This is a genomic window from Mesorhizobium silamurunense, from assembly GCF_014843905.1.
Taxonomy (GTDB): Bacteria; Pseudomonadota; Alphaproteobacteria; order Rhizobiales; family Rhizobiaceae; genus Mesorhizobium; species Mesorhizobium silamurunense.
Genome location: NZ_LPVS01000027.1, coordinates 1 through 54,487 on the forward strand (window position 1 = coordinate 1; position 54,487 = coordinate 54,487).

A 54,487-nucleotide genomic window follows, 5' to 3' on the forward strand; every position below is an offset into this window, starting at 1 on the left:
CATCCGTGAAGGCGGCCGCACCGTCGGTGCCGGCATCGTCGTCACCATCAAAGAGTAATTGGACGAAACGGATCTGTCGCGGGCGCGGGCTGCCCGCGCCGCGCCAGAACAAGGAATTGACGCATGAACGGACAGAATATCCGCATCCGCCTTAAGGCGTTTGACCACCGGGTGCTCGACGCCTCGACGCGCGAAATCGTGTCGACCGCCAAGCGCACCGGCGCCAACGTCCGCGGCCCCATTCCGCTGCCGACGCGGATCGAAAAGTTCACGGTCAACCGGTCGCCTCACGTCGACAAGAAGAGCCGCGAGCAGTTCGAGATGCGCACCCACAAGCGGCTGCTCGACATCGTCGATCCGACCCCGCAGACGGTCGATGCTCTGATGAAGCTCGATCTGGCCGCCGGTGTCGACGTCGAGATCAAGCTCTAAGGAACAAGAGGGCGGGGCGACCCGGAACTCTGAAGGAACAAGAGGCGTGGAGGGGCGCTAGCCCCGACAGGGAACTCTAAAGGAATTGAACCGATGCGTTCAGGTGTGATTGCAAAGAAGGTGGGAATGACCCGCATCTACAACGATGCCGGGGAACACGTTCCCGTCACCGTTCTCCAGATGGAGAACTGCCAGGTCGTGGCGCAGCGCACGCAGGAGAAGAACGGCTACACCGCCGTCCAGCTCGGCGTTGGCCTTGCCAAGGTGAAGAACACGTCGAAGGCGATGCGCGGCCATTTCGCTGCCGCCTCCGTCGAGCCGAAGGCGAAGCTCGCCGAGTTCCGCGTCTCCGCCGAGAACATGATCGACGTCGGCGCCGAACTCACCGTCGAGCACTTCGTCGCCGGCCAGAAGGTCGACGTCACCGGCACCTCGACCGGCAAGGGTTTCCAGGGCGTGATCAAGCGGCACAACATGGGTGGTGGCCGCGCCACGCACGGTAACTCGGTGTCGCACCGCACGCACGGCTCGACCGGCCAGCGCCAGGACCCCGGCAAGGTGTTCAAGGGCAAGAAGATGGCCGGCCACATGGGCGACGTCCGCGTCACCACGCAGAATGTCGAGGTCGTCTCGACCGATGCCGACCGCGGCCTGATCCTGATCCGCGGCGCCGTTCCGGGCGTCAAGGGCGCCTGGATCCTGGTTCGCGATGCGGCCAAGGTTGCGCTGCCTGCCAACGCGCCGAAGCCTGCCGCAATCCGCGCCGCCGCTGTCGCCAAGAACGACGCCCCGGCCACTGAGGGAGCTGAATAATGGATCTCAAGATCACAACGCTCGGCGGCAAGGACGCCGGCAAGGTGAAACTCTCCGAGGAGATTTTCGGCCTTGATCCGCGCGAGGACATCCTGCAGCGCGTCGTGCGCTGGCAGCTCGCCAAGAAGCAGCAGGGCACGCACAAGGCCAAGGGCCGCGCCGAGATCGCGCGCACCGGCGCCAAGATGTACAAGCAGAAGGGTACGGGCCGCGCCCGTCACCATTCGGCTCGCGCTCCGCAGTTCCGCGGCGGCGGCAAGGCGCACGGCCCGGTCGTGCGCAGCCACGAGCACGACCTGCCGAAGAAGGTGCGCGCGCTGGGCTTGAAGCATGCTCTCTCGGCCAAGGCCAAGAGCGCTTCGCTGATCATCGTCGACGAACTGAAGCTGGCCGACGCCAAGACCAAGGCGCTGGCAGCTAACCTCGAGACGCTCGGGCTGACCAACGCCCTGGTGATCGGCGGCGCCGAGCTCGACCAGAACTTCAAGCTGGCGGCGACCAACATTCCGAACATCGACGTGCTGCCCATCCAGGGCATCAACGTCTACGACATTCTGCGCCGCGGCACGCTGGTCCTTTCGAAGGCCGCCGTCGAGGCTCTCGAGGAGCGCTTCCAATGACCGACCTTCGTCACTACGACGTGATCGTCTCGCCGGCGATCACTGAAAAGTCGACCATGGCTTCCGAGCAGAACCAGGTCGTCTTCAACGTCGCCAAGAAGGCGTCGAAGCCGGAAATCAAGGCCGCCGTCGAAGCGCTCTTCGGCGTCAAGGTGATGGCCGTGAACACGCTCGTCCGCAAGGGCAAGATCAAGCGCTTCCGCGGCACGGTTGGCCGCCAGGGCGACGTCAAGAAGGCGGTTGTGACGCTGGCCGAGGGCCAGTCGATCGACGTCGCGACGGGTCTCTGAGCAAGGCCGCGAGGACAGGACAATGGCACTCAAGAAATTCAACCCGGTAACGCCGAGCACCCGCCAGCTGGTCATCGTCGACCGCTCGGGCCTCTACAAGGGCAAGCCCGTCAAGGGCCTGACCGAAGGCCTGACCAAGTCGGGCGGCCGCAACAACTACGGCCGCATCACGGCCCGCTTCATCGGCGGCGGTCACAAGCGTTCGTACCGCATCATCGACTTCAAGCGTAAGAAGTACGACGTCGTCGGCACGGTGGAGCGTATCGAATACGATCCGAACCGCACCGCCTTCATCGCGCTGATCAAGTATGACGACGGCGAGCTGTCCTACATCCTGGCGCCGCAGCGCCTGGCTGCCGGCGACAAGATCGTGGCCGGCGAAGCGGTCGACGTGAAGCCGGGCAACGCGATGCCGCTGGCCTCGATGCCGGTCGGCACGATCGTCCACAACATCGAGCTGAAGCCGGGCAAGGGCGGCCAGGTCGCCCGTTCGGCGGGCGGTTACGCCCAGCTCGTCGGCCGCGACCAGGGCATGGCGATCCTGCGCCTCAACTCGGGCGAGCAGCGCGTCGTGCACGGCTCCTGCATGGCCACCGTCGGCGCCGTGTCGAATCCCGACCACGGCAACATCAATGACGGCAAGGCCGGTCGCACCGTGTGGCGCGGCAAGCGCCCGCACAATCGCGGCGTGGCCATGAACCCGGTCGATCATCCGCACGGCGGCGGCGAAGGCCGCACCTCGGGTGGCCGTCATCCGGTTTCGCCCTGGGGCAAGCCGACCAAGGGCAAGAAGACGCGGTCCAACAAGGCGACCGACAAGTTCATCGTGCGCTCGCGCCATCAGCGCAAGAGCTAAGAAGAGGTAACGCCAAGTGACTCGTTCGATTTGGAAAGGCCCCTTCATCGACGGCTACCTTCTCAAGAAGGTGGACAAGGTTCGTGAAGGCGGTCGCAATGAGGTGATCAAGATGTGGAGCCGTCGCTCCACCATCCTGCCGCAGTTCGTCGGCTTCACCTTCGGTGTCTACAACGGCCAGAAGCACGTCCCGGTCTCGGTGAACGAGGACATGGTCGGTCACAAGTTCGGTGAATTCGCTCCGACCCGGACCTATTACGGTCATGGCGCGGATAAGAAGGCGAAGAGGAAATAATCATGGGCAAGGCCAAAGCTCCGCGCAGGCTTGCTGACAACGAAGCGCGCGCCGTTCTGCGCACGATCCGTATCAGCCCGCAGAAGCTGAACCTGGTTGCCGCGCTGATCCGCGGCAAGAAGGTCGCGACAGCGCTTTCCGATCTCGAATTCTCGGCCAAGCGGATTTCCGGCACGGTCAAGAAGACGCTGGAGTCGGCGATCGCCAACGCGGAAAACAACCACGACCTCGACGTCGACGCGCTGATCGTGGCGGAAGCCTATGTCGGCAAGTCGATCGTCATGAAGCGGTTCCATGCTCGTGGCCGCGGTCGCGCCAGCCGTATCGAGAAGCCGTTCTCGCACCTCACGATCGTCGTTCGTGAAGTCGAGGAAAAAGGGGAGGCCGCATAATGGGCCAGAAAGTCAATCCGATCGGGCTGCGTCTCGGCATCAACCGTACCTGGGATTCGCGCTGGTTCGCGAACACCGGCGAGTACGGCCAGCTGCTGCACGAGGACATCAAGATCCGCAAGTATGTTGAGAAGGAACTCAAGCAAGCCGCGATCTCCAAGGTCGTGATCGAACGCCCGCACAAGAAGTGCCGCGTCACCATTCACGCGGCACGTCCGGGCCTGATCATTGGCAAGAAGGGCGCCGACATCGAGAAGCTCCGCAAGAAGCTGATGGAGATGACGAAGTCCGAGACGCACCTCAACATCGTCGAGGTGCGCAAGCCGGAAATCGACGCCACGCTGATCGCCCAGTCGATCGCCCAGCAGCTCGAGCGCCGCATCGCGTTCCGCCGCGCCATGAAGCGTGCCGTTCAGTCGGCGATGCGTCTCGGCGCCGAGGGCATCCGCATCAACTGCTCCGGCCGTCTCGGCGGCGCCGAAATCGCGCGCATGGAGTGGTACCGCGAAGGCCGGGTGCCGCTGCACACGCTGCGCGCCGATGTCGATTACGGCACAGCCGAGGCGAACACGGCCTACGGCATCTGCGGCGTCAAGGTGTGGGTGTTCAAGGGCGAGATCCTCGAGCACGACCCGATGGCCTCCGAGCGTCGCGCCACCGAAGGCGATCACGGCGGTGCGGCCGGCGGCGAGCGCGAGCGCGGTCGTCGTCGCGAGAACGCCTGAGACATTTGAGAATTTGGAGTTAGAACGATGCTGCAGCCAAAGCGCACAAAGTTCCGCAAGCAGTTCAAGGGCCGTATCCACGGTACCGCCAAGGGCGGCACCAACCTGGATTTCGGCGGTTTCGGGCTGAAGGCGCTTGAGCCGAACCGCGTCACCGCGCGCGAGATCGAGGCGGCCCGCCGCGCGATCACCCGCGAGATGAAGCGCGCCGGCCGCGTCTGGATCCGGGTGTTCCCGGATCTGCCGGTCACCTCGAAGCCGACCGAAGTGCGCATGGGTAAGGGCAAGGGCGCCGTCGACTACTGGGCGGCGCGTGTCAAGCCTGGCCGCATCATGTTCGAGATCGACGGCGTCAGCGAGGAGACCGCGCGTGAGGCGCTGCGCCTCGGTGCCGCCAAGCTCTCGGTCAAGACGCGCTTCGTACAGCGCATCGCAGAATAAGGACGGGCTGAACCATGAAAGCCGAAGACATCCGGACCAAGACCCAGGATCAGCTGACTGACGACCTGGCCAGCCTGAAGAAGGAGCAGTTCAACCTGCGCTTCCAGAAGGCCACCGGCCAGCTCGAGAAGACCGCGCGCGTGAAGCAGGTCCGCAGGGACATCGCGCGCATCAAGACCATCGCCGCGGAAAAAGCCGCGGCCAAGAAGGGTTAAGACCATGCCAAAGCGCATTCTGCAGGGCACCGTCGTCAGCGACAAGAACGAGAAGACGGTCGTCGTCAAGGTCGAACGGCGCTTCACGCATCCCGTGATGAAGAAGACCGTGCGCATGACCAAGAAGTACAAGGCGCACGACGAGAACAACGCCCACAAGGTCGGCGACCAGGTGTTCATCCAGGAATCGAAGCCGATTTCCAAGGACAAGCGCTGGATCGTCGTCACTTCGGACCAGGCGTAAACAAACGAATTTTGGACAGACCGGGGAGGGGCTTCGAGCCCGTCCCGTTAGAAAAGAAGAAGGCGGCCAGTCATGATTCAGATGCAAACAAACCTCGACGTCGCGGACAATTCCGGCGCTCGTCGTGTCATGTGCATCAAGGTGCTGGGCGGTTCGAAGCGGAAGTATGCCTCCGTCGGCGACATCATCGTGGTGTCGATCAAGGAAGCCATCCCGCGCGGCCGCGTTAAGAAGGGCGACGTGATGAAGGCGGTCGTGGTTCGCACGGCCAAGGACATCCGCCGTCCGGACGGCAGCGTGATCCGTTTCGACAAGAACGCGGCCGTTCTCGTCGACAACAAGAAAGAGCCGATCGGCACGCGTATCTTCGGGCCGGTTCCGCGCGAGCTTCGCGCCAAGAACCACATGAAGATCATCTCGCTCGCGCCTGAAGTGCTGTAAGGAGCCGGACCAATGCAGAAGATCAGAAAAGGCGACAAGGTCGTCGTGCTTGCCGGCAAGGACAAGGGCCGTTCGGGCGAAGTCCTGTCGGTGCAGCCGAAGGAAGACACCGCGCTCGTGCGCGGCGTGAACCTCATTCGCCGTCACCAGAAGCAGACCCAGTCCCAAGAGGGCGGGATCATCACCAAGGAAGCGCCGATCCACCTGTCGAACATCGCGCTGGCCGACCCCAAGGACGGCAAGCCGACCCGCGTCGGCTTCACCATCCAGAAGGACGGCAAGAAGGTGCGCGTCGCCAAGCGTTCGGGAGAAGTCATCAATGGCTAAGGCTGAAACCAAGCAGGCGGCTGCCAAGAACGAGCCGCGCCTCAAGAAGGTCTACAACGAGACCATCCGCAAGGCGCTGCAGGAGCAGTTCGGCTACGACAACGACATGCAGGTTCCGCGGATCGACAAGATCGTGCTGAACATGGGCGTCGGCGAGGCGACCGGCGATTCGAAGAAGCCCTCGATCGCGGCCGAGGATCTCGCGCTGATCGCCGGCCAGAAGGCCGTCGTCACCCGCGCCCGCAACTCGATCGCCGGCTTCAAGGTGCGCGAGAACATGCCGATCGGCGCCAAGGTCACGCTGCGCAAGGAACGCATGTACGAGTTCCTCGACCGCCTCGTGAACATCGCGCTGCCGCGCGTCCGCGACTTCCGCGGACTGAACCCGAAGAGCTTTGACGGCCGTGGCAATTACGCCATGGGCATCAAGGAACACATCGTGTTCCCAGAGATCAACTACGACAAGGTTGATCAGGTTTGGGGCATGGACGTCATCGTTTGTACGACGGCGAAGACGGACGACGAGGCCAGGGCGCTGCTCAAGGCCTTCAACTTCCCCTTCCGCCAGTAACGGCAGCGAAAAAGGAAAAATCTGAAATGGCAAAGACCAGCTCAGTCGAGAAGAACAACCGGCGCCGCAAGCTTGCCGGCCAGTACGCCGTCAAGCGCAAGGCGCTCAAGGACATCGTGATGGATCAGTCCAAGCCGATGGAAGAGCGTTTCCGCGCCCAGTTGAAGCTGTCGGCGCTGCCGCGCAACTCGGCCAAGATTCGTATCCGCAACCGCTGCGAAGTCACCGGCCGCCCGCGCGCCTACTATCGCAAGCTCAAGCTTTCGCGTATCGCGCTTCGCGATCTGGGCAACAACGGCCAGATCCCAGGCCTGGTCAAGTCGAGCTGGTAAGGAGACCCTGAGATGTCATTGAGCGATCCTCTCGGCGATATGCTGACCCGCATCCGCAACGCTTACGGCCGCAAGAAGTCGAGCGTCTCGACCCCGGCCTCGCGTCTGCGTGCCCGCGTCCTCGAAGTGCTGAAGTCGGAAGGCTATATCCGCGACTACAGCCAGACCGACTTCGACAACGGCAAGTCGGAAATCGAGATCGAGCTGAAGTATTTCGACGGCGCTCCGGTCGTGCGCGAAATCGAGCGCGTCTCGAAGCCTGGCCGCCGCGTCTATGTCTCGGCCAAGTCGATCCCGCACGTCGCCAACGGCCTCGGCATCGCCATCCTTTCGACGCCGAAGGGCGTCATGGCCGATCACGAAGCGCGCGAGCAGAATGTCGGCGGCGAGATCCTCTGCCAGATCTTCTGATCCGGCGCGAGATTGATGAATGGGCTTCGGTTCTAGGGATCGCGCCCGGGAACTGGAACCTGAAACGAAAGAAGTGACGAGGACAACAAAATGTCTCGTATCGGAAAGAAACCCGTTTCGCTGCCGCAGGGCGTGACCGCGACCGTCAACGGCCAGACCGTGACGGCGAAGGGCCCCAAGGGCGAGCTGAAGTTCGTGGTGAACGACGAAGTGCTGGTCAAGATGGAGGGCAGCGAGATCGCTGTCGAGCCGCGCGACCAGTCGAAAACCGCCCGTTCCAAGTGGGGCATGTCGCGCACGCAGATCGTCAACATACTGCAGGGTGTCAAGGACGGCTTCGAGAAGAAGCTCGAGATCACCGGCGTCGGCTATCGTGCCGCCATGCAGGGCAAGAACCTGCAGCTCGCGCTCGGCTTCAGCCACGACGTGGTCTATGAAACGCCGCAGGGCATTACGATCTCGGTGCCGAAGCCGACCGAAATCACGGTCTCCGGCATCGACAAGCAGCAGGTCGGCCAGGTTGCCGCCGAGATCCGCGAATATCGCGGTCCGGAGCCCTACAAGGGCAAGGGCGTTCGTTATGCCGACGAGCGGATCGTGCGCAAGGAAGGCAAGAAGAAGTAAGACTGCAACGCCGCGGGGTGCGACCGCGGGAGGCTTGGCCTACCGCGCACGGTTGCCCCCGTTTTCTGAAGGCAAGGAACAGACATCATGGCTAGCCCCAAAGAAATCACTCAGCGCCGCGCGCAGCGCGTGCGCCGTCAGCTCAAGAAAGTCGCCGGCGAGCGTCCGCGTCTCTCGGTGCACCGCACCTCGAAGCACATCTACGTCCAGGTTATCGACGACGCGAATGGCCACACGCTGGCCGCTGCCTCGACCTTGGAGAAGGACCTCAAGGGCTCGCTCAAGACCGGCGCCGACACCGCTGCTGCTGCCGCGGTCGGCAAGCTCATCGCCGAGCGTGCCACGAAGGCTGGCGTCAAGGAAGTCGTCTTCGACCGTGGTGCCTACATCTATCATGGCCGCGTCAAGGCGCTGGCCGAGGCCGCCCGCGAAGGTGGGTTGAGCTTCTGATTTTTCACCGCCGGCGACCCAAAAGCGGCGCCGGCATTCAGCAACCGTGCTTCCGGAAAAGAACAAGGAACAGGATATGGCACAGGAACGTAGGGAAGGCGGCCGTGGCCGCGAGCGTGATCGCGAAGAGCGCGACGACGGCATGGTGGACAAGCTCGTCCACATCAACCGCGTCGCCAAGGTGGTGAAGGGCGGCCGTCGCTTCGGCTTTGCCGCGCTCGTCGTCGTCGGCGACCAGAAGGGCCGCGTCGGCTTCGGCCACGGCAAGGCGCGCGAAGTGCCGGAGGCGATCCGCAAGGCGACCGAGTCCGCCAAGCGCGACATGATCTTCGTGCCGCTGCGTTCGGGCCGCACGCTGCATCACGACGTCGAGGGCCGCTGGGGCGCCGGGCGCGTTCTGCTGCGCGCCGCCAAGCAGGGTACCGGCATCATCGCCGGCGGCCCGATGCGCGCCGTCTTCGAGACGCTCGGCATGCATGACGTGGTCGCCAAGTCGATGGGTTCGTCGAACCCCTACAACATGGTTCGCGCCACTTTCGACGCGCTGAAGAGCCAGATGCATCCGAAGGATGTGGCTGCCGCGCGCGGCATCAAGTACTCGACCCTTCAGGCTCGCCGCGGCACCGCCGTCGCGACTGAAGAATAGTCGACGCTGACCAGGGATTTCGACCATGGCCAAGAAAGCTACCAAGACCATCACCGTCGAGCAGATCGGTTCGCCGATCCGCCGGCCGAAGGAGCAGCGCGCGACGCTGGTCGGCCTCGGCCTGAACAAGATGCACAAGCGGCGCACGCTGGAAGATACCCCTTCGGTGCGCGGCATGATCGCCGCCGTCCAGCACCTCGTCCGCGTCGTGGACGAGGCCTGAACGGAAGCGCAGGAGAAGAAACATGAAACTCAACGATCTGCGTGACAAGGACGGCGCCACGCATTCCAAGAAGCGCCTCGGCCGCGGCATCGGCTCCGGCTCTGGCAAGACCGCCGGTCGCGGCGTCAAGGGCCAGAAGGCGCGCTCGGGCGTCGCCATCAACGGCTTCGAGGGCGGCCAGATGCCGCTCTACCGGCGCCTGCCGAAGCGCGGCTTCAACAACCTGTTCGGCAAGAGCTTCACCGTCGTGTCGCTCGCCCGCATCCAGGCTGCTATCGATGCCAAGAAGCTCGACGCCAAGGCGACCGTGACGGCCGAGACCCTGATCGCTGCCGGCGTCATCCGCCGCGCCAAGGACGGCGTGCGCGTGCTCTCCGACGGCGAGCTCAAGGCAAAGCTCTCCTTCGACGTCGCCGGCGCCTCCAAGGCGGCGATCGAGAAGATCGAGAAGGCCGGCGGTTCGGTGAAGCTGCCGGAAGCGGCCGCCGCCGAGTAACGGCGATTTGAAGCGCGGCCGGCGGGAATGGTTTCGTTTTTGCCGGCGAACCGCGTTTCGATCTGATCAATTGGGCGGCCGCGTCAACGCGGCCGCTTGCATGTTGACGGTCCGGAGCTTATCTCGTGAGCTTCGGTGACACGCGCCGCCTGAGCTGCGGGCATCGAGCGTGACCTAGCGGAGAATCAGGCATGGCTTCGGCTGCTGAACAACTAGCCTCCAATCTGAATTTTGCGGCCTTCGCCAAGGCCGAGGACCTGAAGAAGCGCATCTGGTTCACCATCGGCGCGCTGCTCGTCTACCGCCTCGGCACCTATATCCCGCTTCCCGGCATCAATCCCGACGCTTTCGCGCAGGCCTTCTCCTCGCAGAGCAAGGGCGTGCTCGGCATGTTCAACATGTTTGCCGGCGGCGCCGTGCAGCGCATGGCGATCTTCGCGCTCGGCATCATGCCCTACATCTCCGCCTCCATCATCATGCAACTGATGACCTCGGTCATCCCGTCGCTGGAAGCGCTGAAGAAGGAAGGCGAGCAGGGCCGCAAGATCATCAACCAGTACACGCGCTACGGCACCGTGCTGCTCGCCCTGGTGCAGGCCTACGGCATTTCGATCGGCCTCGAAGGCGGCAACGGCATCGTCAACGATCCCGGCATGTTCTTCCGGATCTCGACCGTCGTCACGCTCGTCGGCGGCACCATGTTCCTGATGTGGCTCGGCGAGCAGATCACCGCGCGCGGCATCGGCAACGGCATTTCGCTGATCATCTTTTCCGGCATCGTCGCCGGCCTGCCGCGGGCGATCTCCGGCACGCTGGAACTCGGCCGCACCGGTGCGCTGTCCACCAGCCTCATTCTGGCGATCATCGTGCTCGCCGTCGTCGTCATCGGCGTCATCGTCTTCTTCGAGCGCGCCCAGCGGCGCCTGCTGATCCAGTATCCGAAGCGACAGGTCGGCAACCGCATGTTCCAGGGCGATACCTCGCATCTGCCGCTGAAGCTCAATACCTCGGGCGTCATCCCGCCGATCTTCGCCTCCTCGCTGCTGTTGCTGCCGGCAACGGTCGCCGGCTTCTCGCAGACGACAAACCTGCCGGCCTGGGCAAGCACGGTTCTGGCCTCCCTCGGCCATGGCCAGCCGCTCTACATGGCGTTCTACGCGGCGATGATCATCTTCTTCGCCTTCTTCTACACGGCGATCGTCTTCAACCCGAAGGACACGGCCGACCAGCTCAAGAAGCATTCCGGCTTCATCCCGGGCTATCGGCCGGGCGAGCGCACCGCCGAATATATCGACTATGTTCTGACGCGTATCACCGTCATCGGCGCCATCTACCTGGTGCTGGTGTGTCTGCTGCCTGAGTTCCTGATTTCAGCGACTGGCGTACCTTTCTACCTCGGTGGCACATCGCTTCTGATCGTGGTCAGTGTCACGCTCGACACGGTGGCGCAGATTCAGGGTCACCTGATCGCGCACCAGTATGAGGGCCTGATCAAGAAGTCGAAGTTGCGCGGGGGTAAGAGGAGCAGATGAGGCTGATATTGCTTGGGCCGCCAGGAGCGGGCAAGGGGACGCAAGCACAGAGATTGGCAGACAAACACGGCATACCCCAGCTTTCGACGGGTGACATGCTGCGTGCCGCCGTCCAGGCCGGCACCGAGGTCGGCAAGCGGGCCAAGGCGGTGATGGATGCAGGCGAGCTGGTGTCTGACGCGATCGTCAACGCGATCGTCGCCGAGCGGATCGACCAGCCCGACTGCGCCAGAGGCTTCATCCTCGACGGATACCCGCGCACGCTGGTGCAGGCCGACGCGGTGGAAGCCATGCTTTCAGAGCGCAATATTGCGCTGGACAGCGTCATCGAGCTCGTCGTCGACGACAAAGCGCTGGTCGGGCGGATCGTCAAGCGGGCCGAGGATGCCAAGGCCGCCGGCCAGCCGGTGCGCAAGGACGACAACCCGGCTGTGTTCGAGGAGCGCCTGCGCGAATACTACAAGAAGACGGCGCCGCTGACCGGTTACTACTATGCCAAAGGCAGGCTGAAGACCGTCGACGGCATGGCCAGCATCGATGCCGTGACCGCGGAGATCGAGGGCGTGCTGGCGGCGACGGCGAAGTAGGCCGTTCCGACAAGTAGAGATTGCGCTTGACTGGAAGGAGCCGTTGGGGTATGGCGGCCCGTCTTCCTGTCAGGCATAGAGTTTGCTTGCCCGCAAGGGCAGGGCAGTCGTTTTGAACCAGGAAACTCCCGCAAGGGCCGGCCTCCACCGGACGCGGGGCAACTTAGATCGCGCCGGCTCGTCCGGCCCATATGGAGATGAGAAGAAATGGCTCGTATAGCCGGCGTCAACATTCCGACCAACAAGCGCGTCGTCATTGCGCTTCAGTACATTCACGGCATCGGCAAGAAGTTTGCCCAGGAGATCGTCGACAAGGTCGGCATCCCGGCCGACCGCCGCGTCAACCAGCTGACCGACGCGGAAGTGCTGCAGATCCGCGAGACGATCGACCGCGACTACCAGGTCGAAGGCGACCTGCGTCGCGAAGTCTCGATGAACATCAAGCGGCTCATGGACCTCGGCTGCTATCGCGGCCTGCGTCATCGCCGCTCGCTGCCGGTCCGCGGCCAGCGTACGCATACCAATGCGCGCACCCGCAAGGGCCCGGCCAAGGCGATCGCCGGCAAGAAGAAGTAATTGGTGAATGGTGAAATCGTGAATGGTGAATGGCTTGGTCTATTCACTATTCACAATTCACCCGGTGTAGCCGCTGGCATTACGGCGGTGTAGAGATCAACTGAAAGGACTACCATGGCCAAGGAAGCCGCTCGTGTTCGCCGTCGCGAACGCAAGAACATCTCGTCGGGCGTTGCCCACGTCAATTCGACCTTCAACAACACGATGATCACCATCACCGACGCACAGGGCAATTCGATTGCCTGGTCGTCGGCCGGCGCACAGGGCTTCAAGGGTTCGCGCAAGTCGACCCCGTTCGCCGCCCAGATGGCCGCCGAGGACGTCGCCAAGAAGGCCCAAGAACACGGCATGCGCATGCTCGAGGTCGAGGTCTGCGGACCCGGCTCCGGCCGCGAATCGGCGCTGCGCGCCCTACAGGCAGCTGGCTTCACCATCACCTCGATCCGTGATGTGACGCCGATCCCGCACAATGGCTGCCGCCCGCGCAAGAAGCGCCGCGTCTAATATTTTTGAACGCCGCGTGAGCGCCAAGGCGCTCCTCCGAGGCAATTCCAGGCTGCCCGCCACGATTGGATGGTGGCGGGTCAAAGGAAGGAAGACACCATGATCCAGAAAAATTGGCAGGAACTGATCAAGCCGAACAAGATCGAGTTCTCGTCGAAGAAGAAGACGCTGACCACGCTGGTGGCCGAGCCGCTCGAGCGCGGCTTCGGCCTTACCCTCGGCAACGCGCTGCGGCGCGTGCTTCTGTCTTCGCTGCGCGGCGCGGCCGTCACCGCCGTGCAGATCGACGGCGTGCTGCACGAATTCTCGTCCATCGCCGGCGTGCGCGAGGACGTGACCGACATCGTGCTCAACATCAAGGAAATCGCCATCCGCATGGAAGGCGATGGTCCCAAACGCATGGTCGTGCGCAAGCAGGGCCCGGGCGCCGTGCTCGCCGGCGATATCCAGACCGTCGGCGACGTCGAGATCCTCAACCCCGACCACGTGATCTGCACGCTGGACGAGGGTGCCGAGATCCGCATGGAGTTCACCGTCGACACCGGCAAGGGCTATGTGCCGGCCGAGCGCAACCGCGCCGAGGACGCGCCGATCGGCCTGATCCCGGTCGACAGCCTCTACTCGCCGGTCAAGAAGGTCTCCTACAAGGTCGAGAACACCCGCGAGGGCCAGGTCCTCGACTATGACAAGCTGACCATGACCATCGAGACCGACGGTTCCATCTCGGGCGAGGATGCGGTGGCTTTCGCCGCCCGCATCCTGCAGGACCAGCTCGGCCTGTTCGTCAACTTCGACGAGCCGCAGAAGGAAGTCGCCACCGAAGCCGTCACCGAGCTCGCCTTCAACCCGGCGCTGCTCAAGAAGGTCGACGAGCTCGAGCTTTCGGTGCGTTCGGCCAACTGCCTGAAGAACGACAACATCGTCTATATCGGCGACCTGATCCAGAAGACCGAAGCCGAGATGCTGCGCACCCCGAACTTCGGCCGCAAGTCGCTGAACGAGATCAAGGAAGTGCTGGCGGCGATGGGCCTGCACCTCGGCATGGAAGTGCCGGATTGGCCGCCGGAAAACATCGAAGACCTCGCCAAGCGTTACGAAGATCAGTACTGAGCATGATCCCGAAAAGTTGCAGACTTTTCGGACAAGATCATGCGGCTAACCAATAGGGGCTGAGGCCTCTTGAACCCGGAATGAAGGAGAAGAGCCATGCGCCACGGATTTAAAGGCCGCCGGTTCGCCCGCAGCGTAAGCCATCGCAAGTCGATGTTTGCCAACCTTGCCGTGTCGCTGATCGAGCACGAGCAGATCGTCACCACCCTGCCGAAGGCGAAGGACCTGCGTCCGATCGTCGAGAAGCTGGTGACGCTCGGCAAGCGCGGCGACCTGCACGCCCGCCGCCAGGTGATCGCGCAGATCGGCAATGAAGGCGTCGTCAATCGCCTGTTCGAAACCATCGCACCGCGCTACGCCACCCGCAACGGCGGCTACCTGCGCATCATGAAGGCGGGCTTCCGCCACGGCGACAACGCCGCCATGGCGGTCATCGAGTTCGTCGACCGCGACACCTCGGCCAAGGGCGCCGCCGACCGCGCCCGCCTCGAGGCTGAGGGCGGCAACGAGGAAGCCGCGGCCGCGTAAGGCCTCGGTTTCGGAATTGACCAAGAGGGGCCTGCGGGCCCCTTTTTTATTTTGAGGGCGGAGCGTAGGAGCGGGCGGATTCCCGTTCGCACGCTCACGCTTTTGCGCAACAAGCGTCGTATTTTCCGTGCATTGGCCTTTCATTCTGCACAATCGTCGGGACAATGGCGCCTGATCTGGAGGATTCGGAATGCACCTCAAACGGCTGTTTCTCATTGCAGTTTGCGCGCTTGCCGCTTTCGCCGCGGCACCGGCGGTGAGACAGGCATTGGCTGAGGACGCCGCCAAGCCGGCCGACCCCGGCCTCTCCGACGTGCTGACCGACCTGCTGCATGGCGTCGAAGGTGAGAATGCCACCTCCGGGCCAGACAAGCGTGTGCCGTTCGGTCGCGAGGAGGTGCAGCTTTCCTTCGCGCCGCTGGTCAAGCAGACCGCGCCGGCCGTGGTCAATGTCTATGCCTCGCAGACGGCGAAGGTCACCTCTCCCTTCGAGGGCGATCCCTTCTTCGAGGAGTTCTTCGGCCGCGCCCAGCCGCGCGCGCAGTCCTCATTGGGCTCGGGCGTTCTGGTCGATCCGAGCGGCGTCATCGTCACCAACTACCACGTCATCAAGGATGCCGACGAGGTGAAGGTGGCGACCGCCGACGGGCGCGAGTTCACCAGCAAGGTGATGCTCAAGGACGAGACGCTCGATCTCGCCGTGCTCAAGATCTCGGCCGACAAGCCGTTCCCGGTGATCGCCATCGGCGATTCCGACGCGCTCGAGGTCGGCGACCTGGTGCTGGCGATAGGCAATCCGTTCGGCGTCGGCCAGACCACCACCAGCGGCATCGTTTCAGCGCTTGCCCGCAGCCATATCGGCGTTTCGGATTCGGGCTACTTCATCCAGACCGACGCCGCCATCAATCCCGGCAATTCGGGCGGCGCGCTGATCAACATGGGCGGCCAACTGGTCGGCATCAACACGGCGATCTACAGCCGCAGCGGCGGCTCGATCGGCATCGGCTTCGCCATTCCAGCGAATATGGTCAGGGCCTTCGCGGACGCCGCCAAGGCCGGGCTCGACTTTTTCGAGCGGCCTTATATCGGCGCCGAGTTCGAAGCGGTGACGCCGCAGATCGCGGAGTCGCTCGGCATGGAAAAGCCGACCGGCGCGCTGGTTTCGTCGGTCGATGCGGCGGGACCCGCCGGCAAGTCAGGGCTCAAGCCCGGCGATGTCGTGCTGTCGCTCAACAACACGCCGGTCGAAAGCATCGAGGCGCTGGACTACCGCATGGCGACGCTGTCGATCGGCACCAAGGCGACCTTCGCCGTGCTGAGCAAGGGCCAGCAGGCGACGCTGGAGATTGCGCTGGAGCGCGCGCCGGAAGGCGCCAAGCCGACCGAGGTGACGCTGCATGGCCGCAGTCCCTTCGCCGGCGCCAAGGTGGCGGAACTGTCACCGCGCCTTGCCCAGCGGCTCGGCCTGCGCACCGATTTGAAGGGCGTCACCGTGGTCGACATCAACCGCGATTCACCGGCCGCCGATTTCGGCTTTCAGCCGGGCGATATCGTGCGCGAAGTGAATGGCACGAGCGTCGACACGGCAGCGACGCTGGCACAGATTGCTCAGCAGGATACGCGCTGGTGGCGCTTTACCGTCGAGCGTGGCGGGCAGACATTGCGCCAGGTGTTGCGTTATTGAGGCGATCTTCCCATTTCTGAAGATCGCGCTCCAACCAAAAGATAAACATGGCCGATCTGTTCAGTTCCGATGAACCGGAGAAAGCGCCACCCGGCCGGCCGCTGGCCGACCGGTTGCGCCCGAAGAATCTTGGCGAGGTCGTCGGCCAGGAGCATCTGACCGGCCCCGACGGCGCGCTGACGCGGCTGATCGATTCCGGCACGCTCGGCTCGATGATCTTCTGGGGCCCGCCCGGCACCGGCAAGACGACGGTGGCGCGGTTGCTGGCGGGCGAGACCCATCTTGCCTTCGAGCAGATATCGGCAGTGTTTTCCGGCGTCGCCGACCTGAAGAAGGTGTTCGAGGCAGCAAAACTGCGCCGTGGCAATGGCCGTCAGACGCTGCTCTTCGTCGACGAGATCCATCGTTTCAATCGCGCTCAGCAGGACGGTTTTTTGCCCGTGATGGAAGACGGCACCGTGGTGCTGGTCGGTGCCACGACAGAGAACCCGTCCTTCGAACTGAACGCCGCGCTTTTGTCCCGCGCGCGGATATTGGTGTTCCGTTCACTTGGCGAGGAGAGCATCGCCAAGCTTCTGGCGCGCGCGGAGGAAACCGAGGGCAAGGCGCTGCCGCTTGATGACGAGGCGCGAGCCATGCTCATCCGCATGAGCGACGGCGACGGCCGGGCCTCGCTGACGCTGGCCGAGGAAGTCTGGCGTGCCGCCAAGCCCGGCGAGGTGTTCGGGCCGGAGGGACTGCAGCGTGTCATCCAGCGCCGCGCGCCGATCTACGATAAAGGCCAGGACGGCCACTACAATCTGATTTCGGCGCTGCACAAATCGGTGCGCGGTTCGGACCCGGACGCCGCGCTCTATTATCTCGCCCGCATGTTCGACGCCGGCGAGGATCCGCTCTATCTTGGCCGCCGGCTGGTGCGCATGGCGGTGGAAGACATCGGCCTTGCTGATCCGCAGGCGTTGGTCGTCGCAAATGCCGCCAAGGACGCCTATGACTATCTCGGCTCTCCCGAGGGCGAGCTCGCCTTCGCCGAGGCCGCCGTCTATCTCGCCACCGCGCCGAAATCGAACGCTGTCTACACCGCCTTCAAGGCAGCGACCGCAGCGGCCAAGGAGTTCGGCTCGCTGCTGCCGCCCAAGCACATCCTCAACGCGCCGACCAAGCTGATGAAGGAGGAGGATTACGGCGCCGGCTACCGCTACGACCATGACGAGCCGGACGCCTTTTCCGGCCAGGACTATTTCCCGGAAAAGATGGGCCGCCACACCTTCTACGATCCGCCGGAGCGCGGCTTCGAGCGCGATATCCGCAAGCGGCTGGAGTACTGGGCAAAGCTGCGCAAAGAGCGGGAGTAGCTGCTTGCGTGGTCCGGCGGGCCTGACGCCTTGCCGCACGACGATGAAAGTCGGAATGCCGGTGCAATCTTGAGCGGGCAAACCTGACCCAGATTGTGCCCAGTCATGAAAAATCCTATTAAGGCGCACGGCTGGCGGGGGTCGCCGTGATTTGGCTCATGCGAACAGGATCGCGCTACCGCGCGAAAGACTATGACAAAGCAAACCCGTAAGACCCTTCGTCAGGCTGCGATCGCAGTCCCGCTTCTCGCGCTCGGCTTTTATTTCATCCCGATCCTGACGACGATCTGGATCGTCTGCGGTGTGATCGATGTGCTGCGCAACGCAAACAGGGATCTGTCGTTGTTCCGCGGCTATTTCCTCGGCAACGGCATCTTCACCTGGTTGCTGTCCCCCTTCAATCTTTTGGTCGACCTGCTTTGCTACCGAAACCCGGGCGTATGGAAGCTGGAGCAGTTTCCCGCCGACTATCAGCGCGAGGTCAACGAGGTTCTCGACGTCTTCAAGGCTCGCAAGGACGAGATCATCGCCGATATCGACGCCAATTTCGGCACCGGCCGGCGCGGCATGTATGTCTATCAGTGGTACGGCAAGCACAAGATCGACAACGTCGCGGAATTCAACAAGGATTTCAAATACATCAAGACCATCGCGGTCTCGGTCTTCAGGGGCAGGGAATCGACCTCCTGGCATTTCGGGCCGCTGCGGCTCAGCCTGCGCATCCTCTACAACCTGTTGCCGGTGAAGGCCGAGATTTTCGTCGAGTGCAACAACGCCAGGAATTACTGGCACGACAATCCGCTCTACATTTTCGACGATACGCTGCTGCATCGTTCGGTCAACGAGTACGACGGGCGCCGTTACTGCGTATTCATGGATATCATCCGTCCATCGCCATTCCCCGGCCTCATCGCCGGCCTTCTCGCCGTCGTCTCGGTAAGCGTCGAACGCATCAATTCCATGTTCTACAAGAACTGGAAGATGATCGGCTCGTCCAAGCAGAAGAAGGCGCCGGCCAACTGATCCTCAACAAGATCGAAGGCTTAGACCTTCGCTCAAGCCGCGCGCCTTAAACCATCGTCCTATGGCACCGGCGGGCGCCGACCTTTAGAACTCTAGGTGTCGGTTATGTTCTTGGAACATAACGACGGAGCGGAAGGAGGTTCCGCTCACCCGGAGGGATTAGGTTGATCGGACGGCAAGCAGCCGTGCATGCGGATCTGGTCCAGGTCTCGATCGCGAAAAGCGACGCGGCCCATTCGGCGCTGGTCGCCTCATGGCGGCGCTCGCTGCAACTGCATCATCTCGATCCCGCCGAACGCAAGGCACCCAGGCGGCTGACCGAGAGCGAGCTCAGAGAAGCCCGGCAGCGCATGGAGCAAATGATCCGCGCCGCCGAGTCGAGCCTTAACCGGCTCTATCTTGCGGTCGGCGGCATCGGCTGCTGCGTGATGCTGGCGGACCGCGACGGCATTCCGGTCGAGCGCAGAGGCGCCGTCGCCGACGACGAGACGTTCGATGAATGGGGCCTGTGGACCGGCACGGTCTGGAGCGAGGACAGCGAAGGCACCAACGGCATCGGCACATGCATTGCCGACCAGCGGGCGTTGACCATCCACCGCGACCAGCATTTCTTCTCCCGCAACACGCTCCTCAGTTGCACGACGGCGCCGGTCTACGACCACGAAGGCAATCTGGCCGCGGCGCTGGACGTGTCGTCATGCCGGTCGGACCTGACGGAAGGTTTTGTCCAGCTCATCGCTGTCGCGGTGGGGGACGCCGCGCGCCGCATCGAAGCGGAGAATTTCCGCATGGTGTATTCCAACGCCCGCATCCTCCTGGCCCCAGTCGCCGAACGCAGCGCCGGAGCTCTGATTGCCGTCGACGCGGACGACCTGGTGGTCGGCGCAACTCGTACTGCGCGGCTGGCTCTCGGCATTACGCGCGAAGCGCTCGCCAAGGGATTGCTGGCCGCCGACGTCCTCGGCGATCCCGCTAAGGCGGAAGACCTCGACGATGCCGAGCGCGGTGCGCTGCAGCGGGCGATGGCGCGCGCCGGCGGCAATGTCTCTGCAGCGGCCCAAAACCTCGGCATTTCGCGCGCGACGCTGCATCGCAAGCTTGTCCGTTTCGCTATCCGCCGTCCGCATTGATTTCATGGCCCTGATCTGTCGCAGTTCTGCGACACTCGGCGGCCGTGATCGCTCGGCCCCGGGCTGACAAACCGAACCCTATCCGCAACCTTTCCTCCTGACGCGCCGCATCCCGCAGCGCGCTTCTTAGGGAGGAAGTGATGAACAAGGTAGAATTTTCGCGCACGGCCAAGGTTCCTTTCGCCAAGCGTTACGACAACTTTATCGGCGGCAAATGGACGGCGCCGCACTCCGGCAAATACTTCGAGAACATCTCGCCGGTTACGGGCCGTCCGCTGGGCGAGATCGCCCGCTCGGATACGAAGGACGTCGAGGCGGCGCTCGATGCCGCGCACAAGGCGAAGGATGCCTGGGGCAAGACCAGCCCGGCGGAGCGCGCCCTGATCCTCAATCGCATCGCCGACCGCATGGAAGAGAACCTCGATCTGCTGGCGCTTGCCGAAACCTGGGACAACGGCAAGCCGATCCGCGAGACGACCGCGGCGGACCTTCCTTTGGCCATTGACCATTTCCGCTATTTCGCAGGCGTGCTCCGCAGCCAGGAAGGCTCGATCTCTGAGATCGACCACGATACCGTCGCCTACCATTTCCACGAGCCCCTCGGCGTCGTCGGCCAGATCATCCCCTGGAACTTCCCGCTGCTCATGGCCTGCTGGAAGCTGGCGCCTGCGCTTGCCGCCGGAAACTGTGTGGTGCTGAAGCCGGCCGAGCAGACGCCGGCGACGATCATGCTCTGGGCCGACCTCATCGGCGATCTTTTGCCGGAGGGCGTGCTCAACATCGTCAACGGCTTCGGTCTCGAAGCCGGCAAGCCGCTGGCATCCTCGAACCGCATCGCCAAGATCGCCTTCACCGGCGAAACGACGACGGGCCGGCTGATCATGCAATATGCCTCGCAGAACCTCATTCCGGTGACGCTCGAGCTCGGCGGCAAGTCGCCCAACATCTTCTTCCAGGATGTGACGGCGGAGGATGACGACTTCTTCGACAAGGCGATCGAGGGCTTCGTGATGTTCGCCCTTAACCAGGGCGAGGTCTGCACCTGCCCGAGCCGCGCGCTGGTGCATGAGAAGATCTACGACAAGTTCATCGAACGCGCGCTGAAGCGGGTCGAAGCGATCGTTCAGGGCGATCCGCTCGATCCGGCCACCATGATCGGCGCGCAGGCCTCGAGCGAGCAGCTGGAGAAGATTCTTTCCTACTTCGACATTGGCCGCCAGGAAGGGGCCGAAGTGCTGACCGGCGGCGAGCAGAGCCACCTGCCGGGCGACCTTGCCGGCGGCTACTACGTCAAGCCGACCGTGTTCAAGGGCAACAACAAGATGCGCATCTTCCAGGAGGAGATTTTCGGTCCCGTCGTATCGGTGACGACCTTCAGGGACGATGACGAGGCGCTGTCGATCGCCAACGACACGCTCTATGGCCTCGGCGCCGGCATCTGGAGCCGCGACGCGAACCGCTGCTACCGCTTCGGCCGCGCCATCCAGGCGGGCCGCGTCTGGACCAACTGCTACCACGCCTATCCGGCGCATGCCGCCTTCGGCGGCTACAAGCAGTCCGGCATCGGCCGCGAGACGCACAAGATGATGCTCGACCACTATCAGCAGACCAAGAACATGCTGGTCAGCTACAGCCCGAAGAAGCTCGGTTTCTTCTGATCCTCCCGGGCGAAGCGGAGGGAGGGCGCGGAAGCCATGCCCTCCCTTCATCAGAGGAGGATTCCATGGACAAGACTTCATTGGGCAAGGTCTCAGCTACGCCGGAGGCCGAGGCGCTGCTTGCCGAGATCATCGCCGATCACGGTCCGGTGCTATTCCATCAATCCGGCGGCTGCTGCGACGGATCCTCGCCGATGTGCTACCCGCGCGGCGAGTTCATCGTCTGCGATAGTGACGTGAGGTTGGGCGAGATCGGCGACACGCCGGTCTATATCAGCGCCTCTCAATTCGAAGCCTGGAAGCACACGGATCTCATCATCGACGTGGTATCGGGCGGGGGTGGCATGTTCTCGCTCGACAACGGCCGCGAAAAGCGGTTCCTGACGCGCTCGACGGTTTGCGCCGTGCCGGCGCCGTCTTCGAACGGCTGATCGGACTGATCCGTCATCCGCGACGATTTGGGGCAATCGTCGCGCTTTGTTGGGTCTTTGGCTCGCAAGATGCCTGCCTTAGTGCTATGGCGCCGCTTTCGAATGGAAAAGCGAACATGGCAGGCGTTGAACAGATAACGGTGGAGGCCGGCGAGGCGGGCATGCGGCTCGACCGCTGGTTCAAGGTCCACTATCCGGGCCTCGGTTTCGGCCATCTGCAGAAGCTCCTGCGCTCCGGCCAGATCCGCGTCGATGGCGGCCGGGTGAAGGCCGACTCGCGCGTCGAGCCCGGGCAGACCGTGCGCATTCCGCCGCTCGACGTCGACAAGAAGGGCGAAGCCGCGCTCACCGGCCATTCGATCCGCAACCAGGGCGATGCCGACGTGCTGGCCAAGATGTTGTTGCACGAGGACCCGAAAGTCTTCGTCTTCAACAAGCCGGCGGGGCTCGCGGTCCAAGGCGGCTCGGGCGTCACGCGCAATGTCGACGACATGCTGGAGGCCTGGCGCAACCAGAAGGGCGAGAAGCCTCGCCTCGTGCACCGCCTCGACCGTGACACTTCCGGCGTGCTGGTCGTTGCCCGCACCCGCCTTGCCGCCATGAAACTCTCGGAAGCGTTCCGGGCGCGCGAGACGAAGAAGACCTACTGGGCGCTGGTCAAAGGCGTGCCGCCGAAGCGCGAGGACAAGATCTCGACCTGGCTGGTCAAGGAGGCGACGCCGGACGGCGACCGCGTGCGCATCGCCAAGCATGGCGAGAAGGGCGCCGACCACGCGGTGTCTTATTACCGCGTCGTCGAGCAGGCGGCGCAGACGCTGTCCTGGTTGGAGATGGAGCCCTATACCGGCCGCACCCACCAGCTTCGTGTCCATGCCGCCCATATCGGCTGCCCGATCATCGGCGACCCCAAATATTTCGAGGCCGACACCAACTGGGAATTTCCGGGCGGCATCCAGAATCGCCTGCATCTTCACGCGCGCCGCATCGTCATCCCTCATCCCGACCAGGGTGTCATCGACATCACCGCGCCGATGCCGCCGCATATGCGCCAGAGCTGGAACCTGCTCGGCTTCGATGAGCAGAGCGCGGAGGACGACAATTGAGCGGCGCCGCCGATACGTTCGATCGGCGCGATGCGGTCGACATGACCGCGGCCACCATCATGGTGGGGCTGACGCTGTCCTGGGGGCTGAACTACGTCGCCGCCAAGGTCTCCTATGCCGGCTACGACCCGGTGTTCGTGTCGATCGCGCGCTCGATCCTCGGCGGGCTCTGCGTTTTCGGCTGGTGCCGTTTGCGCGGTATCAAGCTGTTTGAAGCGGACGGGACGCTGACCGCAGGCATTGTCGTCGGCGTGCTCTTCGGCGTCGAGTTCCTGTTTCTCTACGTCGGGCTGGAATACACGACCGTCGCCCGCAACACGCTCCTGGTCAATACCATGCCGTTTTGGGTCTTGATCGGCGGCCATTTTCTGCTGCGAGCGCATCAACGCCCGCAAGCTCGGCGGCCTGATGCTTGCCTTCTGCGGCTTGATGGCCGTGTTCTCCGACGGCATCGTTGCCGGCAAGGATGCGACACTCACGGGCGATCTGCTCAGTCTCGGCTCGGGCATCCTCTGGGCGTTGACCAGCATCGTCATCAAGCGTTCGAAGCTGGTCGCGACCAGCGCAGAGAAGCTCTTGCTCTATCAGCTGGCGGGCGCTGCCGTCGTCGGCGTCCTGGTGCTGCCGTTCGCCGGCCTGCTGATCCGTGAGATTGCCGCGCTGCCGACATTGGCTTTGATGTTCCAGTCTTTCTATGTCGTCGCCTTCACCTATGTGTTGTGGTTCTGGCTGCTCACGCGCTATCCGGCGGCAGGTCTGTCCAGCTTCGCCTTCCTGTCGCCGGTATTCTGCGTTCTGTGCGGCGCTGTGCTTTTGGGCGAGCCGCTGACGATCAGAATTTTCCTGGCGCTCGGCCTGATCGCCGCCGGGCTGATCATCGTCAACCGGCCTGCACGCAGGCAGCCCTTACCCTAAGGAGTTCGAGATGCGCGACATCCTCAACGACCTCGAAGCGGGAAAGCAGCTTTCCGATCCAGATCCGGTGCGCCGCGCCCAGATCCAGATGAAGACGCCGCTGCCGAAACGCTTCTACAAGGCGGCTTCGGTGGTTCCGGTCGAAGACGGTTTTGCCGTCCATCTCGACGGCAAGCCGGTCCGCACGCCGGGAAAGGCGCTGCTGGTGCTGCCGACCGAAAAAGCTGCAACGCTGGTGGCTGACGAGTTTTCCGCGCAGAGCGAGGTCATCGACCCCGTGACCATGCCGGTCATGCGCCTTGCCAACACGGCCATCGATGGCGTCGCCAGCGACCCGCAAGCGGTGCTGGAAGACGTCCTGCGTTTCGCGTCGTCGGACCTGCTCTGCTACCGCGCCGATAGTCCGCAAGGACTGGTCGATCGGCAGAACAGGCTCTGGGACCCGGTCCTCGATTGGGCGAGGAGCAGCCTTGGCGCGCGCTTCAATCTTGCCGAGGGCGTCATCCATGTCGAGCAGCCGCGCGAGACGATCGCCGTCCTTGGCGCCCACCTTGCCCAGCGCGCCGAGCCGCTGCGTCTGGGTGCAATCCATGTCATGACCTCGCTGACCGGTTCGGCTCTGCTGGCGCTCGCCGTCGATTTCGGCGAGCTCGACGGCGAGGAAGCATGGGCCGCCGGCCATGTCGACGAGGACTGGCAGATCGAGCATTGGGGCCAGGATGCCGAAGCCGTCGCGCGCCGCTCCGCCCGCAAGCGCGACATGATGGCGGCGGTCAGCCTTCTCGAGGCGCTGAAAGCCTAAAGCAATTCCAGGAAAAGTGCGCAGCGGTTTTCCGTCCGCAATTGCGTGAAATAAACTCGCAGTGGGTCGGCGATCCGCCGGGCCTGGCCACTCCAAGTGCCACGCTCCGCTTTCGCATTGCACCTAATACGAAAGTCATAATCCCATCGTCGCGGTGCCTTTCGCGGGCGCTTTCTGCCATTTTTTCCTTCGTTGGCTGCGTTTGAGTCCGCGTTCGGAGGAATTGCTGACGATGGCGCGCAGCCATCGAGGACAGACGGGATCCACGGGAGGATATATCAATGGCAATGGCATCGACCGCCGGCGGAACAAGCCGCGGCATGACGCGGGAGGAAAAGAAGGTCATCTTCGCCTCTTCGCTCGGCACCGTTTTCGAATGGTACGATTTCTACCTCTACGGTTCGCTGGCCGCCTTTATCGGCACGACCTTCTTCAGCCCGACCATCCCCGAGGCGACGCGCAACATCTTCGCGCTGCTGGCCTTTGCTGCCGGCTTTCTCGTTCGTCCGTTCGGCGCGCTGGTGTTCGGCCGCATCGGCGACCTCGTCGGCCGCAAATACACCTTCCTGGTCACCATGACGATCATGGGCCTGTCGACCTTCCTGGTCGGCCTGTTGCCCGGCTATGCCAGCTGGGGCATTGCAGCGCCGGTGATCCTGATTGGGCTGCGCATGCTGCAGGGCCTGGCGCTCGGCGGCGAATATGGCGGTGCCGCGACCTATGTCGCCGAGCACGCGCCGGACGACCGCCGCGGCTACTATACGTCCTGGATCCAGACGACGGCGACGCTCGGCCTGTTCCTGTCGCTGATCGTCATCCTGATCGTCCAGGGTTCGCTGAGCAAGGAAACCTACGCTAACTGGGGCTGGCGCATCCCCTTCATCGTCTCCTTTGTGCTGCTCGCCATCTCGATCTGGATCCGGCTGTCACTTTCGGAATCGCCGACCTTCCAGCGCATGAAGGACGAAGGCAAGGGCTCCAAGGCGCCATTGTCTGAAGCTTTCGGCCAGTGGAAGAACGCCAAGATCGCGTTGCTGGCGCTGCTTGGCCTCACCGCCGGCCAGGCCGTGATCTGGTACAACGGCCAGTTCTACGCGCTGTTCTTCCTACAGAACGTGCTGAAGGTCGACCCGCAGTCGGTCAACATCATGATCGCCATCGCGCTTGCCGTCGGCTCGATTTTCTTCGTCGTGTTCGGCTGGCTCTCCGACAAGATCGGCCGCAAGCCGATCATCATGGCTGGCCTGGCATTGGGAATCGTCGGCACCTTCCCGCTGTTCAAGGCACTGACCTGGGCCGCCAATCCGGCGCTCGCTACCGCACAGCAGAACACGCGCGCGACGGTGACGGCAGCCCCCGGCGACTGCAGGTTCCAGTTCAACCCGGTCGGCACGGCTAAGTTCACGACATCCTGCGATATCGCGACCTCGTTCCTGACCAAGAACTCGGTGCCTTACGACGTCGTTACGACGGCAGCGCCTGGCACGGCGGCAACGGTCAAGATCGGCAACGAGACCGTAGAATCCTATGACGCCGTCGCCGCCGGCGATCAGGCCAAGGCCAAGGAGGCCGTCTTCCAGAAGGCAGTCAACAAGTCTCTGCAGGACGGCGGTTATCCGCTGAAGCGCGCTGCAGCCAAGGTGCCGGACCAAAAGCTCGATGCCTTCGTCGCCGCCAATCCGGAACTGAAGCTCGATGCCGCAGCTATCCGTGGCGGCGAGAAGACGACGGTTCCGGCCGACAAGGCGGTCACCGACAAGCTGCTGACCAAGGATGAAGCGGCCGGCGCGCCCGAGGTCACTGTCTACAACATTCCCGGCGGCGGTCCCTTCGCCATGGTCGCCGATCCGGCGGCCATCAACTGGCCAATGACCATCGGCATCCTGTTCATCCTGGTGCTGCTCGTGACCATGGTCTACGGCCCGATCGCCGCGATCCTCGTCGAGATGTTCCCGACTCGCATTCGCTATACCGGCATGTCGCTGCCCTACCATATCGGCAATGGCTGGTTTGGCGGCCTGCTGCCGGCGACGGTGTTCGCGCTTAGCGCCTATAAGGGTGACATCTACTACGGCCTCTGGTACCCGGTGGTGATCGCCGCGATGTCACTCATCATCGGCATGATCTTCGTCAGGGACACGCTCGGCACCGACCTGCACGCCAAGCAGTAGCCGATCGATCGTCTGCAAATGCAAAGCCCGGCGTGATCGCTCACGCCGGGCTTTTTCATGCAAAAGCATTGCAGGGAGGAGATCAGCTCTTGCGCTGGTTTTCTTCCTCGATCGCCGCCTCGTGGTACCAGCCGTCGAAATCGGCGTGCGTATTGCGCAACGAAGCAAGCTCTGCCGCGAATTTGGCCTTTGCGCCTAAATTTGAGGCAGACACTCGGCCCGCAAGCGGGAACATCAGAATCTTTGCCGACGGACGGGACGTGGTGACTTCCATTGGCGGCCTCCTTTCTTTTCCAGGAGCCTGTCGATTCAATCTTTTCCCAAGATAGGTTCTGCGATTCATTTAGGCAATATGCCCACAGAAAGATCAGTATTTGCCTACTATTTATGCAAAAATCGCGCTTGAATGATTGCCGCGCATTGCCGAGGCGGCTCAGCAAAATCAATGCCTTGCGATGACCACTTTGCCGCACCCGGGGCGGGAGGAGTGGCACACGAATTGCATTTTAACGGCCGGCAGGCCGGCCAGCCCGGCCATGCGTCGACGCCGCCCACTTGCGGTGTCCAAGCAACGAGAGGCACTGGAATGACCAAATACAAGCTCGAGTATATCTGGCTCGACGGCTACACCCCAACCCCCAATCTGCGCGGCAAGACCCAGATCAAGGAGTTTGCCGAGTTCCCGACGCTCGAGCAGCTGCCGCTGTGGGGCTTCGACGGTTCTTCGACGAACCAGGCCGAAGGCCGCAGCTCCGACTGCGTTTTGAAGCCGGTTGCGCTCTATCCGGATCCGGCCCGCACCAACGGCGTTCTCGTCATGTGCGAGGTCATGATGCCCGACGGCGTCACCCCGCATGCATCGAACAGCCGCGCGACCATCCTCGACGACGAGGACGCCTGGTTCGGCTTCGAGCAGGAGTATTTCTTCTACAAGGACGGCCGTCCGCTCGGCTTCCCCGAGAGCGGTTATCCGGCGCCGCAGGGTCCGTACTACACCGGCGTCGGCTACAAGAATGTCGGCGATGTCGCGCGCCAGATCGTCGAGGAGCATCTCGACCTCTGCCTCGCCGCCGGCATCAATCATGAAGGCATCAACGCCGAAGTGGCCAAGGGCCAGTGGGAGTTCCAGATTTTCGGCAAGGGCTCCAAGAAGGCCGCCGACCAGATGTGGATGGCGCGCTACCTGCTGTTGCGCCTCACCGAGAAGTACGGCATCGACATCGAGTTCCACTGCAAGCCGCTCGGCGACACCGACTGGAACGGCTCGGGCATGCACTGCAACTTCTCGACCAAGTACATGCGCGAAGCCGGCGGCAAGGCCTATTTCGAGGCGCTGATGGCGCAGTTCGAAAAGAACCTGATGGATCACATCGCCGTCTACGGTCCGGACAACGACAAGCGCCTGACCGGCAAGCACGAGACCGCGCCGTGGAACAAGTTCTCCTACGGTGTCGCCGACCGCGGCGCTTCGATCCGCGTTCCGCACTCCTTCATCAAGAACGACTATAAGGGCTATCTGGAAGACCGCCGCCCGAACTCGCAGGGCGACCCCTACCAGATCGCTTCGCAGGTCCTGAAGACGATCTCGCAGGTTTCGACCGACGCGAAGGTTTCGGCGGCCGCCTGATATCTCTTTCGCGGCGTGGAGTTGCAGGCCCGCGGCGTGACGTGAATGACAAAAAGCCCCGGCGGAAAACGCCGGGGCTTTCTTGCATGGAGATTGCCGGCGAGAAAGTGCCGCCGCGCTGCCGTCAGCTGGCGATGACGCCACGTGATTTCAGCGCCGAGCACTGGGCTCAGATAGCGTCCGGAAGTGCCGCTTGTTTGGCGCGTTCAACTAGTTCAAGGGCCTGACGCCTCCTTGACAAGGTTTCATGATATTCCTGCGCCTCGATGTCCTTGAAGAAGGGTGCGTTGGGAGCAAGGCGTTCGCCGCAGCTTCCACATCGTCAAGAGACGCCCGGAAGACTTCGGCTCGCCGGATCACAATGGAAAAGCCCTTGGAGGGTAATCCTCCAAGGGCTTTAAAATGAAATCCAGTCAGTCGCTTAGACCGAATAGTACATGTCATACTCGACCGGGTGCGGGGTCATTTCGAAGCGCATGACCTCGGCCATCTTCAGCTCGATGTAAGAGTCGATCTGGTCGTCGTCGAAGACGCCGCCGGCCTTCAGGAAGCCGCGGTCCTTGTCGAGGCTCTGCAGCGCTTCGCGCAGCGAGCCGCAGACGGTCGGGATCTTCTTCAGCTCCTTCGGCGGCAGGTCGTAGAGATCCTTGTCCATCGGCTGTCCGGGATGGATCTTGTTCTTGATGCCGTCGAGGCCTGCCATCAGCATGGCGGCGAAGCCGAGATAGGGGTTCGCGCCCGGATCGGGGAAGCGGACCTCGACACGCTTCGACTTCGGCGAGGAGCCGAACGGAATACGGCAGGAGGCCGAGCGGTTGCGCGCCGAATAGGCGAGCAGCACCGGCGCTTCGTAACCCGGCACCAGACGTTTATAGGAGTTGGTCAGCGGGTTGGTGAAGGCGTTGATCGCCTTGGCGTGCTTGATGATGCCGCCGATATAGAACAGGCAGGTTTCCGACAGACCGGCATATTCGTTGCCGGCGAAGGTCGGCTTGCCGCCCTTCCAGATCGATTGGTGGACGTGCATGCCCGAGCCGTTGTCGCCGAACACCGGCTTCGGCATGAAAGTGGCCGTCTTGCCATAGGCGTTGGCGACCTGATGCACGACATACTTATAGATCAGCATCTTGTCGGCGTTGCGCACCAGCGTGTCGAACTTGATGCCGAGCTCGTGCTGGGCGGCGGCGACCTCATGGTGGTGCTTTTCGACACGCACGCCCATCTCGGCGAGCACAGTCAGCATCTCCGAACGCATGTCCTGGGCAGAATCGATCGGCGGCACAGGGAAGTAGCCACCCTTGATCCGCGGCCGATGGCCAAGGTTGCCGGTCTCGTAGTCGGTGTCGTCGTTGGACGGCAGCTCGGTCGAGTCCAGGCGGAAGCCGGTGTTGTAGGGATCGGCCTTGTACTTGACGTCGTCGAACACGAAGAACTCGGCTTCCGGACCGACATAGATGGTGTCGCCGATGCCTTCAGACTTCATGTAGGCCTCGGCCTTCTTGGCAGTGCCGCGCGGGTCGCGGTTGTAGGCCTCGCCCGAGACCGGATCGAGGATGTCGCACAGGATGACCATGGTCGACTGGGCGAAGAACGGATCCATATGGACGGTATCCGTGTCGGGCATCAGCACCATGTCGGACTCGTTGATCGCCTTCCAGCCGGCGATCGAGGAACCGTCGAACATCACGCCGTCGGCGAACATGTCTTCCTCGACCTCGACAACATCCATCGTCACATGCTGCAGCTTGCCTCGCGGATCGGTGAAGCGCAGGTCGACGAACTTAACGTCGTTGTCCTTGATCTGCTTCATGATGTCTTTGGCTGTCGTCATGTCATGTATCCCTGTGTGATGACGTTTTTTTGATGATGACGGTTCAGAAAAGAAGGGGGGCGTCAGACAGCATCCATCCCGGTCTCGCCGGTGCGGATTCGCACGACTTCCTCGATGTTGGAGACGAAGATCTTGCCGTCGCCGATGCGGCCGGTCTGCGCCGCCTTGCGTATGGCTTCGATGGCGCCTTCGACGGCGTCGTCGCCGAGCACGACTTCGATCTTCACCTTGGGCAGGAAGTCGACGACATATTCGGCGCCGCGATAGAGTTCGGTGTGGCCTTTCTGCCGACCGAAACCCTTGGCCTCGGTGACGGTGATGCCCTGCAGTCCGGCCTCCTGAAGCGCTTCCTTCACTTCGTCCAGCTTGAATGGCTTGATGATCGCTTCGATCTTTTTCATGTAGAAAGTGGCCTCCACTGCCAAAGAGACGGGTTGTGTGCCCCGCTTGCGCCTCCATCAAGCACGAAGCGTGCCAATTCCAGGTTGTTGGAGACGGTATCGGGCGATTCAGATGCCATGCCGCACCCGGATGCAAATTCGCGTCATCCGCTGCATTGGATGCGTCATCGACGCCCAAAGCCTATACATCGCTCCTCCATCCGTCTGCGCAAAATTTGAGCAGATAGCGCAATTTGCAGGCAGATTCCCCTCCAGGCGCCGCCGCTTTGGGCGGCGTTCGGTCGTCGCTGTTGGCTTCCAACCGCAAATCGGACAATGCTTGATCGGATGGAGATCGGCAATCCCATGCGCAATGAACTTCTTTCACCGGCCGAGATGGCCGAGGCCGACCGGCTGGCGATCGCGGCGGGTCCGCTCGACGGCTACGGATTGATGCGCCGGGCCGGCGAGGCCGTCGCGGCCGTGGTGTTGGCCCGCTATCCGGCGGCGACACGGGTGCACATGCTGTGCGGTCCCGGCAACAATGGCGGCGACGGCTACATCGTGGCGCGTCTGCTCCAGGAGAGCGGCGTCGACGTCGCGTTGTGGGGTTCGGGTGAGCCGCGGGCAGGCAGCGATGCCGCGTTGGCTGCCGCCGATTGCCCGTTGGACCCCCGGCCGCTATCTGCCTTCGCAGCCGAACCGGGATCGCTGGTGGTCGACGCATTGTACGGAGCGGGGCTCTCGAAAGCACTATCGGGCGACGCCGCCAGGGCGGTCCAGGTCGTGGCGGACCTCGGCTTGCCGGTCGTCGCCATAGATCTGCCTTCGGGCGTTTCCGGGGAAAGCGGGGATATCCTCGGCAGCGCGTTTCGCGCGGCCGTTACCGTGACCTTCGCGCGAAAGAAGCCTGGGCATCTGCTGCTGCCGGGGCGTGAAATGTGCGGCGAGGTCGTGCTTGCCGACATCGGCATCGGCGACGGGACCATCGCTCGAATCGCGCCGCGAAGCTTCGAGAATGCGCCGACACTCTGGCTGCCTGCCTTTCCGGTCCCAGCTGTCGATGCACACAAATACCGGCGTGGCCACGCAAGCATCTTTTCCGGCGGGCCGTCGGCGACCGGTGCCGCGCGGCTGTCGGCACTGGCGGCAGCAAGAAGCGGGGCAGGGGCTGTGACGATCCTGTCGCCGGCGAATGCCATGCAGGTGAACGCCGCGCATCTGACCTCGATCATGCTGCGCAAGGCCGATGCGGTTGCCGATCTCGGCGCGTTCCTCACCGATCGCCGCCCTTCGTCCTTCGTGCTCGGCCCGGGGTTTGGCGTCGGCGAAAAGGCGCGCGATTTTGCCCTCGCGCTGCTCGGCGCAGGCCAAGCGCACTACACCGGCGTTGCAGGGCTGGTGCTCGACGCCGACGGCATCACCTCGTTTCGCGATGAGCCCGAGACACTGTTCCAGGCGGCCCGCAGATCCGGCGCGCCGGCGCTGGTGGTGACGCCGCATGAGGGTGAATTCGGTCGGCTGTTCCCTGGCATTGCGGACGACAAGGTGCTTTCGAAACTCGCCAAGGCGCGTGCGGCGGCTGCACGGGCCAATGCCATCGTCGTCTACAAGGGGGCCGACACGGTGATCGCCGCGCCAGATGGCCGCGCCGCCATCAACAGCAACGGCGCGCCGTGGCTTGCCACCGCCGGTTCCGGCGATGTGCTGGCGGGCATTATCGCCGGGTTCCTGGCGCAGGGCATGCCGGCGTTCGAAGCGGCCTGCGCCGCCGCCTGGATACACGCTGAAGCCGGCAGCCGGTTCGGGCCCGGCCTCATCGCTGAGGATTTGCCTTTGGCCACGGTGCCGGTGCTGCGCGAGTTGGCGGAAAGCGGGATGGCTGTCCGATGATGCGGCTGGCGATCCTCGTCGCGGTCGCCGCCATCACCGTCTTTGGCGTGCGGGCGGCGCATGCCGCCAGTCGTCCAGTCACCATCGTCGACGATCCCCAGGTGCTGGCAAAACTCGACGCCAAGGGCTTCGGCTTCGCCGGTATTTTCGGCGCCGGCGGCAAGGACGACCTGAAAACGCTCTACGACGCGGCGCCGGCCTATCATGCCATTGTCGAGACCGTGGCTGCCGATGTCGCAGCACTCCGCGTCGAGATGAAGGCCGGCGGCCGGCCGCTCTATGAGGTGACCGACGGCAATGTCGGCCGCGTCATCGACTTGCGCTGGCTGAAGACCGACGCCGCGCGCTTCCGGCTGGTCGGCGTCGTCAACCGGCTCGACCGGCGTGACTTCGCAAAGCTCGGCGGGGAAGCGGGCTGCGGCGAGGTGCGTTTCATCTACCGCCTTGCCTATAATTTCAGGAAGAACGGCAAGGTTTTGGCCTCGCGGCTGCCATTCAATTTCAATGCCGTCTACCGCGTCGCTGCGGACGCCGATGGCGACTGTACCGGTGTTGCCGGGCGCTGGACGCCGCAGATTGACGAGGCGGTCGATGCCGGCTGGCTGACCGGCGGACCGCTGGAAAAAGCAGGCCTCTCCTTCAAGCAACTCGAGCTCAACGCCCAAGTGGTGCGCTTTCCTTCCGGCCAGGAAACAGAGTTTGGTGGGCAGGCCGCCTATCTCATGCGGATTTTTAGCATCGACGGGACAGCCGCCAGCGAGAAGCCGCTCGAAAACACGCCCGACACCGTCCGCCTTTCGGACGATGCGCAGTTGAAAGCAAAACTTGCCGACTATGTCCGCGCCAACGCCGCGGCGGTCGATCTCGGCGTCTACGAAATCCCGGATGAATTCCTGGCGAAGGAGGTTATCTCCTGGTCGACCTTCGGCAGTGCCAGGCAGGCCAATCATCCGTTCACGCCGCTGTTCGAGCCCAAGACGTTTGACGGGCTCGACTATTCGAAGTTTTCGCTGGTGCGCACACCGGAAGCCTTGGTCGAGCGGCTCGACAACGGCGCCTGCCAGGGCTGCCACCAGGCAGGCTCGACCGCCGGGTTCCATTTCATCGGCCTCGACGACGGCACGACCTCGCCGCTCAACCGCATCGAGGTCGGTATCTCGCCGCATCTCCATGCCGAGATTCCGCGCCGCGAGGCGTGGCTGCAGGCGATTGCGGAGGGCAAGGAACCCAACCGGTTTCGTCCGTTGTCCTTTGCTCCGCCGGCAGCCTGGGAAGACATCGGCGAGATCGCCTATACGCCGGCCGGGACGGCGATGCCGTGCCTGGTGCCGGAAGACGCCGCCCATTTCGCCAAAACCTGGCAATGCGGAGCCGGCACGGTCTGCACGCCGATCGCGACCGCTGCAGGGGGCAAGACGAAACTCGCTCAATGCCTGCTGCCCAAGGACAGCGAGAAGATCTTTTCCGGCCATCCCTGCCTGACCGGCACCATTACCAGCAACGCGGCGCAGCCTTTCAACGACCGCTACAAGATCACCAGCCAGTTCGCGGCCTTCGCGCCCGCCATTTCGCGCACCGCCTACACCTGCCGTCCGCCCAAGATCGGCGTTCCAGGCGGCTTCGCCTACCGCGGCTGCGACGCCAACGATCTGGCCTTCTCCGCCTTCAAGGCCGGCAAGCCGATGCCGAGCGAGATCTGCGGCCTGGTCGGCGGCAAGAAGTTCGATATCTGCGTAGCGACCAACAATTTCGGCCAATGCCTGGGCGGCGCGGTCAATCGCGGCAACCGCCCGGCCTGTTCGGCCGAGCATTTCTGCCGCGAGGACTACATGTGCCAGTCGCTGCCGTCCGACACGCCGGGCGCAGCCAGGGTCAAAGGCATCGGTTTCTGCTCGCCGACCTATTTCCTGTTCCAGATGCGCATCGACAACCATGCGACGCCATGGGCGAGCGCTGCGCGGGCGAGCATGAGCGCGGGCTTTGGCGCGCCCGAAGAGGAGTAGGCTATCGGCCGGTTCAAGCACCTCGCGGGCGCCGCGCCTGCGCCACCGCTTCCGCCAGCGCTGCAAGCACTCTTTCCTCGCTGACACCGCTCGTGTGCTTAATCCAGCTTGGAGTCGAAATCGGAGGTTCTAGAAACCGGACGTGATCGTTCACTGGTCCGGTTTCGTAGGAGCGGTTCGATCCGAAGATGAGCACGCACGGCCCACCCAAAGCCGCCGCCGCATGGCAGATGCCGCCATCCACGCCGAGGAAGGCGGTCGAGGCAGCGATCTGGCACATGGCGTCCGTGATGTCGGGGGTCGACGTGAAGTCCACCGCCTCCGGAAGCGCCGCTCTAATCTGGGCGGCGGCCTCGCGCTCGCGAGGACCGCCGACGATCCATACCGACCAGCCGCGCTTGGCGTGATCCTTCGCGATCGAAATGAAGCGCTCCGCCGGCCATGAGCGGAAGTTGCTGAACTCCGACGTGTAAAGCGCCAGTGCTGGTCTTGCCGCGTCGATCCCATGCCGGACGCGCCAGGCCGAGAGATCCTCGGGTGAAACCACCATTCGCGGCTGCGGTAACCGCACATCCTCGTCAGGCTGCTCACCCAGCGTGGCAATCGCGCAGACCTGCTCGAACAGCCTTGTCTTGCGCGGGCCGAAAGCCACGAAGGTTTTCAGCCATCCGGCCGGCAGCCGGTTGACGATGCCGAACTGGAACTCGCGCGGATAGCCAATGCGCTCGGCAATGCCCGCCAGCCATGGGACAAGAGCCGCCTTGGTGCTGCTGGTGAGCAGATAGGCTGCCTGATAGTTCTCCCGGCGGAGTTCGCGCGCCAGCCGCGCCCGCTCCCTGAGACCGGGGTTCCAATGCCGTTCGACGGTCCAAGCCTTCCGGACATGCGGCATCAATCGTGCCAGCGGAGCGGCGAGCGGCGAGGTGATGACGTCGATCGGGTGTCCGGGAAACGTCTCGGCTATGATTTGAACTGCCGAATGGCAACGGATGAAGTCGCCGATTGCCGGCAAGCAGAACACGAGAATGGGACGCAACGCGCGATACCTTTTCGATCCGACACAGTCGCCGCCGACGGCAAGCACGCCGGTTCCTTGTCACGGAAGCGCTTCGCCATCAAGAATACGGGCATAGAGTTCCAGATAGGCCTTCGCGGTTTTCGCGATCGGGAATCTGTCGGCGGCCGATTCACGGCATTTGTGTGCGCACAGGTCTGCGATCTCGGCAAGGCCGCGGGCGAACTCCTCGTCGCTCTCGAAGAACCGGCCCGTGTCCTTGTCCACAGTCTCCGGCAAGGCGCCGCGCGGGGTGGTCAGAACGGGCGTGCCGCACAGCATGGCCTCGACCGGCGCATTGCCGAAAGGCTCTTCCCAGGCGATCGGATTGAGGAAAGCCTTCGCTGCGCCGAGCAGGCGCAGCTTGTCGTCGCCGTCGACGACGCCGTTGAAGCGATAACGGCGGGAAAGACTTTTGAAAAAGACGCCCTCACGGCGGGTCTGGCTTCGGCCCAGCAGCTTCCATCGCGAGCCGCCGGCGATATCGAGGGCAACGTCGAATTTCCTGGCAAGGTCGACTGCCCGGTTCAGGCCCTTTCCGGCGCGCGCGATAGCCGCCATGAAGAGGAGGCGATCGTTCTTCGATTTGCCGAGCCGATAGTCATCCACCGGAAATCCGTTGTGGACGAAAGTCTTGCGACCGTGCAGTTGGGCGTGCCGGGCGCTGATGAAGCTCCAATTCGGCTGCGGCCGCGGATAGTCCGGCAAATGGCCGCGCTCGGTGTTGAGGGTCGGGAAGGGAACCTCGATCTTCCACGCATGAAGGTGGACGATCCGGGTCTCCCGGGGTATCGCGGCGCGTAATTCGGCGTCGCTCACCGCATGCCGCACCTCGCATAAAGGATGTGACGATCCAGGGCCCGCCACGAGCACGACACAATGACCCTGACTGACCAGTTCAGTGGCCAGCCAGTCGACCTGGCGCTCTATCCCGCCATAGCCTTTGCACGGAATAACACCCTTCGTTGCAAGGGTTATTAGCATTTTATTACTGCCCATCACATTAATGTGATTAGAGGTTGCTAATTGTCAACCTCCGGCGACGGGTTGGGTGAGGCAAAGTTCCAAGTGCTGGCGGGCCGGCTTGGCCAAACAAGTTCTACCGATCCAGATGGTCGGCGACTCTCGACGTCCATTCGTCATCGAAATGGCGGACTCGTTCGGCAACCGTCTCGCTGCGAAGCAGGGTCAATAGAGCGGTATGTTCGACCGGCTTGATTGTCGGCGGCGAAGCGTAGCGGATGATCAGATTTTTCATCGTCCGGCGCGTCCCAGGCCTTCTGGATATGTTCTTTCAGCGTAGCAGGATCGAAAAGCTCGGAGGCGGCTTTCAGCATTCTTGCCAAAGGCGGTTCGGGTGGCGTCATCGACCCGAGCAGCTCGCGCCGCAGTGGATCGTCGACCCGATCTTTGAACAACGCACTGGCTGCCCCAATCAAAAGCAGCGCCCGCGCGACGCTGTGCGCGTCGCCGGCTCGGGCCGCATGCCTATCCGCTTCTATCTCAGCGCGACGCGAAAGATTTATTTCTTCGCGCTCGAGGGTTTTGGAAAGCGGACTGAGCATCAGATAGAACAAGGTGCCGGAAACAGTCTTGCCCGGCGGCGCATAGTCGAAGATCAACTCGAAGCATTTTTCGAGCTCAGCCAGATTGAGACTGCCATTGGTATCTCTGTTCCTGAGATGCGCGTCCTCGTGGGCAAGGATGGCTGCGAGTGCGGGTTCATCCGTCACCGCAAGCAACGGAATGCCGATGGCCAAAATCGACCATCGACCGAAGAGGCCCAGGAATGGCCGCTCTTCGCCGATGCTGGCATTGAGATGCGGAGTTAGAATAATGGTTGTCCGCGTCGCGCGGCGCGTGCCGGCAATATCCTCCCAGATCTGCCATAGCCTTGGGGCCGACTCCCTCGAAGCCCCCTCGACCTTACTTCGCCGGAAACCCGCGAAGACCATTCCTATCAGCAGGACAAAAGCCAGCATCGCGGCCGGAACGGCGACGGCACCGCCAACAACAAGCACAAGCGGGTGAATGTCGAGAAAGTAAAGCCACACGCCAAGCGGGAAGAAGAGGGGCAAAGCAAAGAAAAGAACAGCGAACCTGCCAAAGTGCTCGCCAGCTAGAAGGACCAGTCGCGACATCGCCGCCTCACAGCGGGATGTTGTCGTGCTTCTTCCAGGGGTTCTGCATGTCCTTGTTGCGCAGCATGCGCAGCGCCCGCGCGACACGGCGGCGGGTTGAGTGCGGCATGATCACCTCGTCGACATAGCCGCGCTCCGCCGCGACGAAGGGCGACAGGAAGCGATCCTCGTAAGCCTTTGTGTGAGCTGCGATCTTTTCCGCGTTGCCGATATCCTTGCGGTAGATGATTTCGACCGCGCCCCTGGCGCCCATCACGGCGATCTGCGCCGTCGGCCAGGCATAGTTCATGTCGCCGCGCAGGTGCTTTGACGCCATGACGTCATAGGCGCCGCCATAGGCCTTGCGGGTGATCACGGTGATCTTCGGCACTGTCGCCTCGGCATAGGCGAAGAGCAGTTTTGCCCCATGCTTGATCAGCCCGCCATATTCCTGCGCGGTGCCGGGCAGGAAGCCCGGAACGTCGACGAAGGTGACGATCGGGATCGAGAAACAATCGCAAAAACGCACGAAGCGCGCCGCCTTGCGGCTGGCGTCGGAATCCAGAACGCCAGCAAGCACCATCGGCTGGTTGGCGACGAAGCCGACGGTTCGACCGTCGACGCGGCCGAATCCGGTCACGATGTTCTTGGCGAAGCTCGCCTGGATCTCGAAGAAGTCGCCCTCGTCGGCGACCTTCAGGATCAGTTCCTTGATGTCGTAGGGCTTGTTGGCATTGTCGGGAATCAGCCGGTCGAGCGACATGTCGTGATCCGTCACCGACTGATAGCATTCGATCTCGGGAATCTCGGCCGTGTTGGACGCCGGCAAGAAATCGACCAGACGCCGCATCTGCAGCAGCGCCTCGACGTCGTTGTCATAGGCGCCGTCAGCGATCGAGGATCTCGTCGTGTGCACTGTGGCGCCGCCGAGGCTTTCGGCCGTCACCGTCTCGTTGGTCACCGTCTTCACCACATCCGGCCCGGTGACGAACATGTACGAGGTGTCGCGCACCATGAAGATGAAGTCGGTCATGGCCGGCGAATAGACGTCGCCGCCGGCACAGGGGCCCATGATCAGCGAAATCTGCGGGATGACGCCGGAGGCGAGCACATTACGCTGGAAAATCTCGGCATAGCCGCCGAGCGCGGCGACGCCTTCCTGGATGCGGGCGCCGCCGGCATCGTAGAGGCCGATGATCGGCGCGCGATTGCGCAGCGCCATCTCCTGAACCTTGACTACCTTCTCGGCATGCGCCTCCGACAGCGAGCCGCCGAACACGGTAAAATCCTTGGCGAAGAGATAGACCGGCCTGCCGTTGACCGTGCCCCAGCCGGTGACGACGCCGTCGCCGGCGATCTTGGTCTTCTCCATGCCGAAATCGGTCGAACGGTGCTCGACATACATGTCGAACTCCTCGAACGAACCCTCGTCGAGGAACACCTCGATGCGCTCGCGGGCGGTCAGCTTACCTTTCTTGTGCTGGGCCTCGATCCGCTCCTTGCCGCCGCCTAAGCGGGCGATCTCGCGGCGGCGTTCGAGTTCCTTCAGCACGTCTTTCATCGCTGCCCCCAAAAAGGAAAGGTGTTTTGTGGTAATGGCGAGGACAGCCAAGCGCAAGCGCCGCTTTTCGGGCGTCGTTTTGCTGCATTGCAACATCGGCCCTTGCATTTCGGGCCGGACTCGGCCATATGCTGCGGCATAGGCGCTTGGGCCGGAACTGTCCGGCTTTCTCCACGAATGAGACTGGTTGCGTCTGTTTTCCCTCTTTCCGGTGGTCGGCCCCCGTCGATCGGCAAGCTGGCGAAAGAGCCCCGGGGCATGAAGCTCGCGGGCACGACAGCGCAGCCGCGCGGACAACCCGTCCGCCGCCTTGTCGTTTCCTGACAATTTTTCGACGGCAGGTTGCGCCCTGCCGCTATCGATGTTTGCGGTCACAGGGCCGCGTGAAAGAAGATTATTTTGACCAACGAAAACCAGGCGGAACCGAACGGTTTCGCCGCCCTCGGAATTACCGGCGCATTGCTCAAAGCCGCCAACACCGCAGGCTTCACCGAACCGAAGCCGATCCAATCCCAAGCGATCCCGCCGCAGCTCGAAGGCCGCGACATTTTCGGCATCGCGCAGACCGGTTCGGGCAAGACGGCGGCCTTCGCGCTGCCGATCCTGTCGAAGATCATCGGACTCGGCACCAAGCGCCGGCCGAAGACGGCACGCGCGCTGATCCTGGCGCCGACGCGCGAGCTTGCCGTGCAAATCGAAGACACGGTCAAGCTGCTCGCCAAGGGCGCGCATGTCTCGACTGCGCTCGTGCTTGGCGGTGTGTCGCGCTACAGCCAGGTAAAGAAGATCGGCCCTGGCGTCGACATCCTGATCGCCACGCCCGGCCGGCTGACCGACCTCGTGCGCGAGGGCGACCTCATCCTTGCCGATACCAAATGGCTGGTGCTCGACGAGGGCGACCGCATGCTCGACATGGGCTTCATCAACGACGTCAAGCGCATCGCCAAGGCGACCGCGCCGGACCGCCAGACCGCGCTGTTCTCGGCCACCATGCCGAACGAGATCGCGGAACTCGCCAAGGGCCTGCTGAAAGACCCCGTCCGCATCGAAGTCTCCCCGCAGAGCACGACGGCGGCCGAGATCGTGCAGAGCGTGGTGCTCGCCCGCACCAAACAGAAGCGCCAGGTGCTGTCGAAAATGCTGGCCGACGAGGCGATGCGCTCCGTGATCGTGTTTTCGCGAACCAAGCATGGTGCAGACCGCGTCACCAAGGACCTTGCCCGCGATGGTTTCAACGCCGCCGTCATCCACGGCAACAAATCGCAGAACGCCCGCCAGAAGGCGCTCAACGATTTCCGCGACGGATCGGTGCGCATCCTGGTCGCCACCGATATCGCCGCGCGCGGCATCGACGTGCCCGGCATCAGTCATGTCGTGAATTTCGACCTGCCGGACGAGGCGGAAAGCTATGTCCACCGCATCGGCCGCACCGGCCGCAACGGCAGGGACGGCATTGCGATCACGCTTTGCGATCCGTCGGAGAACAGCAAGCTGAGGCAGGTCGAGCGCATCATCCGCATGCGGTTGCCGGTTATGGCCGATCATCTCGGCAGCCCCGACCCGCAGCGCGATCCGAAGGAAAGGACCGAGCGTCATTTCGAGCCGGCCAATGACCGCGAGCACCATGGCGGCCGCCGTGACGGCCGTCGCCCCGACAACGGCGACAGCGGCAAGAAGCGTTTCGGAGGCAAGCCCAATGGCGAGCGCCAATTCGCGCCGAAGCCGCAAGGCGAGCGTCCTATGGCCGCCAAGCCGAGTGGCGAGCGTAAGCCTGACGGCTTCAAGCGCTTCAAGGGTAACAACAAGCGCCGCTTCGGCGGCAAGCGGCCGGCGAACCGGGCCGCTTAAGTTCCACCAGGAACGAAGAAAATGAGAAACGGCCGGAGCAGCGATCCGGCCGTTTCTCATTTCACAGGCCTGATTGCTGCTGCATCAACGCCTTCACCCACACCACGATCCGCTCGGTAAGAAAGGCCGTGGTCTGCGGCGACAGCACATCGCCGGCAATGACATGGTTGTCCGGGTCGCCGGTGTCGTCGACCGGCACCAACTCGTGCGCGCCGCCCCAGCGGCCGGCGATCTCGCGCGTGCGGTCGGGCCGCACCACCTTGTCGGCATCCGAGAAGATGAACAGGGCAGGGACTGTCGCCTTCTCGACCGGCGCGCCATAGGCGAGATTGGTGAGCGCGGCCATCGGCAGCGTTGCCGTCATCGGGTATTTGGTGGTCCAGAATTTTTCGTGCAGCGCGTTGCGCGGCGGGAAGCTGCGCTCCTTGCCGCCGACGAGCTCGGCGATCTCTCTGCCCCAGGGCATGGTCAAGATCTCGGCGCCGGAAGCCTTGACGCCGAAATTCGGCGAGATGAATGCGATTGCCGCGACGCCGTCGGAAGCGCCGGGCTGGGTTGCGGCCCATGTCGCCAGCGAGCCCCCGGTCGAGGTGGCGATGACGATCACCTTGTCGCCGATCGCGCGGCCGATCGCCAGCGCCTCCTCATAGTCGTTGATCCAGGCGTTGACGCTGCCTTCGGCCATGGCCGCACCGTCCTGCCCGTGGCCGGTCAGGCGGGTATAGAAAAGGTTGGCGTCGAGTTCGTCGGCGACATCGTCCGGCAGCGGGCGGACCTCCCCTTTCGACGCCGAAAAGCCGTGAATGTAGACGATCGCAAGCTTCGTCTTGGCGTGAACCATCGGGTTCGCCCAGATGATCTCCTTGTCCAGCCCGTCGCGGATATTGGGCACCGCCCCTTCTTCGTGCGCCAGATATGCCTGCGGATCGTCGCCGATCACCGAAGGATCGAAGCGGATCGTGGTGTCGATCGCCACGCGTGGGCCGAGAAAGAAACCTGAGACAAGGATGACGGCGAGACCCAGTACCGCAAGCACGATCCGTCGCCCCATCGCCGACTCCAAGCAACAATTCTCAACCTATGGCGGTGCCTGCAGCGAGGCAATCGCTCTTCGCCGGCTTACGCCGCCTTGTCCGCTGACGGGCCTTTTTCGCTTGGCATCTTGCGGTCGAAATTCAATGGTCGCCCCCGCCAGCTGGTGGTCAGGCCGATCACCAGGCGGCAAATGGGTCGCGGCAGCAGGCCGAGCAGCTTGAGCGGCCAGCTTATGTGATAGGGGAAGGTGACTTCGAAGCCTCCCTTCCGGATGCCGCGCGCCATCCGGCGCGACGCGCGGTGGACAGGCATCAGGCCCGGCATCGGCAGCATGTTCTTCTCGGTCAGCGGCGTGTCAACGAAGCCTGGATTGATCACCTGAATGCGGATGTTCATCTTGTCGAAGTCGTATTTCAGCGATTCCGCCAGGATGTTGATCGCCGCCTTGGTGCCGCCATAAGCCGCGGTGGTCGGCCAGCCGGAGTAGGCCGTGACCGATCCGACCAGGACGACGTGCCCGCGCCCCCGTGCGCGCATATAGTCGACCACAGGCACCAGGCCGTTGACGATGCCGAAATAATTGACGGCGAAGGAGCGATGAAAATCGCGCACCACCAGATGCTCGCCGGGCGTGGCGATGTAGTTGCCGGCGTTGAAGACGGCGAGCACGATCGGCCCCATCTCCTTCTCGATCGCGGCGGCCGTCCGCGCCATGCCTTCTTCGTCGGTCACGTCGCAGGGGAATGATTTCACATGGCCGGTCATCTGGGCCGTCTCGACCAGCAGCGTGTCGGTTGCGTCGCTCGGCAGCGCCGTCACCGCGACGGCATAGCCCTGCCGTGCGAAGTCCTTGGCCAGCGCCCGGCCGAGGCCGCTGCTGCCGCCCGTGATCCAGGCGACACCGTCTTTCGGGTTGGCCCGGTAGAGTGTCATTGAAAACCCTGCGAATTGTCTGGGCTAGTGCTCTAGCGGCGAAGAAATGGGATGAAAAGAGCGCTTTTGGGTGCATCGTTGAAATGATCGCCAGCATTGCAGCGCCCGGAATGCGACTGGACCAGGCAAAATCTTGCCTTGAAACCGCGGCTTCCGGTTTCTAGGGTCTCGCCGCACGCATAAAGGAATCCTCATGCCCCGTAATGTGATCGAAGCGATCGGCAACACCCCCTTGATCCGGCTCAACAAGGCTTCGGACGCAACCGGCTGCGAGATCCTGGGCAAGGCCGAATTCATGAATCCGGGGCAATCGGTCAAGGACCGCGCGGGCCTTTTCATCATCAGGGACGCCGAACAGCGCGGATTGCTGCGGCCGGGTGGCGTCATCGTGGAAGGGACCGCCGGCAACACCGGTATCGGCCTGACGCTGGTCGCCAAGGCGCTCGGCTACCGGACCGTCATCGTCATTCCCGACACGCAAAGCCAGGAAAAGAAGGACACGATCAAGATCCTGGGGGCCGAGCTGATCGAAGTGCCGGCCGTGCCGTACAAGAACCCCAACAATTACGTGAAGCTGTCGGGGCGGCTTGCCGAGCAGCTCGCGCGTTCGGAGCCGAACGGCGCGATCTGGGCGAACCAGTTCGACAATGTCGCCAACCGCGACGGCCATATCCGCACGACGGCGCAGGAGATCTGGACCCAGACCGGCGGCAAGGTTGACGGCTTCGTGTCGGCCGTCGGCTCCGGCGGCACGCTCGCCGGCGTTGCGATCGGACTGAAGCGCAAGAGTAGACAAGTCAAGATCGCGCTCGCCGATCCGCTGGGCGCCGCCCTTTACAGCTTCTACACCAGCGGCGAGCTGAAATCCGACGGCAGTTCGATCACCGAAGGCATCGGTCAGGGCCGCATCACCGCCAATCTCGAAGGGTTCACGCCGGACTTCTCCTACCAGATCCCGGACGAGGAAGCGTTGCCGATCATCTTCGACCTGATCCAGGAAGAGGGACTCTGCGTCGGCGGCTCGACCGGCATCAACATCGCCGGCGCCATCCGGCTGGCGCGCGAGCTTGGCCCCGGCCATACCATCGTGACGATCCTCGCCGACTACGGCACGCGCTATCAGTCGAAGCTGTTCAATCCCGAGTTCCTGCGCGGCAAGAACCTGCCGGTGCCGGGCTGGATGGAAGAAAAGGCCGACATTTCGGTTCCGTTCGAAAAGGTGGCGTGATGGCGCAGAGGACCGAAGCGCTGTTTCGTGCCGACGCCTATCTGAAGACGGCGGATGCGCAAGTCGTCGCCATCAACGATCGCGGAGGCATCCTTCTCGACCGGACCATCTTCTACGCCACGTCGGGCGGGCAGCCCGGCGATACCGGCTTGTTCGAACGCATCGACGGCAGCCGCATCGCGATCGCCGCCACCATCACCGGCGAGACCAAGGACGAGATCATCCATGTGCCGGCGCCTGAACAGGCGATGCCGGCGGTCGGCGAAAAGCTGAAGCTCGCCATCGACTGGGGGCGGCGGCATTTTCTGATGCGCATGCACGCCGCCTGCCATCTGCTCACCGTCGTTTGTCCGTTTCCTATCACCGGGGCAGCGGTCGCCGAGGATGACAGCCGCGTCGACTTCGACATTCCCGATGCCGGCTTCACCAAGGAGGACGTGACGGCGAGATTGATGGAGCTTGTGCGCGCCGACCATCCGATCTTCACGCGACTGATCACCGACGAGGAACTTTCGGCCAATCCCGGGCTTGTGAAATCGAAGAATGTGCGGCCGCCCGTCGGCACCGGAAAGATTCGCCTGGTCTGCATCGGCGAGAACGCCTCGATCGACAGCCAGCCCTGCGGCGGCACTCACGTGAAGAGCACCGGCGAGGTCGGCGAGATCCATATCGGCAAGATCGAGAAGAAGGGCCGCGAGAACCGGCGATTCCGCATCCGCTTCGGGCCGATGCCGACGAATTGACGGGCGAAGTCGGGCAGCGTCGCGAGAGGCGGACAGGAGCAGGAAAATGGCCGAAGACAGCCCTTTCATCGTCGACGCGGACTGGCTCGAGAAGCGGCTGGGAACGCCGGGACTCACCATCATCGACGCCTCCTGGTACCTGCCGGCGCAGCAGCGCAACGCGCACGCCGAATACGTCGCCGCCCATATTCCCGGTGCCCGCTTCCTCGATCAGGACACCGTTTCGGATCCGGATTCCAAGCTGCCGCATACATTGGCGTCGCCCCAATACTTCGCGCAATATGTCGGTTCCATGGGCGTTTCGGCCGACGACACCATCGTCGTCTATGACGGCCCGGGCCTGTTTTCGGCGCCGCGCGCCTGGTGGATGTTCCGCGTCATGGGCGTCTTCCAGGTCTATATCCTGAATGGCGGGTTCGATCGCTGGAAGGCGGAAGGACGGCCGGTGACTGCGGAGCCGACCAAAACGGCCCCTTGCGTCTTTTACGCCGATTTCGATGCAGGGCGGGTCGTCAGCCTCGACGAAATGCGCCGGATCGTTGGAAGCGGAGAAAGCCAGGTCGCCGACGCGCGCTCTCCAGGGCGTTTCGCCGGAACCGATCCGGAGCCGCGTCCCGGCGTCCGTTCCGGCCATATGCCGGGCGCTCACAATGTTCCGGTGGCCGCGCTTACCGAGAACGGCGAGTTGCTGCCTAAAGACCGCTTGCGCAAGGTCATGGAGGAAGCCGGCATCGATCTTGCAAAGCCGGTCGTCGCCTCCTGCGGCTCGGGCATCACCGCGGCGGCGATCACGCTGGCGCTGGAGACGCTTGGCCATACCGACAACAGGCTGTACGACGGCTCATGGACCGAATGGGGTGGGCTGAGCGACACGCCCGTCGTGACGGGCAAGGAATGACGACGATGGAAAATGGTGTGCCGAAGGATATCGACGTCACGGTCACATTCCTCGAAATGCACGCACCGCCGGCCGTATCGCCGCCGCTGCCCTACAACCGGCAGATCGCGCTGCTGAAGACCAAGGACATTCCGCTGCATTTCTACCGCTACCTGATGGATCGCGTCGGGCGCAAATGGCACTGGGTCAATGTGCTCAGGTTGAGCGACGAGGAACTGGCCGCCGGCCTGCATCGTGAGGACCGCGACATCAGGGTGCTCTACCTCGACGGCTCTCCCGCCGGCTTCTTCGACCTCAAGCCGCATTTGCCGGAGGAAGTGGAGCTCGCCTATTTCGGCATGATGGAACATGCGCACGGCCAAGGCATCGGCCGCTGGTTCCTGGGGGCGGCCATCTCCGCTGCATGGTCGTATGGGCCGAAGCGCGTCACGGTGCAGACCTGCACGCTCGACCACCCGGCGGCGCTGCCGCTTTACCAGAAGCTCGGCTTCGCGCCGGTTGCGCAGAAGAAAGAGGTCGTGCATCCGCTGTCCTTCGCCGAGCGCTCGGCAAGCGTCATGCGGCCATAGTTTTTCTAACGCGACCGCTCGATCATTTGAGGAGCCCGGCCTCAGCAAAGCGGGGCTCTTTCCATGTAGCGATCCCCCTGCGGACCGCCTGGCAGGAATCGGGTGGGAGGCGCGACCGCCCGGGCATAATTTCCGGTCAACGACATCGGAGATTTGCCATGAGCATCCAGTTCAAAGCCTTGCCGACCGAAGCCGTGCGCGCCCTGCAGCGGGGAGGACCCGACGCCTACGGCCACACGCCCGAACGACGGATTTCCGACGGCGACGGCGTGCCGTGCCGGCATTGCATGAAGAACGTTGCCGCCGGCGAGGGCTATCTCATCCTTGCCTACCGGCCGTTCCCGGAGCTTCAGCCTTACGCCGAGACCGGGCCGATCTTTCTCCATGCGGATGAATGCGAATGCGCCGCGGAGGCGGATGCGCTGCCCGAAATGCTCGAAGGCAGCGACTACATCGTGCGCGGCTACGGCAAGGACGACCGCATCGTCTACGGCAGCGGCGCCGTCATCCCCACCGATGGTATCGCGGCCCGCGCCGAGACCTTGTTCGAACGCGACGACATCGCCTACATCCACGTCCGCTCGGCGCGGAACAATTGCTACCAGTGCCGCATCGAACGGGCATGAGAAAAAAAGATGCCCGCCGATGGTCTGGCGGGCAGTTGGGAAAAAAGCCTGCGACAGAAGCCATTGGCGAAATCGCCAAGCAGGCCGGTGGTGTCTAGGCATTTTTCCCGACAGCCGAATGTGAAACGCTTCACACAACGCATATCGGTGGCGGCTGGCGTTTTCGAATCCGGGAGAGTGCTAGTAACGCTGTCGTATTCCCGTCGTATAGCCGCGCTAAAAGGCAGTCGTTGATCGATTGCCGACCGCGGATGGACCGGCGGCACGTCGCAACATCGAGGAAGCGGGGCTCTGGCTCCGCTTTTTTGTTGCCCGAATTTCCCGCGCAAGAACCAGTTTCCTGCACGAGAAAAAACGCCCGCCGGAGGGCCGGCGGGCGCGACAGAAGGAAGCTCTTGTCTAAAGCAATTCCAGGAAAAGTGTGTAGCGGTTTTCCGTCCGGAATTGCGTACAAACAATTGGTATCAGGCGGCGAGAACCGCCTTCGGCTCGACCATTTCGTAGCCGAGCGCCTCGGCGACGGCACGGTTGGTGATCTTGCCCTTGTGGACATTGAGGCCGTTGCGCAGGTGGTGGTCGTCGACCAGCGCCTTCAGGCCCTTGTCGGCGAGCTGCAGGCCATGATGCAGCGTCGCGTTGTTGAGCGCATGCGCCGAAGTGACCGGCACCGCGCCCGGCATGTTGGCGACGCAGTAGTGGATCACGCCATCGACCTCGTAGGTCGGATCGGCATGCGTCGTGGCATGCGAGGTCTCGAAGCAGCCGCCCTGGTCGATGGCGACGTCGACGAGCACCGAGCCCTTCTTCATGCCCGAGAGCATTTCGCGGGTGACCAGCTTCGGCGCCGCGGCGCCTGGGATCAGCACGGCGCCGACGACGATGTCGGCCGAGAAGCATTCCTCCTCCAGCGCCTCGACGGTCGAGTAGCGGGTGTGCACGCGGCCGCCAAAAATGTCGTCGAGCTGGCGCAGGCGCGGGATCGAGCGGTCGATGATGGTGACGTCGGCGCCGAGGCCGGCAGCCATCTTCGCCGCATGCAGGCCGACGACGCCGCCACCGAGCACGGTGACCTTGCCGGGCAGCACGCCGGGCACGCCGCCGAGCAGCACGCCGCGGCCGCCATTAACCTTCTGCAGCGCGGTCGCGCCGGCCTGGATCGACAGGCGGCCGGCGACTTCCGACATCGGCGCGAGCAGCGGCAGGCCGCCGCGGTCATCGGTCACCGTCTCATAGGCGACAGCGGTGACGCCCGAAGCGAGCAGGCCCTTCGTCTGCTCCGGATCTGGAGCGAGGTGGAGATAGGTGTAGAGGATCTGGCCGTCGCGCAGTTGCACCCATTCGTTGGGCTGCGGCTCCTTGACCTTGACGATCATGTCCGACTTGGCGAACACGTCGGCGGCAGTCTTGGCGATGGTGGCGCCGGCCGCGCGATAGGCGTTGTCGTCGGCGCCGATGCCGGCACCGGCGCCGGTCTCGACCAGCACTTCGTGGCCGTGCGCGACGTATTCGCGGACCGAGCCGGGCGTGAGGCCGACGCGGTATTCATGGTTCTTGATTTCCTTGGGGCAGCCGACGCGCATTTTCTTCTCCTGTCCGGCCCTTAAAAGGGCGCTCTCCCTGACATTTCCGGGCAATGCCGCCAGTCCCAAAACCGCCGCGCAGTCTTGGGCGACATGCATGAGACGCAGTGAAGCATGAATCGTTCCGTATGTGTTTGCGAATGCACTTGCGGCGGGCCGCAGTCTTCGATAATCGTTGCGTGAATTCCCAAAATATTCGCAGGAATCACGAAGAATGTCGCTCGATAGGATTGATATCGCCATTCTGGAGACTTTGCAGAAGGATGGCCGGATCCCCAACGCGGCGCTTGCCGAGAAGGTCGGTCTGTCGCAATCTGCCTGCTCCAGGCGGCTGGACAATCTGGAAAAATCCGGAACCATCCGCGGCTACCACGCGCGGCTGTCGAATGCCGCGCTCGGCCATCAGATGACCGCGATCGTGCATATATCGCTGTCAGGGCAATTCGAGAAGACGCTGTCGGATTTCGAAGCGGCGATCAAACGCTGCCCGAACGTGCTTTCCTGCCATCTGATGTCGGGCGAATACGACTACATCCTGCGCATTGCCGCCAAAGACCTCGCCGACTATGAGCGCATCCACAAGGAATGGCTGTCGGCCATGCCGCATGTGACGAAGATCAACTCGTCTTTTGCCCTGCGCGAGATCATCGATCGCACGGCGGTCGGGTTGAGGCCGGAGATGGCGTAGCCGCCGTTAAGCTCCGGCCGCCTCCGTCACCACCGTGCTCATCGGAATGTCGTGCGGTTGGGGATAGATGGTCGGGATGCGCTGCAATTCGTAGCCGACGCCGATCACCAGCGGCCTGAGTGGTATGGCGGCAAGCGTGCGGTCGTAGAAGCCGCCGCCATAGCCCAGCCGGTAGTTGCCAGGATCGATACCGACCACAGGCGAGATCACGATATCGGGCAGCACGGGATCACCCTCGGCCGGGATCGGAATGTTCCAGACGCCTTTTTCCAGCCGATCGCCAGGCACATAAGCGCGGAAGACCAGAGGCTGGCGTTTCTCGATGACGACGGGCAGCGCCGTACGGCCGCCACGCGCATTGATCGACGCCATCCAGCCACGCAGGTCTGGCTCGCCGCGGAACGGCCAGTAGAGGCTGACCGTGCGGCCGGAAACGTCACCGATCAGGGCGTCGAGGCCTTCGGCAATCCGCTGTGACATTGCCGCGCGTGCATCGGCAGAAACCGCAAGCCGCGCTCCGATCAGCCGTTCGCGCTCCGCCTTGCGCCAGCGCCTGACATCGGTCCAGTCGGACAGCGGCATCTGGTAGGCCGGGTCGAGCTCGTGCATGAAACAAGGCGGCGAGGCGTATTGAGCCGGGCCTTCGTCATCGCGATTGTCAGTCATGCTTCGCTCCTATCATTCTGCTCAACGCTATACCCGACACCCTATGGCGGCATGCGTGTTCACGACACCGGGCGGCGACTCCCGGGCAGTGCATGGGAGGCTGCAGGCGTTGTTGCGGTGCACAAAAATGCTTACATCATGGGTGATGAATCCGCTCGGCGAGGTGGAATGAAATGAACGAAGCCAGCCATCATGTCGTTGTCGTCGGCGCTGGGTTCGGCGGCCTCGAGCTCACCCGGGCGCTGGCCGGCGCACCGGTGCGCATTACCATGATCGATAAGCGCAATCATCATCTGTTCCAGCCGCTGCTTTACCAGGTGGCGACCACCTCGCTGGCGACTTCGGAGATCGCCTGGCCGATCCGTCATCTCTTACGCAAGCGCAAGGACGTGACAACGCTTCTGGGCACAGTCATCGGCGTCGACCGCGCCGGCAAACGTGCTCTGCTGGAGGATGGCAGCTCGGTCACCTACGACACGCTGGTGCTCGCCACCGGCGCGCGTCACGCTTATTTCGGCCATGACGAATGGGAGCCCTACGCGCCAGGGCTTAAGACGCTGGAAGATGCCACCACGATCCGCCGCCGCATCCTGCTCGCTTTCGAAGAGGCCGAGCGCGAGGCCGATCCCGCCAAACGCCAGGCATTGCTGACGCTGGTCATCGTCGGCGGCGGACCGACTGGGGTCGAGCTCGCCGGCACGATCGCGGAACTTGCGCATGACACGCTGCGCGGCGAATTCCGCAACATCGACACGCGGCAGGCGCGCGTGGTGCTGATCGAGGCCGGCGACCGGATCCTCGCCAATTTCGCGCCGGAGCTCTCAGCCTACGCCCAGAAGGCGCTGGCGCGGCTTGGCGTGTCGGTCGAGCTTGGCCGCGCCGTCACGCATCTGGATGCCGAGGGCGTCGTCTTCGGCGGCGCGCATCTGCCGGCAAAGACCATCCTATGGGCGGCGGGCGTCGCCGCTTCGCCTGCGGCGGAATGGCTGGGAGCGTCTGCCGACCGGGCAGGCAGGGTGCTGGTCGAGCCCGATCTCACGGTGCCGGGCAGCCCCGAGATATTCGTCATCGGCGATACGGCGCCTCTGTTGCGGCCGGATGGAAAACCGGTGCCGGGTGTGGCGCCTTCCGCCAAGCAGGAGGGCAGGCATGTTGCGGCGACGATCAAAGCGAGGCTCGAAGGCGACGCAACGCCACGCCCTTTCCGCTACAAGCATGCCGGCGACCTGGCAACGATCGGCAAACGCGCCGCCGCGATCGACTTCGGCTGGATCAAGCTCACCGGCTGGCTTGCCTGGTGGCTTTGGGGCATCGCCCACATCTATTTCCTGATCGATTTCCGCAACCGTCTCGCGGTGTCGCTTAGCTGGCTATGGATATATTTCACCGGGCAGCGCAGCGCCCGGCTGATCACCCAGGGCGACGACGATAAGGGCTGATTTGCTTGGCTCCCCTGTTTCATCGACGCGTCACCTTGTCGTGATCAACAGGCTCTCGGCAGACGTGGACTCAGAGCGCCTTCGACGCCATGCTCCGCATCCGGGGCAGGGGTTGTCACGTTGTCGTTGAGGAGGAAAGCAATGTCACAACCGCTCGTCACTCGCCGTTCGTTGCTGGCCGGAACTGCTGCCACCGGGGCGCTCATCATGCTGCATCCGTTCTCAGCCCGCGCCGCGGCCAATCAGGCGCATCTCAGGATCATGGAAACCACCGACATCCATGTGAACCTGCTGCCCTATGATTACTACGCCGACAAAGCGAATGACACGATGGGCCTGTCGCGCACGGCCTCGCTGATCGACGCGGTGCGCAAGGAAGCCAGCAATTCGATGCTGATCGACAATGGCGACTTGCTGCAGGGCAATCCGATGGGCGATTACATCGCCTACGAGAAGGGCATGAAGGATGGCGACCTGCATCCGATCATGAAGGGCATGAATCTGCTCGGCTATGAATGCTCGACGCTCGGCAACCACGAATTCAACTACGGCCTATCCTTCATGGACAAGGTGCTTGCCGGCGCCAATTTCCCGTTCGTGTGCGCGAACCTGATCCGTGGCACGACGCTCGCGACGAACCCGCGCGACGACAAGCTCTACCTCAAGCCCTATGTCGTGCTCGACAAGAAGATCAAGGATGGCTCCGGCGCGGAACAGCCGATCAAGATCGGTGTGATCGGCTTCGTGCCGCCGCAGATCATGGTCTGGGACCTGAAGAACCTCGAAGGCAACGTCCAGACCCGCGACATCGTCGAGGCCGCCAAGGCATGGGTGCCGCAGATCCGGGAAGAGGGCGCCGACATCGTGATCGCGCTCTCGCATTCCGGCATCGATATCAAGCGGGGCGACATGATGGAGAACGCCTCGTTCTTCGTCGCCAGTATCGAGGGCATCGATGCGGTCTTCACCGGCCACCAGCACCTCGTCTTCCCCGGCAAGAAGGACTTCCAGGCGCTTGATGGCGTCGATACCGGGAAGGGCACGCTGCAGGGCAAGCCGGCGGTGATGGGCGGTTTCTGGGGCTCGCATATGGGCCTGATCGACCTTTTGCTGGAGCGCGACGGTTCGAAATGGCGGGTCGTCTCGGCCACCTCCGAAGCACGGCCGATCTACGAGCGCGTCGACAACAAGAACAAGGCAACCGTGCCCGATGACAAGCGCATCATCGCGGGGCTGGAGCAGGACCATGAGGCGACACTCGCCTATGTCCGCCGTCCGGTCGGCAAGACGTCCGCGCCGCTCTATTCCTATTTCGCCTTGGTCGCCGACGATCCGTCGGTGCAGATCGTCAATCAGGCGCAGAGCTGGTACCTCAAGGACATATTGAAGAGCACCCAGTGGAAGGATGTGCCGCTCTTGTCCGCGGCGGCACCCTTCAAGGCCGGCGGTCGTAACGGCGCCGACTATTATACCGACGTTCCGGTCGGCGACATCGCCATCAAGAACGTCGCCGACCTCTACCTCTATCCGAACACGGTGCGAGCGGTGGAAATCACCGGCGCGCAGGTGAAGGAATGGCTGGAGATGTCGGCCGGTATCTTCAACAGGATCGAGCCGGGCAAGGCCGATCAGCCGCTGATCAACACCGACTTCCCGTCCTATAATTTCGACGTCATCGATGGCGTCACCTACAGGATCGCCCTGTCGCAGCCGCCGAAATACGATTCGAAGGGCGGCGTAGCGAACGCCGGCTCCAGCCGCATCGTCGACCTGAGGTTCGACGGCAAACCGATTGATCCGGCAGCGAAATTCGTGGTCGCCACAAACAACTACCGCGCCGGCGGCGGCGGCAATTTTCCCGACATCAACGCCTCGAAGATCATCTACGAGGCGCCGGACACCAATCGCGACGTGATCGTGCGCTACATCATCGGCGAAGGCACGATCAACCCCTCGGCGGACGACAACTGGTCGTTCGCGCCGCTGGCCGGCACCAGCGTCGTCTTCGAAACCGGACCCAGGGCGAAGGATTTTATCGATCAGGTGAAATCCCTGAAAATCGAGCCGGCAGGTGAGGGCGAGGGGGGATTTGCCAAATACCGCATCTCACTTTGAAGTTCTGCTTGCCGTCATGCCTGCGGTCAGGGCGACACCGGCGAAGGCTCGATTCCGTCGGCAGCGCCTGGCGCGATTGACGCATCAAACCGCTGGAACGCATGAAGGCGCAAAAGAACGTGACCTCGGAGAATTGCCGCCGAGGCGCTCTGGTTCCGGCTGGCGACATGCGTTAGTTTTAGCAATGCGTTATGTGATCGTCATCGTCGCCATCACCTTCTTCCTGATCTGGGATGGCCTCTACAACCATGGCTACTATCTCGATGCGACCGTCAGGGAGATGTCGCGCATCGTGCGCCACGTCACCGGCGCGGCCTGAGGTCCGACGCTGCTTGGACGGCAGGCGCGACATCGTTGCCGGTTGACGCGACGGCCCTGCTCCCACAAAACGCGCTCAACCGTCGATCGAGGAGGCTGGATTGATCCGGCACATCGTTTTCTTCAGCGTAAGGCGCAAGGAAGATGTGGAGGCCGTGCGGTGCGGCCTGCAGGCGCTGGGCAAGATCCCGCACTCGAAACATTTCGAGGTGACCCTCAACACCAAGGTCGATCTGTTCTCCAACGCGATCGACGTGGTCGTCTATGCCGAGTTCGAGGACGAGGCCGCTCTCGCCGCCTATAAGGCGCATCCGATCTATGCGGAGACGACCAGCAAGGTGAAGCCGTTGCGCGAGCTGCGCTATTCGGCCGACGTCGT

61 protein-coding genes and 1 pseudogene (1 of these 62 cut by a window edge) are annotated in these 54,487 nt (G+C 63.2%); 51 read left to right on the plus strand and 11 right to left on the minus strand.

All coding sequences use genetic code 11. The features are described 5' to 3' along the window. The first annotated feature begins 123 nt into the window (after positions 1 to 123). From rpsJ to AU465_RS06010, 37 genes and pseudogenes are all read left to right on the plus strand, one after another. Positions 124 to 432: a 30S ribosomal protein S10 gene (rpsJ, locus tag AU465_RS05830; RefSeq protein WP_006205468.1), complete on the plus strand. Its 309-nt coding sequence runs from the start codon at positions 124 to 126 to the stop codon at positions 430 to 432. 93 nt (positions 433 to 525) lie between these two features. Continuing rightward, positions 526 to 1,245 (plus strand): 50S ribosomal protein L3, encoded by a 720-nt coding sequence (gene rplC, locus AU465_RS05835; RefSeq protein WP_192244853.1) that lies wholly within the window; start codon positions 526 to 528, stop codon positions 1,243 to 1,245. Further along, the gene (gene rplD / locus AU465_RS05840) at positions 1,245 to 1,865 is read left to right on the plus strand and encodes a 50S ribosomal protein L4 (RefSeq protein WP_192244855.1); all 621 of its coding nucleotides are present in this window, start codon (positions 1,245 to 1,247) and stop codon (positions 1,863 to 1,865) included. The genes rplC and rplD overlap by 1 nt, the downstream gene beginning before the upstream one ends. Beyond that, positions 1,862 to 2,155 (plus strand): 50S ribosomal protein L23, encoded by a 294-nt coding sequence (locus AU465_RS05845; protein WP_126094108.1) that lies wholly within the window; start codon positions 1,862 to 1,864, stop codon positions 2,153 to 2,155. The genes rplD and AU465_RS05845 overlap by 4 nt, the downstream gene beginning before the upstream one ends. Before the next feature lie 22 nt (positions 2,156 to 2,177). Next, a complete protein-coding gene (gene rplB / locus AU465_RS05850) occupies positions 2,178 to 3,011 on the plus strand; it encodes a 50S ribosomal protein L2 (RefSeq protein WP_040970375.1) in 834 nt (277 codons plus the stop codon). A 16-nt stretch (positions 3,012 to 3,027) separates the two neighbouring features. Continuing rightward, positions 3,028 to 3,306: a 30S ribosomal protein S19 gene (gene rpsS / locus AU465_RS05855; protein ID WP_006205463.1), complete on the plus strand. Its 279-nt coding sequence runs from the start codon at positions 3,028 to 3,030 to the stop codon at positions 3,304 to 3,306. A 2-nt stretch (positions 3,307 to 3,308) separates the two neighbouring features. Next, entirely contained in the window at positions 3,309 to 3,698 is a 390-nt protein-coding gene (gene rplV, locus AU465_RS05860; RefSeq protein WP_006205462.1) for a 50S ribosomal protein L22, read from the plus strand. Next, positions 3,698 to 4,423, plus strand: a complete 726-nt coding sequence (gene rpsC, locus AU465_RS05865) for a 30S ribosomal protein S3 (protein ID WP_192244857.1) — start codon at positions 3,698 to 3,700, stop codon at positions 4,421 to 4,423. Before rplV ends, rpsC begins: the two co-directional genes overlap by 1 nt. A 27-nt stretch (positions 4,424 to 4,450) precedes the next feature. Next, on the plus strand, positions 4,451 to 4,864 hold the full coding sequence (gene rplP, locus AU465_RS05870) for a 50S ribosomal protein L16 (RefSeq protein ID WP_027170364.1): 414 nt from the start codon (positions 4,451 to 4,453) through the stop codon (positions 4,862 to 4,864). A 14-nt stretch (positions 4,865 to 4,878) separates the two neighbouring features. Next, positions 4,879 to 5,079 carry a 50S ribosomal protein L29 gene (rpmC, locus tag AU465_RS05875; RefSeq protein ID WP_095807484.1) on the plus strand — a complete coding sequence of 67 codons (201 nt, stop codon included), beginning with the start codon at positions 4,879 to 4,881 and terminating at the stop codon, positions 5,077 to 5,079. Positions 5,080 to 5,083: 4 nt separating this feature from the next. Continuing rightward, positions 5,084 to 5,323 (plus strand): 30S ribosomal protein S17, encoded by a 240-nt coding sequence (rpsQ, locus tag AU465_RS05880; RefSeq protein WP_027170362.1) that lies wholly within the window; start codon positions 5,084 to 5,086, stop codon positions 5,321 to 5,323. A gap of 72 nt (positions 5,324 to 5,395) precedes the next feature. Further along, positions 5,396 to 5,764, plus strand: coding sequence for a 50S ribosomal protein L14 (gene rplN, locus AU465_RS05885; protein ID WP_006205457.1), 369 nt, complete (start codon positions 5,396 to 5,398; stop codon positions 5,762 to 5,764). A 12-nt stretch (positions 5,765 to 5,776) separates the two neighbouring features. Next, a complete protein-coding gene (rplX, locus tag AU465_RS05890) occupies positions 5,777 to 6,091 on the plus strand; it encodes a 50S ribosomal protein L24 (protein ID WP_126054440.1) in 315 nt (104 codons plus the stop codon). Continuing rightward, positions 6,084 to 6,662 carry a 50S ribosomal protein L5 gene (gene rplE / locus AU465_RS05895; protein WP_192244859.1) on the plus strand — a complete coding sequence of 193 codons (579 nt, stop codon included), beginning with the start codon at positions 6,084 to 6,086 and terminating at the stop codon, positions 6,660 to 6,662. Before rplX ends, rplE begins: the two co-directional genes overlap by 8 nt. Before the next feature lie 26 nt (positions 6,663 to 6,688). Beyond that, positions 6,689 to 6,994 carry a 30S ribosomal protein S14 gene (gene rpsN / locus AU465_RS05900; RefSeq protein ID WP_192244861.1) on the plus strand — a complete coding sequence of 102 codons (306 nt, stop codon included), beginning with the start codon at positions 6,689 to 6,691 and terminating at the stop codon, positions 6,992 to 6,994. Between the two features lie 12 nt (positions 6,995 to 7,006). Next, positions 7,007 to 7,405 carry a 30S ribosomal protein S8 gene (gene rpsH / locus AU465_RS05905; protein WP_126084112.1) on the plus strand — a complete coding sequence of 133 codons (399 nt, stop codon included), beginning with the start codon at positions 7,007 to 7,009 and terminating at the stop codon, positions 7,403 to 7,405. A 90-nt stretch (positions 7,406 to 7,495) separates the two neighbouring features. Further along, positions 7,496 to 8,029 (plus strand): 50S ribosomal protein L6, encoded by a 534-nt coding sequence (rplF, locus tag AU465_RS05910; RefSeq protein ID WP_126084111.1) that lies wholly within the window; start codon positions 7,496 to 7,498, stop codon positions 8,027 to 8,029. Between the two features lie 87 nt (positions 8,030 to 8,116). After that, positions 8,117 to 8,479, plus strand: a complete 363-nt coding sequence (rplR, locus tag AU465_RS05915; protein WP_192244863.1) for a 50S ribosomal protein L18 — start codon at positions 8,117 to 8,119, stop codon at positions 8,477 to 8,479. A 76-nt stretch (positions 8,480 to 8,555) separates the two neighbouring features. After that, a complete protein-coding gene (gene rpsE, locus AU465_RS05920; protein ID WP_192244865.1) occupies positions 8,556 to 9,125 on the plus strand; it encodes a 30S ribosomal protein S5 in 570 nt (189 codons plus the stop codon). Between the two features lie 25 nt (positions 9,126 to 9,150). Then, entirely contained in the window at positions 9,151 to 9,348 is a 198-nt protein-coding gene (rpmD, locus tag AU465_RS05925) for a 50S ribosomal protein L30 (protein ID WP_027170355.1), read from the plus strand. Between the two features lie 22 nt (positions 9,349 to 9,370). Beyond that, a complete protein-coding gene (gene rplO / locus AU465_RS05930; RefSeq protein ID WP_192244867.1) occupies positions 9,371 to 9,844 on the plus strand; it encodes a 50S ribosomal protein L15 in 474 nt (157 codons plus the stop codon). 191 nt (positions 9,845 to 10,035) lie between these two features. After that, positions 10,036 to 11,376 carry a preprotein translocase subunit SecY gene (gene secY / locus AU465_RS05935; protein WP_192244869.1) on the plus strand — a complete coding sequence of 447 codons (1,341 nt, stop codon included), beginning with the start codon at positions 10,036 to 10,038 and terminating at the stop codon, positions 11,374 to 11,376. Next, positions 11,373 to 11,963, plus strand: coding sequence for an adenylate kinase (locus AU465_RS05940; RefSeq protein WP_192244871.1), 591 nt, complete (start codon positions 11,373 to 11,375; stop codon positions 11,961 to 11,963). Before secY ends, AU465_RS05940 begins: the two co-directional genes overlap by 4 nt. 207 nt (positions 11,964 to 12,170) lie before the next feature. After that, the gene (gene rpsM, locus AU465_RS05945) at positions 12,171 to 12,539 is read left to right on the plus strand and encodes a 30S ribosomal protein S13 (RefSeq protein WP_027170351.1); all 369 of its coding nucleotides are present in this window, start codon (positions 12,171 to 12,173) and stop codon (positions 12,537 to 12,539) included. Positions 12,540 to 12,653: 114 nt separating this feature from the next. Next, positions 12,654 to 13,043 (plus strand): 30S ribosomal protein S11, encoded by a 390-nt coding sequence (gene rpsK, locus AU465_RS05950; RefSeq protein ID WP_006205444.1) that lies wholly within the window; start codon positions 12,654 to 12,656, stop codon positions 13,041 to 13,043. Between the two features lie 99 nt (positions 13,044 to 13,142). Then, the gene (locus AU465_RS05955; protein WP_032933403.1) at positions 13,143 to 14,153 is read left to right on the plus strand and encodes a DNA-directed RNA polymerase subunit alpha; all 1,011 of its coding nucleotides are present in this window, start codon (positions 13,143 to 13,145) and stop codon (positions 14,151 to 14,153) included. A gap of 96 nt (positions 14,154 to 14,249) precedes the next feature. Further along, the gene (gene rplQ, locus AU465_RS05960) at positions 14,250 to 14,681 is read left to right on the plus strand and encodes a 50S ribosomal protein L17 (RefSeq protein WP_192244873.1); all 432 of its coding nucleotides are present in this window, start codon (positions 14,250 to 14,252) and stop codon (positions 14,679 to 14,681) included. A 190-nt stretch (positions 14,682 to 14,871) separates the two neighbouring features. Further along, positions 14,872 to 16,365, plus strand: a complete 1,494-nt coding sequence (locus AU465_RS05965; RefSeq protein ID WP_192244875.1) for a DegQ family serine endoprotease — start codon at positions 14,872 to 14,874, stop codon at positions 16,363 to 16,365. A 47-nt stretch (positions 16,366 to 16,412) separates the two neighbouring features. Further along, positions 16,413 to 17,720, plus strand: a complete 1,308-nt coding sequence (locus tag AU465_RS05970) for a replication-associated recombination protein A (RefSeq protein ID WP_192244877.1) — start codon at positions 16,413 to 16,415, stop codon at positions 17,718 to 17,720. A gap of 192 nt (positions 17,721 to 17,912) precedes the next feature. Further along, a complete protein-coding gene (locus tag AU465_RS05975) occupies positions 17,913 to 18,743 on the plus strand; it encodes an aspartyl/asparaginyl beta-hydroxylase domain-containing protein (RefSeq protein ID WP_192244879.1) in 831 nt (276 codons plus the stop codon). 164 nt (positions 18,744 to 18,907) lie between these two features. Beyond that, on the plus strand, positions 18,908 to 19,873 hold the full coding sequence (locus AU465_RS05980; protein ID WP_210325007.1) for a helix-turn-helix domain-containing protein: 966 nt from the start codon (positions 18,908 to 18,910) through the stop codon (positions 19,871 to 19,873). Positions 19,874 to 20,013: 140 nt separating this feature from the next. Continuing rightward, positions 20,014 to 21,531, plus strand: coding sequence for an aldehyde dehydrogenase (gene adh / locus AU465_RS05985; RefSeq protein WP_192244882.1), 1,518 nt, complete (start codon positions 20,014 to 20,016; stop codon positions 21,529 to 21,531). Positions 21,532 to 21,596: 65 nt separating this feature from the next. Beyond that, the gene (locus AU465_RS05990; RefSeq protein ID WP_192244884.1) at positions 21,597 to 21,962 is read left to right on the plus strand and encodes a DUF779 domain-containing protein; all 366 of its coding nucleotides are present in this window, start codon (positions 21,597 to 21,599) and stop codon (positions 21,960 to 21,962) included. Positions 21,963 to 22,078: 116 nt separating this feature from the next. Beyond that, positions 22,079 to 23,065 (plus strand): RluA family pseudouridine synthase, encoded by a 987-nt coding sequence (locus tag AU465_RS05995; RefSeq protein WP_192244886.1) that lies wholly within the window; start codon positions 22,079 to 22,081, stop codon positions 23,063 to 23,065. A 41-nt stretch (positions 23,066 to 23,106) separates the two neighbouring features. Next, positions 23,107 to 23,980 (plus strand): annotated as a pseudogene (locus AU465_RS06000) (DMT family transporter). Positions 23,981 to 23,990: 10 nt separating this feature from the next. Beyond that, positions 23,991 to 24,782: an ATP12 family chaperone protein gene (locus AU465_RS06005; RefSeq protein ID WP_192244888.1), complete on the plus strand. Its 792-nt coding sequence runs from the start codon at positions 23,991 to 23,993 to the stop codon at positions 24,780 to 24,782. A gap of 281 nt (positions 24,783 to 25,063) precedes the next feature. Then, positions 25,064 to 26,953, plus strand: coding sequence for an MFS transporter (locus AU465_RS06010; protein WP_192244890.1), 1,890 nt, complete (start codon positions 25,064 to 25,066; stop codon positions 26,951 to 26,953). 82 nt (positions 26,954 to 27,035) lie between these two features. On the opposite strand, the gene AU465_RS06015 is transcribed toward AU465_RS06010, so the two are convergent. Beyond that, the gene (locus AU465_RS06015; protein ID WP_192244892.1) at positions 27,036 to 27,227 is read right to left on the minus strand and encodes a DUF2735 domain-containing protein; all 192 of its coding nucleotides are present in this window, start codon (positions 27,225 to 27,227) and stop codon (positions 27,036 to 27,038) included. Between the two features lie 312 nt (positions 27,228 to 27,539). On the opposite strand from AU465_RS06015, the gene AU465_RS06020 reads away from it, so the two are divergent. Next, positions 27,540 to 28,580, plus strand: coding sequence for a glutamine synthetase beta-grasp domain-containing protein (locus AU465_RS06020; RefSeq protein WP_192244894.1), 1,041 nt, complete (start codon positions 27,540 to 27,542; stop codon positions 28,578 to 28,580). Between the two features lie 421 nt (positions 28,581 to 29,001). Here the strand turns inward: AU465_RS06020 and glnA are convergent, their stop codons facing one another. Then, positions 29,002 to 30,411, minus strand: coding sequence for a type I glutamate--ammonia ligase (gene glnA, locus AU465_RS06025; protein WP_192244896.1), 1,410 nt, complete (start codon positions 30,409 to 30,411; stop codon positions 29,002 to 29,004). A gap of 62 nt (positions 30,412 to 30,473) precedes the next feature. Next, on the minus strand, positions 30,474 to 30,812 hold the full coding sequence (locus AU465_RS06030) for a P-II family nitrogen regulator (protein ID WP_006205430.1): 339 nt from the start codon (positions 30,810 to 30,812) through the stop codon (positions 30,474 to 30,476). A gap of 345 nt (positions 30,813 to 31,157) precedes the next feature. On the opposite strand from AU465_RS06030, the gene AU465_RS06035 reads away from it, so the two are divergent. Together AU465_RS06035 and AU465_RS06040 are read left to right on the plus strand one after the other, a co-directional pair. After that, on the plus strand, positions 31,158 to 32,684 hold the full coding sequence (locus AU465_RS06035) for an NAD(P)H-hydrate dehydratase (RefSeq protein WP_192244898.1): 1,527 nt from the start codon (positions 31,158 to 31,160) through the stop codon (positions 32,682 to 32,684). Then, positions 32,681 to 34,687, plus strand: coding sequence for a hypothetical protein (locus tag AU465_RS06040; protein ID WP_192244900.1), 2,007 nt, complete (start codon positions 32,681 to 32,683; stop codon positions 34,685 to 34,687). The genes AU465_RS06035 and AU465_RS06040 overlap by 4 nt, the downstream gene beginning before the upstream one ends. A 13-nt stretch (positions 34,688 to 34,700) precedes the next feature. Here the strand turns inward: AU465_RS06040 and waaF are convergent, their stop codons facing one another. The 4 genes from waaF to AU465_RS06060 form a co-directional block, all read right to left on the minus strand. Next, a complete protein-coding gene (gene waaF / locus AU465_RS06045; RefSeq protein WP_312891217.1) occupies positions 34,701 to 35,771 on the minus strand; it encodes a lipopolysaccharide heptosyltransferase II in 1,071 nt (356 codons plus the stop codon). Positions 35,772 to 35,783: 12 nt separating this feature from the next. Then, positions 35,784 to 36,740: a glycosyltransferase gene (locus tag AU465_RS06050; protein WP_246505893.1), complete on the minus strand. Its 957-nt coding sequence runs from the start codon at positions 36,738 to 36,740 to the stop codon at positions 35,784 to 35,786. 140 nt (positions 36,741 to 36,880) lie between these two features. Continuing rightward, positions 36,881 to 37,882 (minus strand): M48 family metallopeptidase, encoded by a 1,002-nt coding sequence (locus AU465_RS06055; protein WP_192244902.1) that lies wholly within the window; start codon positions 37,880 to 37,882, stop codon positions 36,881 to 36,883. Between the two features lie 7 nt (positions 37,883 to 37,889). Beyond that, entirely contained in the window at positions 37,890 to 39,422 is a 1,533-nt protein-coding gene (locus tag AU465_RS06060) for an acyl-CoA carboxylase subunit beta (protein WP_192244904.1), read from the minus strand. 399 nt (positions 39,423 to 39,821) lie between these two features. Here AU465_RS06060 and AU465_RS06065 point away from each other — a divergent pair, with 399 nt between their 5' ends. Further along, a complete protein-coding gene (locus AU465_RS06065; RefSeq protein WP_192244906.1) occupies positions 39,822 to 41,270 on the plus strand; it encodes a DEAD/DEAH box helicase in 1,449 nt (482 codons plus the stop codon). Between the two features lie 61 nt (positions 41,271 to 41,331). Here the strand turns inward: AU465_RS06065 and AU465_RS06070 are convergent, their stop codons facing one another. Both AU465_RS06070 and AU465_RS06075 read right to left on the minus strand, forming a co-directional pair. Further along, entirely contained in the window at positions 41,332 to 42,321 is a 990-nt protein-coding gene (locus AU465_RS06070; protein ID WP_192244908.1) for an alpha/beta hydrolase, read from the minus strand. 68 nt (positions 42,322 to 42,389) lie between these two features. After that, complete coding sequence (locus AU465_RS06075; protein ID WP_192244910.1) at positions 42,390 to 43,238, minus strand: SDR family oxidoreductase; 849 nt, start codon at positions 43,236 to 43,238, stop codon at positions 42,390 to 42,392. A gap of 193 nt (positions 43,239 to 43,431) precedes the next feature. On the opposite strand from AU465_RS06075, the gene AU465_RS06080 reads away from it, so the two are divergent. From AU465_RS06080 to AU465_RS06100, 5 genes are all read left to right on the plus strand, one after another. Further along, on the plus strand, positions 43,432 to 44,466 hold the full coding sequence (locus tag AU465_RS06080; protein ID WP_192244912.1) for a cysteine synthase A: 1,035 nt from the start codon (positions 43,432 to 43,434) through the stop codon (positions 44,464 to 44,466). Continuing rightward, the gene (locus AU465_RS06085) at positions 44,466 to 45,209 is read left to right on the plus strand and encodes an alanyl-tRNA editing protein (RefSeq protein WP_192244914.1); all 744 of its coding nucleotides are present in this window, start codon (positions 44,466 to 44,468) and stop codon (positions 45,207 to 45,209) included. The genes AU465_RS06080 and AU465_RS06085 overlap by 1 nt, the downstream gene beginning before the upstream one ends. A 46-nt stretch (positions 45,210 to 45,255) precedes the next feature. Beyond that, positions 45,256 to 46,107, plus strand: coding sequence for a 3-mercaptopyruvate sulfurtransferase (gene sseA, locus AU465_RS06090; RefSeq protein ID WP_192244916.1), 852 nt, complete (start codon positions 45,256 to 45,258; stop codon positions 46,105 to 46,107). Between the two features lie 5 nt (positions 46,108 to 46,112). Next, the gene (locus AU465_RS06095) at positions 46,113 to 46,676 is read left to right on the plus strand and encodes a GNAT family N-acetyltransferase (RefSeq protein WP_192244918.1); all 564 of its coding nucleotides are present in this window, start codon (positions 46,113 to 46,115) and stop codon (positions 46,674 to 46,676) included. 158 nt (positions 46,677 to 46,834) lie between these two features. After that, positions 46,835 to 47,302, plus strand: coding sequence for a DUF1203 domain-containing protein (locus AU465_RS06100; RefSeq protein WP_192244920.1), 468 nt, complete (start codon positions 46,835 to 46,837; stop codon positions 47,300 to 47,302). Between the two features lie 464 nt (positions 47,303 to 47,766). On the opposite strand, the gene ald is transcribed toward AU465_RS06100, so the two are convergent. Then, on the minus strand, positions 47,767 to 48,882 hold the full coding sequence (gene ald, locus AU465_RS06105; RefSeq protein WP_192244922.1) for an alanine dehydrogenase: 1,116 nt from the start codon (positions 48,880 to 48,882) through the stop codon (positions 47,767 to 47,769). Positions 48,883 to 49,096: 214 nt separating this feature from the next. On the opposite strand from ald, the gene AU465_RS06110 reads away from it, so the two are divergent. After that, positions 49,097 to 49,570 carry an Lrp/AsnC family transcriptional regulator gene (locus AU465_RS06110; protein ID WP_192244924.1) on the plus strand — a complete coding sequence of 158 codons (474 nt, stop codon included), beginning with the start codon at positions 49,097 to 49,099 and terminating at the stop codon, positions 49,568 to 49,570. 6 nt (positions 49,571 to 49,576) lie between these two features. Here AU465_RS06110 and AU465_RS06115 read toward each other — a convergent pair whose 3' ends face one another. Then, positions 49,577 to 50,236, minus strand: a complete 660-nt coding sequence (locus AU465_RS06115) for a 5-formyltetrahydrofolate cyclo-ligase (protein WP_192244926.1) — start codon at positions 50,234 to 50,236, stop codon at positions 49,577 to 49,579. A gap of 173 nt (positions 50,237 to 50,409) precedes the next feature. Here AU465_RS06115 and AU465_RS06120 point away from each other — a divergent pair, with 173 nt between their 5' ends. The 4 genes from AU465_RS06120 to AU465_RS06135 form a co-directional block, all read left to right on the plus strand. Beyond that, positions 50,410 to 51,675 carry an NAD(P)/FAD-dependent oxidoreductase gene (locus AU465_RS06120; protein WP_192244946.1) on the plus strand — a complete coding sequence of 422 codons (1,266 nt, stop codon included), beginning with the start codon at positions 50,410 to 50,412 and terminating at the stop codon, positions 51,673 to 51,675. A 141-nt stretch (positions 51,676 to 51,816) separates the two neighbouring features. After that, positions 51,817 to 53,790 carry a bifunctional 2',3'-cyclic-nucleotide 2'-phosphodiesterase/3'-nucleotidase gene (locus AU465_RS06125; protein ID WP_192244948.1) on the plus strand — a complete coding sequence of 658 codons (1,974 nt, stop codon included), beginning with the start codon at positions 51,817 to 51,819 and terminating at the stop codon, positions 53,788 to 53,790. Positions 53,791 to 53,974: 184 nt separating this feature from the next. Next, entirely contained in the window at positions 53,975 to 54,109 is a 135-nt protein-coding gene (locus AU465_RS37075) for a hypothetical protein (protein ID WP_281396693.1), read from the plus strand. Between the two features lie 100 nt (positions 54,110 to 54,209). Next, on the plus strand, positions 54,210 to 54,487 hold the 5' portion of the coding sequence (locus tag AU465_RS06135) for a Dabb family protein (protein ID WP_192244950.1). Its footprint extends 13 nt past the window's final position; the window shows 278 of its 291 coding nt (coding positions 1-278); the start codon lies at positions 54,210 to 54,212; its stop codon lies off the right edge, out of view.

Excerpts from the sequence above, each read along its gene's own strand:
- AU465_RS05965 (WP_192244875.1), top strand. The coding sequence starts at position 14,872 with ATGCACCTCAAACGGCTGTTTCTCATTGCAGTTTGCGCGCTTGCCGCT.
- rplC (WP_192244853.1), top strand. The coding sequence starts at position 526 with ATGCGTTCAGGTGTGATTGCAAAGAAGGTGGGAATGACCCGCATCTAC.
- sseA (WP_192244916.1), top strand. The coding sequence starts at position 45,256 with ATGGCCGAAGACAGCCCTTTCATCGTCGACGCGGACTGGCTCGAGAAG.
- AU465_RS06120 (WP_192244946.1), top strand. The coding sequence starts at position 50,410 with ATGAACGAAGCCAGCCATCATGTCGTTGTCGTCGGCGCTGGGTTCGGC.
- rpsM (WP_027170351.1), top strand. The coding sequence starts at position 12,171 with ATGGCTCGTATAGCCGGCGTCAACATTCCGACCAACAAGCGCGTCGTC.
- AU465_RS05940 (WP_192244871.1), top strand. The coding sequence starts at position 11,373 with ATGAGGCTGATATTGCTTGGGCCGCCAGGAGCGGGCAAGGGGACGCAA.
- AU465_RS06050 (WP_246505893.1), bottom strand. The coding sequence starts at position 36,740 with ATGGGCAGTAATAAAATGCTAATAACCCTTGCAACGAAGGGTGTTATT.
- AU465_RS05970 (WP_192244877.1), top strand. The coding sequence starts at position 16,413 with ATGGCCGATCTGTTCAGTTCCGATGAACCGGAGAAAGCGCCACCCGGC.
- AU465_RS06035 (WP_192244898.1), top strand. The coding sequence starts at position 31,158 with ATGCGCAATGAACTTCTTTCACCGGCCGAGATGGCCGAGGCCGACCGG.
- AU465_RS06015 (WP_192244892.1), bottom strand. The coding sequence starts at position 27,227 with ATGGAAGTCACCACGTCCCGTCCGTCGGCAAAGATTCTGATGTTCCCG.
- AU465_RS06055 (WP_192244902.1), bottom strand. The coding sequence starts at position 37,882 with ATGTCGCGACTGGTCCTTCTAGCTGGCGAGCACTTTGGCAGGTTCGCT.
- AU465_RS05975 (WP_192244879.1), top strand. The coding sequence starts at position 17,913 with ATGACAAAGCAAACCCGTAAGACCCTTCGTCAGGCTGCGATCGCAGTC.
- AU465_RS06010 (WP_192244890.1), top strand. The coding sequence starts at position 25,064 with ATGGCAATGGCATCGACCGCCGGCGGAACAAGCCGCGGCATGACGCGG.
- rplF (WP_126084111.1), top strand. The coding sequence starts at position 7,496 with ATGTCTCGTATCGGAAAGAAACCCGTTTCGCTGCCGCAGGGCGTGACC.
- rpsH (WP_126084112.1), top strand. The coding sequence starts at position 7,007 with ATGTCATTGAGCGATCCTCTCGGCGATATGCTGACCCGCATCCGCAAC.
- AU465_RS06030 (WP_006205430.1), bottom strand. The coding sequence starts at position 30,812 with ATGAAAAAGATCGAAGCGATCATCAAGCCATTCAAGCTGGACGAAGTG.
- AU465_RS06005 (WP_192244888.1), top strand. The coding sequence starts at position 23,991 with ATGCGCGACATCCTCAACGACCTCGAAGCGGGAAAGCAGCTTTCCGAT.
- AU465_RS06110 (WP_192244924.1), top strand. The coding sequence starts at position 49,097 with ATGTCGCTCGATAGGATTGATATCGCCATTCTGGAGACTTTGCAGAAG.
- AU465_RS06075 (WP_192244910.1), bottom strand. The coding sequence starts at position 43,238 with ATGACACTCTACCGGGCCAACCCGAAAGACGGTGTCGCCTGGATCACG.
- rplD (WP_192244855.1), top strand. The coding sequence starts at position 1,245 with ATGGATCTCAAGATCACAACGCTCGGCGGCAAGGACGCCGGCAAGGTG.
- AU465_RS06040 (WP_192244900.1), top strand. The coding sequence starts at position 32,681 with ATGATGCGGCTGGCGATCCTCGTCGCGGTCGCCGCCATCACCGTCTTT.
- rplE (WP_192244859.1), top strand. The coding sequence starts at position 6,084 with ATGGCTAAGGCTGAAACCAAGCAGGCGGCTGCCAAGAACGAGCCGCGC.
- rplB (WP_040970375.1), top strand. The coding sequence starts at position 2,178 with ATGGCACTCAAGAAATTCAACCCGGTAACGCCGAGCACCCGCCAGCTG.
- AU465_RS37075 (WP_281396693.1), top strand. The coding sequence starts at position 53,975 with ATGCGTTATGTGATCGTCATCGTCGCCATCACCTTCTTCCTGATCTGG.
- rpsK (WP_006205444.1), top strand. The coding sequence starts at position 12,654 with ATGGCCAAGGAAGCCGCTCGTGTTCGCCGTCGCGAACGCAAGAACATC.
- secY (WP_192244869.1), top strand. The coding sequence starts at position 10,036 with ATGGCTTCGGCTGCTGAACAACTAGCCTCCAATCTGAATTTTGCGGCC.
- AU465_RS06080 (WP_192244912.1), top strand. The coding sequence starts at position 43,432 with ATGCCCCGTAATGTGATCGAAGCGATCGGCAACACCCCCTTGATCCGG.
- rpsN (WP_192244861.1), top strand. The coding sequence starts at position 6,689 with ATGGCAAAGACCAGCTCAGTCGAGAAGAACAACCGGCGCCGCAAGCTT.
- rpsJ (WP_006205468.1), top strand. The coding sequence starts at position 124 with ATGAACGGACAGAATATCCGCATCCGCCTTAAGGCGTTTGACCACCGG.
- adh (WP_192244882.1), top strand. The coding sequence starts at position 20,014 with ATGAACAAGGTAGAATTTTCGCGCACGGCCAAGGTTCCTTTCGCCAAG.
- AU465_RS05955 (WP_032933403.1), top strand. The coding sequence starts at position 13,143 with ATGATCCAGAAAAATTGGCAGGAACTGATCAAGCCGAACAAGATCGAG.
- rplO (WP_192244867.1), top strand. The coding sequence starts at position 9,371 with ATGAAACTCAACGATCTGCGTGACAAGGACGGCGCCACGCATTCCAAG.
- AU465_RS05990 (WP_192244884.1), top strand. The coding sequence starts at position 21,597 with ATGGACAAGACTTCATTGGGCAAGGTCTCAGCTACGCCGGAGGCCGAG.
- AU465_RS05995 (WP_192244886.1), top strand. The coding sequence starts at position 22,079 with ATGGCAGGCGTTGAACAGATAACGGTGGAGGCCGGCGAGGCGGGCATG.
- rplR (WP_192244863.1), top strand. The coding sequence starts at position 8,117 with ATGGCTAGCCCCAAAGAAATCACTCAGCGCCGCGCGCAGCGCGTGCGC.
- rpsE (WP_192244865.1), top strand. The coding sequence starts at position 8,556 with ATGGCACAGGAACGTAGGGAAGGCGGCCGTGGCCGCGAGCGTGATCGC.
- glnA (WP_192244896.1), bottom strand. The coding sequence starts at position 30,411 with ATGACGACAGCCAAAGACATCATGAAGCAGATCAAGGACAACGACGTT.
- rplX (WP_126054440.1), top strand. The coding sequence starts at position 5,777 with ATGCAGAAGATCAGAAAAGGCGACAAGGTCGTCGTGCTTGCCGGCAAG.
- AU465_RS06125 (WP_192244948.1), top strand. The coding sequence starts at position 51,817 with ATGTCACAACCGCTCGTCACTCGCCGTTCGTTGCTGGCCGGAACTGCT.
- AU465_RS06085 (WP_192244914.1), top strand. The coding sequence starts at position 44,466 with ATGGCGCAGAGGACCGAAGCGCTGTTTCGTGCCGACGCCTATCTGAAG.
- AU465_RS05845 (WP_126094108.1), top strand. The coding sequence starts at position 1,862 with ATGACCGACCTTCGTCACTACGACGTGATCGTCTCGCCGGCGATCACT.
- AU465_RS06060 (WP_192244904.1), bottom strand. The coding sequence starts at position 39,422 with ATGAAAGACGTGCTGAAGGAACTCGAACGCCGCCGCGAGATCGCCCGC.
- AU465_RS06095 (WP_192244918.1), top strand. The coding sequence starts at position 46,113 with ATGGAAAATGGTGTGCCGAAGGATATCGACGTCACGGTCACATTCCTC.
- rpmD (WP_027170355.1), top strand. The coding sequence starts at position 9,151 with ATGGCCAAGAAAGCTACCAAGACCATCACCGTCGAGCAGATCGGTTCG.
- rpmC (WP_095807484.1), top strand. The coding sequence starts at position 4,879 with ATGAAAGCCGAAGACATCCGGACCAAGACCCAGGATCAGCTGACTGAC.
- AU465_RS06100 (WP_192244920.1), top strand. The coding sequence starts at position 46,835 with ATGAGCATCCAGTTCAAAGCCTTGCCGACCGAAGCCGTGCGCGCCCTG.
- AU465_RS06070 (WP_192244908.1), bottom strand. The coding sequence starts at position 42,321 with ATGGGGCGACGGATCGTGCTTGCGGTACTGGGTCTCGCCGTCATCCTT.
- rpsQ (WP_027170362.1), top strand. The coding sequence starts at position 5,084 with ATGCCAAAGCGCATTCTGCAGGGCACCGTCGTCAGCGACAAGAACGAG.
- AU465_RS06020 (WP_192244894.1), top strand. The coding sequence starts at position 27,540 with ATGACCAAATACAAGCTCGAGTATATCTGGCTCGACGGCTACACCCCA.
- rplV (WP_006205462.1), top strand. The coding sequence starts at position 3,309 with ATGGGCAAGGCCAAAGCTCCGCGCAGGCTTGCTGACAACGAAGCGCGC.
- AU465_RS06115 (WP_192244926.1), bottom strand. The coding sequence starts at position 50,236 with ATGACTGACAATCGCGATGACGAAGGCCCGGCTCAATACGCCTCGCCG.
- rpsC (WP_192244857.1), top strand. The coding sequence starts at position 3,698 with ATGGGCCAGAAAGTCAATCCGATCGGGCTGCGTCTCGGCATCAACCGT.
- rplP (WP_027170364.1), top strand. The coding sequence starts at position 4,451 with ATGCTGCAGCCAAAGCGCACAAAGTTCCGCAAGCAGTTCAAGGGCCGT.
- rplN (WP_006205457.1), top strand. The coding sequence starts at position 5,396 with ATGATTCAGATGCAAACAAACCTCGACGTCGCGGACAATTCCGGCGCT.
- ald (WP_192244922.1), bottom strand. The coding sequence starts at position 48,882 with ATGCGCGTCGGCTGCCCCAAGGAAATCAAGAACCATGAATACCGCGTC.
- rplQ (WP_192244873.1), top strand. The coding sequence starts at position 14,250 with ATGCGCCACGGATTTAAAGGCCGCCGGTTCGCCCGCAGCGTAAGCCAT.